Source organism: Streptococcus hongkongensis (genome assembly GCF_053206145.1).
In genome coordinates this window covers 1-50,555 of sequence record NZ_JBRUGD010000016.1, presented here as the reverse complement: position 1 = coordinate 50,555, position 50,555 = coordinate 1, and the positions used below count along the sequence as shown (strand labels likewise).

The window sequence follows — 50,555 nt, the reverse complement described above, 5'->3', positions numbered from 1 at the left end:
GAATGCGACCCTAAAACAGGTCGCATTCATTGAAAATTGGATAAATAACTATCCTAAAAAAATACTAGATTATAAATCTCCTAAAGAGTTTTTACTAAATGGCTAACTTGAACTTGTAATTTGCCATATTTTTATAAAATCATCTTTAAAACCTTATAATGCGTTCATAACGAATTTTAAGCCGCTTTAAGAGCTTTAAATTATCATTATATAAAAATCATTGTCAACTAGTTATAAGGTCGAAAATAGAGGCAAATAGATGACAAAACGCCTGCTTACGAAGTGCATCTACAAATAGAAACATTTCGTAAACAAGCGTTACCACTAACAATATGATGAGTGTTCCCGCTAGGAATAAATCCTAGCGGTAGACCAGAGCTAGACTAAGAAAGGAATTGAGACCTTTCCATCATCATAACACTCAACAAAATTGATAAAAATTAAACTAATTCAATAATCGCCATTGGAGCAGCATCTCCACGGCGCGGTTCTGTTTTAAGAATACGTGTGTATCCACCATTACGTTCAGCGTAACGAGGTGCAATTTCAGAGAATAATTTTTGAAGTGCTGAAGTTGATGTATATTTATCAGTAGCTTCATCATAGTTTTCTGATGCAATTTCATTACGTACATAAGCTGCTGCTTGACGACGTGCATGAAGATCACCACGTTTACCTAAAGTAATCATTTTTTCAACTGTTTTACGGATTTCTTTTGCACGTGCTTCAGTTGTAACGATTGATTCGTTGATTAATAAATCTGTTGTTAAATCACGAAGCATCGCTTTACGTTGTGAGCTAGTGCGTCCTAGTTTACGGTAAGCCATTTTGTCCTCCTATATTATTTATCGTTTTTTAGTCCTAAACCTAAATCAGCAAGTTTCACCTTAACTTCTTCAAGGCTCTTACGACCTAAGTTACGGACTTTCATCATTTCAGGCTCAGATTTTTCTGTCAAATCAAATACAGTATTGATACCTGCACGTTTCAAACAGTTATATGAGCGTACGGATAAATCAAGTTCCTCGATTGTGCGATCAAGTATCTTTTCATCGTTCACTTTTTCTGTTTCTTTCATCACATCAGTCGTTTTAGCAACTTCTGTAAGGTCTGTAAACAGGTTAAGGTGTTCGATTAAAACTCGAGCAGATAAACCTAATGCATCTTCAGGAATGATTGTTCCATTTGTCATGATTTCAATTGTTAATTTATCGAAGCCGTCATTGCTACCGACACGGGCAGGCTCAACTTGATAATTAACTTTTTTTACTGGCGTGTAGATTGAATCAACAGCCAATGTTCCAACAGGTGCATCATCTTGTTTATTACCTTCAGCAGGAACATAACCACGTTTTTTTGCAACAGTCATTGTTGCTTTCAAAGAATGACCTTCTGCGATAGTAAATAGATAATGATCTGGGTTAACAAGTTCGATGTCGCTATCTGTTAGAATATCTCCAGCAGTTACTTCAGCCGGTCCCTCAACGTCTAGTTCGATCATCTTTTCGTCTTCTACGTAAGATTTTACAGCAAGTCCTTTAACATTAAGGATAATTTGCATAACATCTTCACGTACACCTGGGATTGTATCAAATTCGTGTAGTACCCCATCAATTTTAATTGATGTTACTGCAGCACCTGGAAGTGATGACAGAAGTACACGACGAAGCGAATTACCTAGAGTTGTACCGTAACCACGTTCTAATGGTTCGATGACAAATCTTCCGTAATCTTTATTTTCATCAATTTTTGTTATTATTGGTTTTTCAAACTCAATCATTTTTTCACCCCTCGAAACGAAACTTGTGTACTATTAGTTATTATGATTATACACGACGACGTTTTGGAGGACGAGCACCATTATGTGGTACAGGAGTCACATCACGAATTGCAGTTACTTCTAGACCTGCAGCTGCAAGTGCACGAATAGCTGATTCACGACCTGAACCAGGGCCTTTTACAGTAACTTCAACAGTTTTTAGTCCGTGTTCTTGTGCAGATTTCGCAGCAGCTTCAGCAGCCATTTGGGCAGCGAAAGGTGTTGATTTACGAGAACCTTTGAAACCAAGAGCACCAGCTGATGACCATGCAAGAGCATTACCGTGAACATCTGTAATCATAACAATAGTGTTATTAAATGTAGCGTGAATATGTGCAACACCAGATTCGATGTTCTTTTTCACACGACGTTTACGTGTTGGTTTAGCCAATTTCTTTACCTCCTATATTATTTTTTCTTACCTGCAATCGCAGTAGGTTTCCCTTTACGAGTACGAGCGTTATTTTTTGTGTTTTGTCCACGGACAGGTAGTCCACGACGGTGACGAATTCCACGGTATGAACCGATTTCCATCAAACGTTTGATGTTTAAGTTAACTTCACGACGAAGGTCACCTTCAACTTTGATTGAATCGATTTCACGACGGATTGCATCTTCTTGATCTGATGTTAAGTCTTTAACACGGATATCTTCAGAGATACCAGCAGCTGCTAAAATCTTTTGAGATGTTGCAAGACCAATACCGTATACATAAGTAAGTGAAATTACTACACGTTTATCGTTTGGAATATCAACTCCAGCTATACGAGCCATTTTTTCTCCTTTCTATATTATCCTTGACGTTGTTTGTGTTTTGGATTTGTTGGACAAATCACCATAACACGACCGTTACGACGAATTACTTTACAGTATTCGCAAATTGGTTTAACCGATGGTCTTACCTTCATGTTTTAATCCCTCCAATTATTTCGATTATTTAAAGCGGTATGTGATACGTCCACGTGTTAAGTCATATGGACTCATTTCCACTGTAACACGATCACCTACTAAAATACGAATGTAATTTTTACGGATTTTTCCTGATACAGTTGCTAGAATTTGATGCCCATTTTCTAATTCAACAGTAAACATTGCGTTTGGCATTGTTTCTACAACTTTGCCTTCAATTTCAATCACGTCTTCTTTTGCCACGCAAAAGTACCCCCTAAATTTCGATTTGATGTCCTCTGAGCACAGAGGTAACAATTATAAGTCAGACTAGCCTATTATATCACTTGACTTTAAGTTTCGCAAGTTATTTATGATATTTTATTTTAGGTTTTTAACGACTTTTTCAATGTCAACAAAAACTTCTGAAATATCTTTATTTCCATCAATATCGTTAACAATTCCTGCTTTACGATAATGATCTAAAATTGGTTGCCCTTGAGCAATATTAACATCTAAACGGCGCTTAACAGTTTCTGGTTTATCGTCTTCGCGTTGATAAAAATCTTCTTCCTTGTAATCACCTACTGGTGGGTTAAAGACTTTGTGGAAGGTTTCGCCTGTTTTTTTGTTAATAATACGACCACTTAAACGCTCAATTAATGATTCTGGATTAACATCAATATTGATAACGCCATCCAAGTTTAAGTTTAATTCTTTTAAAGTTGCATCTAATGCATGTGCTTGGTCAATTGTACGTGGATAGCCATCCAATAGAAATCCTTTTTCTGCAATATCAGCTTGACCAAGGCGTTCTTTAACAATACCATTTGTGACATCATCCGGTACTAAATCACCTTTATCAATATAAGACTTTGCAAGGACACCCATTTCAGTTTTGTTAGACATAGCTGCGCGGAACATATCGCCTGTTGAAATATGAATTAACCCAAACTCTTCAACAATCTTTGCTGCTTGTGTCCCTTTACCAGCACCTGGTAAACCCATAATTAAAAGATTCATGTCAGTCTCCTCTTGACTAAATTTTTAGAAAAATGATAATTCATTTTTGCTTTTGTTTTCAACTGATAACAAGAAATAACGCTAAGTCTTGTTATCACCCAAAAACAAAATAGTAGGTTGACAAGGTCAACCTATATTCTATTCTGCTGTATTCATAAATCCGACATATTTTCTTTTCAGAAGATAGCCTTCAAGTTGTTTCATTCCTTCTATGCCCGTTGAGATCAAAATTAGTAAACTTGTTCCCCCTAGTGCAATACTAGATGAAAGATTAAGTCCTTGTTGCGCAGCGATTGGCACAAGAGAGATAAATGCTAGGAAAACTGAACCAATTGTAGCAAGTTTTTTGAGCAATGATGACATATAAAGTTCTGTTTCTCGTCCAGGTCTCACACTTGGAATATAAGACGAGTTCTTCTGTAGATTTTCAGCTGTTTTCTCAGGATTTACTTGTACAAAGGTATAGAAGAATGAGAACAAAATAATCAAAAACGCATAGACTATCATTCCAGTTGGAGTTTGATAGTTTAAAACTTCTTGTAGTTTCGTTAACCAAGGAATATCTTTACCATTTTGGAAGAACGGTATAATCGTACTTGGAATAGTCGTAATCGAGCTAGCAAAGATAACGGGAATAACGCCAGCTGGATTGACTTTTAAAGGAAGATATGAACTTGTCGGAGCCCCCTGAACAAGTTTTGTATATTGGATTGGAATTTTATATTCCGCTTGTTGAACATATGTTGTGAAAAAGACAATGGCAAGTACCGACAAAATAATCAAGCCTACAATAACGTAAGACATGTTTAACTCACCGGAACGAACATTAACAAAGTAATCTTCGTGGATGGTTGCAATTGCATTTGGAATAGATGAGATGATACCTGCAAAGATAATCATCGAAATACCATTACCAAATCCTTTATCTGTAATCTGTTCTCCAAGCCAAGTAACAATAACACTACCAGTTGTAAGCAAAGCACCAATTAACAAATAGGTTTTGACATTTGGTGTTTTAACTAGAGCAACACTAGACAAGGTATTGAACCCAGCAGTGATACCAATTGATTGTACAAATGCAAGGAAGAGTGAAATATAGCGAGTCGCTTGATTTAACTTACGACGACCAACTTCACCTTGTTTCCCCCATTCAACAAATTTTGGTAGGATATCCATTTGTAATAATTGAACAACGATAGACGCAGTAATGTATGGACTGACACCCATTGAGAAGACCGAAAAGTTTCTCATGGCATTACCACTGACAAGGTTCAACATATTTAAAAAAGGAAGTTCACTCAAGTGCTCTAAACTTTTTGCATTGACTCCTGGAACTGTTATATGCGTTCCGATTCGGAAGACAAGGATAATAAAGATTGTAAAGAAAATTTTATTTCTAACAGTCCTTACTTTCAGTGCGTCTTTTAGTATTTTTAAGAACATAATGAGTTACCCCTCATTAGATGACTTCGATTGAACCACCCTTAGCAGTGATTGCTGCTTCAGCAGATTTTGAGAATTTAGCTGCTTTAACAGTCAATTTTTTAGTCAATTCGCCGTTACCAAGAACTTTAACGCCTGATTTTTCAGCACGAACGATTCCAGCTTCTTTAAGCATAACTGGAGTTACTTCAGTACCATCTTCAAAAACGTTTAATTGATCAAGGTTAACAAGTGCATACTCTTTAGCATTGATGTTTGAGAAGCCACGTTTTGGCATGCGACGGAACAATGGTGTTTGTCCACCCTCAAAACCTAAACGAACGCCACCACCACTACGAGAGTTTTGACCTTTTTGTCCGCGACCAGATGTTTTACCGTTACCAGATGATGATCCACGTCCAACACGGTTACGTACTTTACGTGATCCTTCAGCAGGTTTTAATTCATGAAGTTTCATTTTTTCTCCTTATTTGTAAATTGCTAGCGCCTCTATGAGGGGAAAGGACTCCCCATAGAAACTCGCCTATACATAAAATTAACTTTAAGTCACAAGCTAAAAGCTTGCGACTTAAATCCTATTTGCAGGGGCTGGTAGAATCCAACCGGTCTGCTTATTTATTATTTAACTTCTTCTACAGTTACTAAGTGGCTGATAGCGTTAACCATTCCAAGAATAGCTGCGTTATCTTCTTTAACAACTGAAGAATTTAATTTGCCAAGTCCAAGAGCAACAACAGTTTTACGTTGTTCTGGCTTACGTCCGATTGGAGACTTAGTCAAAGTAATTTTAATTTGAGCCATTGTTATCCCCTTTCTTATGCTAAGTCAGATACAGAAACACCACGTAATGCGGCAACGTCTTCTGCACGTTTAAGTTGTTTTAACCCTTCAACAGTTGCACGAACAATGTTGATTGGGGTATTTGAACCAAGAGATTTTGAAGTAATATCAGCAATACCTGCTAATTCGATGACGGCACGAACTGCACCACCAGCGGCAACTCCAGAACCTTCTACAGCTGGTTTCAACAATACTTTTGCTCCACCGAAGTTAGTAAATACTTCGTGAGGAATTGTTGTGCCAACCATTGGTACTTCAATCATATTTTTCTTAGCTGCTTCAACAGCTTTACGAATAGCTTCTGGTACTTCTTGAGCTTTACCTGTACCGAATCCTACACGTCCATTTCCATCACCAACTACTACAAGAGCAGCAAAACGAAGACGACGTCCACCTTTTACAACTTTTGTAACACGGTTGATAGCAACAACGCGTTCTTCAAGTTCAACTGCATTATCTTTAAATGCCATTATTTTGTGTCCTCCCCTTTAGAATTTCAATCCGTTTTCACGAGCTGCATCAGCCAAAGCTTTTACACGTCCGTGATATAGATATCCACCGCGGTCAAACACCACTTCAGAAATACCTTTAGCCACTGCACGTTCAGCAACAAGTTTGCCGACTACAACGGCTTGTTCAGTTTTTGTTCCTTTTGAAACGTCTTTATCAAGAGTTGATGCGCTTGCGAGCGTTACACCCGCTACGTCATCAATAACTTGAGCGTAGATGCCTGTATTAGAACGGAAAATGTTCAAACGTGGGCGTTCTGCAGTTCCAGAGAGTTTACCGCGTACGCGACGATGGCGTTTTTGGCGGGTTTTGTTTTTATCTGGTTTTGAAATCACAATATTCACCTCTTAAAATTTAAGTTTTATCTGTTACATTTGGAAAACAAGTCAATTGATACCTTAATTGCTTAAGGTATGCAATCAAACTATTATTTACCAGTTTTACCTTCTTTAAGGCGTACGTATTCACCAACATAACGAATACCTTTACCTTTATAAGGTTCTGGTGAACGTAAGCTACGGATGTAAGCTGCTGTTTGACCAACAAGTTCTTTGCTGATCCCTGCAACTGAGATAGACGTTGGGTTAGCAAGAGTGAATGTAATTCCTTCTGGTGCTTCCACTTCGTCTTGGTGAGATTTACCTACTGAAAGGACAAGTTTAGTACCTTGAAGTTGAGCACGGTAACCGACACCCTTCATTTCAAGATCTTTTTTGAAACCTTCAGAAACACCAACAACCATGTTATTCAAGTTTGCACGAGTAGTACCATGAATTGTTTTCATTTCTTTAGAGTCGTTAGGACGTGAAAGTGTAATTTCAGTTCCTTCAACTTTGATTTCAATGTTTTTGTTGAACTCACGAGTGAGTTCGCCTTTAGGGCCTTTAACCGTAACAACATTGTTGTCATTGCTAATTTCAACACCTGCAGGCAAAGTAATTACTTTATTACCAATACGTGACATGTTTATTTTCTCCTGTTAGATTATCAAGCCGCTATGCGACTAGTTTTCACGGGGTAAACTAAGATACTAAGGACGTAAAAGTCAAAGTGAAAATAGGAAACTTTGCTGTGAAACTTAAGTTTCAAGAAAAGTTTATCTTTTTCACACAGACTTTAGTCCGTGTTCAATTAGTTCTTTTACGTTTGCTAGATGTTTGTGCCAATATTTGAACACATATCACTCTAATAGTGCAATCAATCCGAAGCGAGACTAGGCGACGAAGTCGAAGATATAACTTAAGTTAATCGAGACAAGTCAACGCTGTATCGCATAGGAATGGTTGTGCTATTAATTACCAAACGTAGGCGATCACTTCCCCACCAACGTTTTTTTGGCGAGCTTCTTTATCCGTCAAAAGACCTTCTGAAGTTGAAATGATTGCGATTCCTAGTCCGTTAAGAACTTTAGGAACATCTTCACGTTTTGTGTAAACACGAAGACCTGGTTTTGAGATACGTTTTAAGTTAGTAATAACGCGTTCACCGTTTTGACCATATTTAAGGAAAACACGGATGATCCCTTGTTTGTCATCTTCAATAACTTCAACGTTTTTTACAAAACCTTCGCGTACAAGGATATCAGCAATCCCTTTTTTGATGTTTGAAGCAGGTACTTCTAACACTTCGTGTTTTACTTGGTTAGCATTACGAATACGTGTTAAAAAGTCTGCAATTGGGTCAGTCATAACCATTTTTGATTTCTCCTTTTACTAGTAGTTTGAATAATCACTTGCTAGTTAATGCGCCTGATGGCGGTTTGATAAGAGAAAATTCTCTTATCAGAAATTATGTTCAACTTCTCTACTATTAACAAATTAATAGTAGAGTAAAGTTTTACATCATATTTTTTACCAAGAAGCTTTAACAACACCTGGAATTTGACCTTTGTAAGCCAACTCACGGAAGCAAACACGGCAAAGTTTAAACTTGCGGTAAACTGAATGTGGACGACCACATTTTTCACAGCGTGTATAAGCTTGCGTAGAATGTTTCGCAGGACGTTTGTTCTTAGCAATCATAGATTTTTTAGCCAATTTATTTACCCCCTATTATTTTGCAAAAGGCATTCCAAGGCCTTTAAGCAATTCACGTGATTCTTCGTCAGTATTTGCAGTAGTGACGATTACGATATCAAGACCACGTACTTTATCAACATCATCAAAGTTGATTTCTGGGAAGATAAGTTGTTCTTTCACACCAAGTGTGTAGTTACCACGTCCATCAAAAGATTTTGTTGGAACACCGTGGAAGTCACGTACACGAGGAAGTGAAACGCTAACTAATTTGTCTAAGAATTCGTACATACGTTCGCCACGAAGTGTAACTTTCGCGCCGATCGCAACACCTTCACGAAGACGGAAGCCAGCGATTGATTTCTTAGCTTTAGTAATAAGTGGTTTTTGACCTGAGATAAGTTCTAACTCAGCAGCAGCTTTTTCTAGGTTTTTTGCGTTTGAAACAGCATCACCAACACCCATGTTAAGAACGATTTTCTCAACGCGTGGCACAGCCATAACTGTAGTGTAGTTGAATTTCTCTGACAACGCAGGAATTACTTCGTTAGTATATTTTTCTTTTAAACGATTTGCCATTATGCTTCTCCTTTCCTTCGTGATTAATCTAATACTTCGCCAGATTTTTTGCTGTAACGAACTTTTTTGCCGTCAACAACTTTATAACCTACGCGACCTGCAACACCATTTTTATCAAGTACTTGTACATTTGATACATGGATTGGAGCTTCTTTTTCAACGATAGCACCTTGAGGGTTCTCTGTATTAGGTTTTTGGTGTTTTTTAATCATACCAACACCTTCAACAACAACTTTGTTAACTTTTGGCAAAGCTTTAAGAACTACTGCTTCAGTTCCTTTATCTTTACCTGCAATAACGCGAACTTTGTCGCCTTTTTTTACAAACATTCTAGTTTTTCTCCTATTTTTCTTACGCCCAACATGGGCACCCTAGGTAAACCTAGGGGACTTAGTTTGTTTTAACTTTATATTAAAGTACTTCTGGTGCAAGTGATACGATCTTCATGTAGCCACCTTCACGTAATTCACGTGCAACTGGGCCGAAGATGCGAGTTCCGCGAGGAGTTTTATCGTCACGGATGATTACTGCAGCATTGTCGTCAAATTTGATGTATGAACCGTCTGGACGGCGTGCACCAGTTTTAGTACGAACAATAACAGCTTTCACTACATCACCTTTTTTAACTGCTCCACCAGGAGTAGCTTGTTTAACAGAAGCAACGATTACGTCACCGATGTTAGCGAATTTACGTCCTGAACCACCAAGTACTTTGATAGTCAAGATCTCACGGGCACCGCTATTATCAGCAACTTTCAAGCGAGTTTCTTGTTGAATCATTTCAATTTTCTCCTTTTAGTTTGATTAGATAATAACAGCTTTTTCCACAACTTCTACAAGACGGAAACGTTTTGTAGCTGAAAGTGGACGTGTTTCCATGATACGAACCATATCGCCTTCTTTAGCAATGTTGTTTTCATCATGAGCTTTGTATTTTTTAGAATAGTTGATACGTTTACCATAGACTGGGTGGTTACGTTTTGTTTCAACTATAACTGTAATTGTTTTATCCATCTTGTCAGATACTACACGTCCAACAAGGGTTTTACGTTGATTACGTTCCATAATTTGAATTTCTCCTTTCCCAATCTATTATTTCATTTCAGATTGCACAGTTTTAACACGTGCAATTTGTTTTTTAACTTCGTTCAAACGAGCAGTTTGATCAAGTTGACCGGCTGCAGCTTGAAAACGAAGGTCGAAAAGTTCTTTTTTGAGTTCGTTTTCTTTTTTAGCAAGCTCTTCTTGAGACAAGCCACGAAGCTCAGCAACGAACTTTTTGATTTCTTCAAGTTTCATGTCTTCTCCTTATTCTGCTTCGCGTTTAACGAATTTAACTTTAACTGGTAATTTGTGTCCAGCAAGACGGAATGCTTCACGTGCAACTTCTTCAGAAACACCAGCAATTTCGAACATTACTTTACCACGTTTAACTGGTGATACCCAACCTTCAGGTGCACCTTTACCAGAACCCATACGAACCCCGATAGCTTTAGCAGTATAAGATTTATGTGGGAAGATTTTAATCCAAACTTTACCACCACGTTTCATGTAACGCGTCATAGCGATACGGGCAGCTTCGATTTGGCGGTTAGTGATCCATGAGCTAGTTGTAGCTTGAAGACCGTATTCACCGAATGATACTTCTTTTCCACCTTTTGCTTCACCGCGCATTTTACCACGGAATTCACGACGGTGTTTAACACGTTTAGGTACTAACATATGTTATTTGCCTCCTTTAGTGTTTTTACGAGCCGGAAGAACTTCACCACGATAAATCCAAACTTTAACACCAAGTTTACCATATGTAGTGTCTGCTTCTTCCCAAGCGTAATCAATATCAGCGCGAAGTGTATGAAGAGGAACAGTTCCTTCAGAATAACCTTCTGCACGAGCGATATCAGCACCGTTCAAACGACCTGAAACTTGAGTTTTAATCCCTTTAGCTCCAGCACGCATTGTACGTTGAATTGCTTGTTTTTGTGCACGACGGAAAGCAACACGTTGCTCTAATTGACGAGCAATGTTTTCACCAACAAGGTGAGCATCAAGATCTGGTGATTTGATTTCAATAATGTTGATGTGTACTTGTTTCCCAGTTAATTTGTTAAGTTGAGCACGTAATGTGTCAACATTTGCTCCACCTTTACCGATAACCATACCTGGTTTAGCAGTATGTAATGAAACAATAACTTTGTTGATAGCACGTTCAATTTCAATTGTTGAAACTGAAGCTTCTGCTAATTCTTTTTGAATGAATTTACGGATTGCAAGATCTTCATGAAGGTAATCCGCGTATTCTTTTTCAGCATACCATTTCGCATCCCAGTCACGGATGATTCCGACACGCATACCAATTGGATGTACTTTTTGACCCACGATTTTACCTCCTTATTTTTCTGCAACAACTACTGTTACGTGAGTTGTTCTTTTGTTGATTGGTGAAGCCGAACCTTTCGCACGTGGACGGAAACGTTTCATTGTTGGTCCTTCGTTAGCGAATGTTTCAGATACTACCAAGTTAGCTTTTTCCAAACCAAAGTTGTTTTCTGCATTTGCAATAGCTGAGTTAAGAGTTTTCTCAATAACACGAGCTGCTTTGTTTGGAGTGAATTTTAAGATTGCGATTGCGTCAGCAACGTTCTTACCACGGATAAGATCAAGTACTAAACGTGTTTTACGAGGTGAAACACGTACTGTACGAGCCATTGCTTTAGCTGAAGTAATTTCTGCCATTGTGTCCTCCTCCTATTAACGACGTGTTTTCTTGTCGTCTGCTGCGTGACCTTTGTAAGTACGAGTTGGTGCAAATTCACCAAGTTTGTGACCTACCATGTCTTCTTGGATATAAACAGGTACATGTTTACGTCCATCATAAACTGCAATTGTATAACCGATGAAACTTGGGAAAATCGTTGAACGACGTGACCAAGTTTTGATTACTTTTTTCTTTTCGTCATTTGCTTGAGCTTCAACTTTTTTCATTAAATGCTCATCGACGAAAGGTCCTTTTTTAAGACTACGTCCCATTATGTAGTTTTCTCCTTTAAATGATGTACCACAACGGCTTGTTGCTAAGCAACTACCGAGTTGGCGGATGATAAGTCAACTTATCTGTTTATTATTTAGCGTTACGACGACGAATAATAAGTTTGTCAGATTTAGCTTTCTTATTACGAGTTTTAAGTCCAAGAGCTGGTTTACCCCATGGAGTTGAAGGTGCTTTACGACCAACTGGAGCTTTACCTTCACCACCACCGTGTGGGTGATCGTTAGGGTTCATTACAGAACCACGAACTGTTGGGCGGATACCTTTCCAACGGTTACGTCCAGCTTTACCGATGTTAACAAGTGATTGTTGTTCATTACCAACTGAACCAATTGTTGCACGACAAGTTCCAAGAATCATACGAACTTCGCCTGATTGTAGACGAACAAGTACGTATTTACCTTCTGAACCTAATACTTGAGCAGATGCACCAGCAGCACGAACAAGCTCTCCACCTTTACCAGGTTTCAATTCAATGTTGTGAACAACTGTACCAACAGGAATGTTGGCAAGTGGAAGTGCATTACCAATTTTGATATCTGCATCAACACCAGAAACGATGCGTTGACCTACTTCAAGACCTTTAGGTGCAATGATATAAGCTTTAACACCATCAGTATAGTGTACTAATGCAATGTTAGCAGTACGGTTTGGATCGTACTCGATAGTTTTAACAACTGCTTCAACCGCATCTTTGTTACGTTTGAAGTCGATTACACGGTAATGACGTTTATGTCCGCCACCTTGGTGACGTACAGTGATACGACCATTGTTGTTACGACCAGCTTTGTTTTTAAGAGAAACAAGCAATGATTTCTCAGGTGTGCTTGTTGTGATTTCAGCAAAATCCAAAGAAGTCATATTACGACGGCCATTTGTCGTTGGTTTATAAACTTTAATACCCACGTTATTTCCTCCTTAGATTATTCAGCTTCTGCTGCAAACAACTCGATTGCTTTAGAATCAGCTGTAAGAGTGATGATAGCTTTTTTAGTTTTTGAAGTGAAACCTGTGTAACGACCAACGCGTTTAGCTTTTGGTTTAACGTTAACAGTGTTTACGTTTGCAACTTTAACACCTTCAAACGCAGCTTCTACAGCTTGTTTGATTAAAAGTTTGTGCGCACGTGTGTCAACTTCAAATGTGTATTTTCCTTCTTCAAGGGCAATCATTGATTTTTCAGTAATGACTGGTTTTTTAATTACGTCGTACAAATTCATTATGCAAGAACCTCCTCAATTGTAGAGATTGCTTCTTTAGTAACAAGAAGTTTATCGCTATTTACAATATCAAGAACACTTGCAGTTGTTGCAGTTGCAACTTTAACGTTTGGAAGGTTACGAGCAGATAATGCTGCAAATTCATTTCCTTCTTCAACGATAACAAGTACTTTTGAATCGATGCTTAGCGCTGAAAGAACTTTTGCAAATTCAGCAGTTTTTGGTGCTGCAAATGAAAGGCTTTCTACAGCTACAAATTTTTCGTCAGCAACTTTAGCTGAGTATACTGATTTCAAAGCTAGGCGACGAACTTTTTGTGGAAGTTTGTATCCGTATGAACGTGGAGTTGGTCCGAAGACAACACCACCACCACGCCATTGTGGTGAGCGGATAGAACCTTGACGAGCACGTCCAGTCCCTTTTTGACGCCATGGTTTGCGTCCACCACCTGATACTGCTGAACGATTTTTAACCGCATGAGTACCTTGGCGAAGGCTAGCGCGTTGGCTGATTACAACATCAAAAACAACTGATTCGCTTGGTTCGATACCGAAGATAGCGTCATTTAATTCAACTGAACTAACTTCTTTACCAGTTTGGTCAAATAGTTTTACGTTTGCCATTTAAACTGTTTTCTCCTTTCTTATTATTTAGCAGCTTTTACTGCTGATTTGATAGTGATAAGAGATTTCTTAGCACCTGGTACGTTACCTTTGATAAGGATAGCGTTTTTCTCTGGGATAACTTGTACAATTTCAAGATTTTGAATTGTTACACGGTTTCCACCCATACGTCCTGCCAAGTGTTTGTTTTTGAAAACACGGTTAGGCGCAACAGGTCCCATTGAACCTGGACGACGGTGGTAACGAGAACCATGGGCCATAGGGCCGCGTGATTGACCGTGGCGTTTGATAACACCTTGGAAACCTTTACCTTTTGAAGTACCCGTTACATCAACGATATCTCCAGCTGCGAATGTATCAACAGTAATTTCTGAACCAACTTCTAAGCCTTCAATGTTTTTGAATTCACGGATGAAGCGCTTAGGAGCTGTGTTAGCTTTAGCTACATGGCCTTTGGCAGGTTTGTTACTCAAAATTTCGCGTTTGTCGTCAAAACCAACTTGAACTGCTTCATAACCGTCTGTTTCAACAGTTTTAACTTGAAGCACAACGTTTGCAGCTGCTTCGATGACAGTAACAGGGATAAATTCACCAGTTTCAGTGAAGATTTGAGTCATTCCCACTTTTTTCCCTAAGATTCCTTTTGTCATGAGAAAATATTTCCTTTTCTTATATTATTCAAAAAGTTTTTTATGAGCGTTTTTTGTGCTCAAAAAAGTTTTTTACGAGCGTTTTTTGTGCTCAGAGATCAAATTAAAGCTTGATTTCTACGTTTACACCACTTGGTAAGTCCAATTTCATAAGAGCGTCAACAGTCTTTTGAGTTGGGTTCACGATGTCGATAAGACGTTTGTGAGTACGCATTTCAAATTGTTCGCGAGAATCTTTATATTTGTGAGTCGCACGAATAATAGTGTAAAGACTACGTTCTGTTGGAAGTGGAACTGGCCCCGCTACAGTAGCACCTGTACGTGTTGCAGTTTCAACGATTTTTTCTGCCGCTGTGTCAAGTGTACGGTGTTCGTACGCTTTCAAACGGATACGGATTTTTTTATTTGCCATCTTTTCTCCTCTCGTCTATTTACGATAATAGGCTAGCTCCTCGAGAAAACCAACACGTGTTGCGTGGCAATGCAACCGAGCGTGTCGCAACCTCTCGTATCATAGCTATAGCTGTAATTTTACAGCACCATAATATAATAACAGAAAGCTACTGCTCTTGCAAGTCTTTTCGTAACTTTTTTAAAAAAAGTTACGAAAACAACCTCATAACTTTTGCTTGTGCATATATAATATTTTTAATAATAAAAATCGCATTAAATTGTCTAAGAGTGTTGCTATCCAAACTCCTGATAAACCTAAACCTAAAACTACTCCTAATAAATAACCACCTATAATCCTAATCAACCACATGCCGATACTGGTCGCATAAAACGGCATCCGAGCATTACCCAGTCCTTGCCACACCGCTGTATATATTAAGGTACCCGATGTTACAGGAGATCCAATCAGCGAAAAGAACAGAACTAGCATACTGGCCGTTGTTGCACTTTTATCATTTGTGAATTGACTCGTCAACCACCACCCACAACTATAAACTAATAGACTAATAATTAGCACTATAATAGTAGAAAGTTTGTAAGCCTCTTTAATATATCGATCAATTAACACCTTATCCTGATCAGTCAAAAGACCTGCTACACCAATAACAGTTGCTGTAGCTACAGCCATTCCAGGCATGTAATTAAATTGTGAAATAGTCTCACCAATTGCATTACCCGCATACACTGATGTCCCAAAGCTAATAACAATTGCCATGACCAACAAATCGCCTACCCTCATCATCAAGCGCTCTCCTGCACTTGGCAGAGCTAAAGCCAAAATTTTACGATTCATGCGAAGAGACATCCTGGAGACGATCATTCTAACAGGGAAAAAACGTAGTAAGATAAGTACACCAACCAGACGCGATAGCACCGTCGCCCAAGCAACACCAATCACACCCCAATTAAAAATAAAGACCGCACTCGCTGAAAGGACACCATTGAGGAGATTGGCAAAAAGACTCACCCACATTGGTAATTTAGCATTTCCTTTCGCTCTTAAAATTGCTCCTAGGCTCGTCATCATAGCCAAGCTACTCACCAATCCTCCAACAACTGAGAGATAAGCCCCTCCAACAGCAACCACCTCAGCCGATGCTCCAAACAAGGTCAGGAGCCAAGACTTGCCAAGGACTGTTAGAATTCCCAAAATAAGAGACACTCCAAGTGTCAGAGTGATAGCATCCGCCATTAGTTTTTGTGACTCTAGTTGATCTTTCTTAGCCAAACTGCGCGCCAGTAAACTTGACACCGCTCCTCCCAAGGCGATAAAAAGTGCTTGATATACTGTGATGATATTAGTTGCTAAAGAGACACCAGAAACCGCCGCTAGAGAAATCTGAGCAACTAAGTAGTTGTCAACAAATCCCATCAGCATTTGCAAGAGGTTTTCAACCATCGCTGGTAAAGCAAGACTTAAAATATGTCTACGATTTTCATTTTGCATAAACTCATCAATAAAGGAGGCTAATAGCCCCCCTTTATACTCCTAAATACTTTTCTACAGCTTCTTGCATGTCTTGATGGCTAACCATCATTTCATGACGAACAGAAGCATGATACAAATCTTGAACAGTTGTTGGAATTGCAACTCCAGAAATCTTTTCTAACAACTCAACTGACTGGAAATCATCCTCACATCCTTGTCCCTGAATTGCCTCAACAACAACTTGTGGGAACTTGTAAGGACTAGCTGTTGATGCAATAATTGTCTGATGTTGATCACCAGATTCCTGACGATAACGACGGTAAACAGCAGATGCCACTGCCGTATGTGGATCAATCACATAGTGGTCTGACTCAAAAATAGCCTTAATTTCTGCTTTTGTTTCTTCTTCTGTTGCATAGCCAGAGGTGAACAGATCAAAAACTCGAGCATCAAATGCCTCCAAGTGATAAGACCCCTCCTCAGTCAGAGACGTCATTAATTGACGAGTAGCCTCCGAGTCATCACCCAGCAGATGGAAAATTAAGCGCTCCAAATTAGAGGAAACCAAAATATCCATCGATGGACTGCTTGTTACCTTAAAGTCACGATTCTTGTCGTATGTACGACTTGTAAAGAAATCAGTAAGAACATTATTTTCGTTCGAAGCGCAGATTAATTTATGAACGGGAAGACCAATTTGCTTAGCATAATAAGCAGCCAAAATATTACCAAAATTACCAGTCGGAACAGTGATGTTAACCTGTTCTCCCGCTCTAATGGCACCATCTTTAACCAACTGCGCATAAGCATAAACATAATAAACAACCTGCGGAATCAAACGCCCAATATTCATCGAATTCGCTGAAGATAATTGCATCCCTTGATCAGCCAACTTTTGCGCCAAATCCGCATCATTAAACATCCGCTTAACATCAGTCTGCGCATCATCAAAATTACCATCAATAGCAATAACATGCGTATTATCCCCGACTTGCGTCGTCATTTGCAACTCTTGAATCTTGCTGACCCCATATTTAGGATAGAAAACAATGATTTCTGTTCCCGGAACATCGGCAAAGCCAGCCATAGCAGCCTTCCCAGTATCACCAGAAGTCGCCGTTAAAATAACAATCTTATTATCAACGCCCTGCTTCTTAGCAGCTGTCGTTAATAAATAAGGCAAGATTGACAAGGCCATGTCTTTAAAAGCTATCGTTGACCCATGAAAAAGCTCTAAGTTATGATAATCAGTCAAAGAAACCAAGGGAGCAATCTTAGCCGTGTCAAACTTTTGATCATAGGCAGATTGAATACAATGATCCAATTCCGCCTCTGTAAAATCATCAAAGAAAGCTGACAAAATTAGCTTCGCTACTTCTTGATAAGATGCCGATTGCAATTGCTCAAAATCCAAATGAACTGCTGGCATGCTAACAGGTGTAAAAAGACCCCCATCTTTAGCTAAGCCTGATAAAATAGCTTGACTTGCACTTACTTGATTTGCCGCATCACGGGTTGATTGATAAACGAGTCCCATTTCTTTTCCTACCTTTAAAAGTCTTTTTGATATTGTACCATATTTTGACTATCTTTGACGCCATGATAACGAAAAAAGCACTAGTTTTCAACTAGTGCTTCCAAAACTGATTTAAAATAACAGGCATTTCTTTAAACACCCCTTTAAATCAGTTACAACATGATTACAAATTTTAGAGGAGCAAATACTATAGAGTAGTAAAATCTAAAACTTTACGTCCTTGAATTTTTCCTGCTTCCATTTCATCAAAAACTTGAGGTGCTGTGTCTACTGCAACTTTTTCAACGACTGGGACAACCAAACCTTCTGCACCAAAAGCAAAAGCTTCTTCCAAATCTTTACGTGTGCCAACTAGAGAACCAACAACTTTGATACCATCTAAAACAGTTTTAACAATAGATAATTCCATATATTCTGACGGTAAGCCAACAGCAACTACTGTACCACCTGCACGCACACTATCAATCGCTTGGTTGAAAGCAACCTTAGAAACAGCAGTAACAACCGCTCCATGGCAACCACCAGTTTTTTCTTGAATAAAGGCTGCAACATCTTCGACTTCTTTACCATTGACAACAATATCAGCTCCAAGTTTTTTAGCCAATTCCAATTTGTCATTGTTAATGTCTACAGCAACAACATGAGCATTGAATACTTTTTTAGCATACTGAACAGCTAGATTTCCTAGGCCTCCTGCACCAAAACAAACAATCCATTGTCCAGGGGCTGCCCCTGCTTCCTTGATAGCTTTATAAGTTGTTACACCAGCACATGTGATAGAAGAAGCTTGAGCTGGATCAAGACCATCTGGAACTTTAACAGCATAATCAGCAGTTACAACAGCATATTCACTCATTCCACCGTCTACAGAATAACCAGCATTTTTGACGCTACGACAAAGTGTTTCACGTCCAGTTGTACAATATTCACAGTGTCCACAGCCTTCAAAGAACCAAGCAATTGAAACACGATCTCCGACCTTAAGTGAGTCTACGCCTTCACCGATTTCTTCAACAACGCCAACACCTTCATGACCTAATATACGGCCAGGTACTTTACCAAAATCACCGTGTGCCACATGTAAATCCGTATGACAAACACCACAATATTCAACTTTTACAAGTGCTTCTCCATGCCCTACTTTTGGTAGATCATGCTCAACAACTTCAACACCTGTACTTTCTTGATTAACGACAACAGCTTTCATAAAAAGCCTCCTTAACTATATTTTTTATCTTTTTTGCAAACGCTTTCTTATAATATTGTATAGCATTTCACATAGTCTGTCAATAAAAAATGGTAATAAGATTACAATTTTCTGAAAATATACTTTACCGGTTAACTAATTTATTAAAAAAAGCACTAGCTATTAACTAGTGCCCTTTGCTTATCTGACCCAACGAGAATCGATGCCAGCTATACCAATCCAGACATGTGCAAGCAGGTCATAAAAGCGTTCTACCATGATGTGAATCCTCCAAGAAATTATCTTTTTATTCAGCTACATTATACGCCTCTGCTAAAGGCTTGTAAACTCAATATTAAAATTTTTTATACTTTATGTAACTACTATAGAAATACTCTCATGGAGGAGAACCAAGAGAGTATTCTATGCATTACATTAACGTGTTCGGTTTATTTAAGTCGACCAGGACGATCTCCATATCCATAGTAGGCATCTGCCAGGATTTCTTCCATGTCAGCGACTAATGGTAAACGTGGATTTGCTGGTGAACATTGATCTTCATAAGCAAGAAGAGCAATTTCATGTAAACTGTCTTTCCAGTCTTTTTCATCGATACCTTGATCTTTGAAGTTCATCTTGATACCAACAGCTACACCAAGTTCGTATACAGCTTGTGCATAAGATGCAACAGCTTCTTCAGGTGTTGAAGCTGGAAGACCTAATAAGCGTGCGATATCTTGGAATTTCTCATCAGCTTTCCAATAGTTGTATTTAGGCCAAGTAGCTGTTTTAGAAGGACGTGTCCCATTGTAACGGATAACATATGGTAAAAGAATCGCATTTGTACGTCCGTGAACTGTGTGGTGCACTCCACCAATTTTGTGAGCCATTGAGTGACTCATACCTAGGAAGGCATTTGCAAATGCCATACCAGCCATTGTTGAAGCATTATGCATTTTTTCACGAGCTTCAAAATCACCATTATTTACAGAACTTACTAAATAATCAAAGACAATCTTGATAGCTTGTAAAGCAAGACCATCAGTAAAGTCATTTGCCATTTGTGATACATAAGCTTCTGTAGCATGTGTTAGAACATCCATACCTGTATCAGCTGCAATAAATCCTGGAACTGACATTACTAATGATGGGTCAACAATAGCAATTGTTGGTGTCAATGAATAGTCAGCAATTGGGTATTTGCGGTTATTTTTCTTGTCCGAGATAACGGCAAATGGGGTTACTTCTGAACCAGTACCTGAAGTTGTTGGAATAGCAATGAATTTTGTTTTCTTACCAAGCTCAGGGAATTTGAAGGCACGTTTACGGATATCCATGAATTTTTGAACAAGGTCGCGGAAGTCAACTTCTGGTTGCTCATAGAATAACCACATTACTTTGGCAGCATCCATTGGTGAACCACCACCCAATGCAATGATCGTATCTGGTTTGAAGGTACGCATTAATTCCGTACCTTTCATAACTGTTGAAACGTCTGGATCAGGTTCAACATCTGAGAAGATTTGATAAACAACTTTGTTACGACGTTGATCAAGTTGTTCAATAATTTTGTTCAAGAAACCTAATTCAACCATAGCATGGTCAGTAACAATCATGACACGTTCAACATCACGTGCTTTTTGTAAGTATTGAATAGAATCGCGCTCGAAGTATGTTTTTGAAGGAACCTTAAACCATTGCATATTATTTCTACGTCTTCCTACTTTTTTGATATTCAAGAGGTTGATAGCACTAACATTATCACCTACAGAGTTACGTCCATATGAACCACATCCAAGTGTTAATGATGGAATGAAGGCGTTGTAAACATCACCGATTCCACCAAATGTTGAAGGTGAATTCCAAATGATACGCATTGCTTTCATTTCAGTACCGAAACGTTTTGCTAACTCTTCATCTTTTGTATGGATAGCTGCTGAGTGTCCTAGACCATTGAATTCTACCATTTGACGAGCTTTTTTAAGTCCGTCTTCAGTAGAGTCAGATTTAAGAACAGCAATAACTGGTGATAGTTTTTCACGTGTTAATGGTTCTTTAACCCCAACTTCAGCACATTCAGCTGCAAGAATGTTAGTTCCTTCTGGAACTTTGAAGCCTGCTTGTTCAGCAATCCAAATCGCTGATTTACCAACGATATCTGCATTTAATTTTGCACCAGCACAGTTTTTGCTATTTGCTTTTGCACCAAAACAGAATTCTTCAAGGAGTGCTTTTTCTTTCTTATTAACAAAATAAGTATGGTAAGACTTGAATTCATCAACAAATTGATCATAAACTTCTTTATCAATAATTACAGCTTGTTCAGAAGCGCAGACCATTCCATTGTCAAATGATTTAGACATAACAATGTCATGAGCAGCTTGACGAATGTTTGCAGATTTTTCAACATAAGCTGGAACATTACCTGCACCTACACCAAGCGCTGGTTTTCCACATGAGTAAGCAGCACGAACCATTGCATTACCACCAGTTGCAAGAATTGTTGCAATACCATCGTGGTTCATCAAAGCACCAGTTGCTTCCATAGAAGGTTTTGAAATCCATTGGATACAGTTTTCAGGTGCACCTGCTGCAATAGCAGCATCACGAACAATTTGAGCCGCATGTGCAGAAGATTCTTGAGCTGAAGGGTGGAATCCAAAGACAATTGGATTACGCGTTTTCAAAGCAATCAATGATTTGAAAATAGCTGTTGACGTTGGGTTTGTTGTTGGTGTAACCCCACAGATAACCCCAACAGGTTCAGCAATAAGTGTTAATCCTGTTGTATCATCTTCTTCGATTATTCCAACTGTTTTAGTATGACGCATGTTATTAACTACATGCTCACAAGCAAATAAGTTCTTAGTCGCTTTATCTTCGAATACACCACGTCCAGTTTCTTCAAAGGCATGCATTGCTAAGATACCATGTGCATCCAAAGCAGCAACTGAAGCTTTAGCTACGATGTAGTCTACTTGTTCCTGATTTAATTTACGGAATTCTTCTAAGGCACCTAGACCTTTTTGGACAAGCTCATCAACGTGTGATTGCGCATCTGCCATTTTTTGTTCCGGCGTCATTTTTTGTTCAACCATTCTATTCTCCTCTAGAACTTTTATTTGTTAAAAGTTTCACAAATTTGTTTACAAAATTATTATAGCACATTTTTTGAGTTTGTAAATAGTTTCACAATAAATTTGTGAAGTTTTTTTCAAAGTTTTTTGACTATAGAAAAAAGACCTTTTCAGGCCTTATTTTGCATCTTTTTTAGCAACATATTCAATAGCATCTTTAATAGTATTTACATACAGATCTGCCCCTTTAGGCGTAGAATCACTATAGTGTACACCATCTGTGCCATCCCAAATATCAGGTGTGGCAACAGCTACCTTATACCAATCCGCTATACTTACAAACGAATATTTCTTAGCTAAACTTAACTCATAATCTCTAACTTCAGCAACTTGCGCTAAATTTTGCGAATTATAAGGTGAGACAATCACTAAACGGTGCCCCTTTGGTAAATCTTGAATGAAATTTTGCAAATCCGCTTTGTAATTACCTAGAGAATTGACACCAACGGCTAAAACAATCGTTTTAGATAAAGTCTCAGACGATTTGCGATTATCATAAATGTCAAAAGCTTGGCTAAAGTTTCTACTTACTGCTGCATCAAGCTGTGCTGTCGGCATAATTTTAGAAAAGGCGGCACTTGATCTTAAGGCAACAGAATCTCCGATAATGCTGACATCGCCCAATGCATTAGCATCCCCAGCTGCAAGAGTATGCGTTCTGTTTAAGCTATTTTGACTTTGCTGTAAAGCTCCAACAGTGAGCTCAGTTTCAAACTTGCCAACATTTGGCGCAGCAATACTCCGACCTACCATTAATAATAATAAAGCTAGGCCAGTTAAAGCTAGCCATTTTGTATAGCCTTCCATCGGAATATCTAAGCCAAAAAGATTTGGTTTTTTGCCAACAATTAATGGTTCGATAATGTAGTAAGACAAGGTAGAAAAAAGAACTGAGAAAATGAGGGTCAGGATAACAGCAAACCAGTTTGGTGCCAATTGGCTGAAAATGATATAAAAAGGCCAATGGAAGAGGTACAAGCCGTAACTAATTTCAGCAATATAGGTAATAACAAAGGGTTCGTCGATTGTCGGCGTAAGATCATTTAAAACGCGCGTAGCATAAATCATAACTGCTGTAAATAAACTAGCTAAAACAAAGCCAAACAAGTAAGTTATGATATTGTTAAAGTCAAGCGATACTGTTAACAAGAATAACAAGGTAAATGCACCAGCTACAAAACTGATAACAAATTTACGCGGCCATAAGTTAACATTTTTTTGAAATCTAACAGTTGTCTCTTTAATCCCTGAAATGGTCGCAAACATTGCTCCAATAAAGAAAGGAAAAATATGGGCAATACTTGAAAAATAAATCAATGAGAAATTAACCACAAAAAATGCTCTAATAAACATTATTAGGAAGCTGAGAGCAAAAATACTACTCGAGGCTACAAAAAGAATTCCTCTAAATTGCTTATCATTATACTTTTGTCTTCCCATAAACCAGACAAACAGGCCCCAAATAATATAAAAATGAACTTCAATTGCCAGACTCCAAGTATGCACAAATAAATGGGGTATAAATTGACTTTCATAACTACTACCAGTTAAAATTTCATAGAAATTTGTGGTAAAGCCTAGAGCAGCCGCTATTTGACTTCCAATGTTTGCCACAAAGTCTGTTTTGACTAAGAAAGTAAACGGAATTGTCACTAGGACCATTAATACTAATGGTGGAACAATCCGATAAAAACGTCTTCTGAAAAAACCAATAATATCAATTTGATTAGACTTAGAGTATTCGTCTATTAATAGAGCTGTAATTAGATAGCCTGAAAATGTAAAGAAAATATCAACCCCTATAAAACCTCCTGGAAAGGCATGTTTAAAGAAGTGATAAAGTAAAACTAGTAGTAAACCAGTTACACGTATCAAAGAAAACCATTTAATTCTCATTTTTGAAATATCCCCTGCTTGAAGGTCCCTTTATAAACCTTATTATTTTTTGCCATGAGTGTCCCTTTACCATCAGCTTGTCCTTTTTTAAAGTCCCCTTTATAAGACCAACCTGTTTTTGATGTAAAAGTTCCCTTGCCTTCAAATACACCTTGTTTAAAATCACCAACATACTTATCACCATTAGCATAAACTAAGGTCCCTTGTCCATTCATCCGGTGATTAATAACATAACCAGTGTACTTAATCTGACCCCGATTATAGGTTAAGGCAGTTTTACTTTTATGATTAATTGTAATAACTGAAAGCCCTAAAACCAAGAGGATAATAACTGAAAAAATCTCGACTTGAGCTCGAGTAATTTTCAATTGGTTAATAAATTGCTTAATTTGTTCCATCTCTATCTTCTCACTACTATTTTATTTATTACTTAAATTCTTTTAGCCAGCTTTGACAACCTTTTGTGACCAAATCATAGGTTTCTTCAAAATCTCCTGTATACCAAGGATCAGGTACGCCACCTGTAATAAATAGGTGAATTTTCTCATCCCACTTGCCACCAGAGAGCGCCCGTAAATCATCTACATTCTGAAAATCCATCCCAATGATGTAATCAAATTCAGATAAGTCACGTTCTGTAATTTGTTGAGAACTTTTGTTTTTATCATAATCAATTTGATATTTTGTTAAAATCTTTTGCGTTCCTCTATGAATAGGATTCCCATGTTCCCAATTTGATGTCCCTCTGCTTTCAACATAAATAGATGATTCATCAACAAGAGATTTCATAACAAACTCAGCCATAGTTGAACGACAAATATTACCTAAACAAACAAAACATACTTTTTTCATGGTAAACTCCCCTCATTTTATTATATCAAAATATTAGAATTTCTTTACAAAATCATACCGATTTTTTACTGTTAATACAACTATAATACTAAATAATATCAGTTGCATTTTTCAAAAAATTTAAGACAATTTAGCTATTCTTTCTCCATCCCGACTTTGACCACGCTTCAATCGGTATAACTCTCTCAAAAAGTCTCAGCAATCTAGCCGAGACTTTTATTTTTCTAAATAGGGATAATTTAAATGATGATAAGCTTTCTGTGTCGCAACACGTCCAGTCCTTGTCCGCATAATAAAGCCTTTTTGAATGAGATAAGGTTCATACATATCTTCTACTGTGTCTCTCTCCTCAGCAATATTTACTGACAGAGTCCCAAGGCCAACTGGACCACCATTGTACATTTCAATCATTGTACGCAAAATCTTCTGATCGACGTAGTCCAATCCTTCATGATCAACATCTAACATTTCAAGGGCTTTATCAGTAATTGTAGCTGTAATCACACCATTTCCCATAATTTGAGCATAGTCTCGCACACGCTTTAATAAACGATTAGCGATACGAGGTGTCCCTCTACTTCGACGTGCCAACTCTGAAGCTGCTTCATGAACAATTTCCATTTCAAAGATATCCGCGGTACGCTCGACAATCTCTGTTAAATCATCTACTTGATAATACTCCATATGGCCAGTTATGCCAAAACGAGCTCTTAGCGGATTAGATAACATGCCAGCGCGAGTTGTTGCTCCAATTAGTGTAAAAGGTGGCAAATCCAGATGAACACTACGACTAGTATCACTAGAACCAATCATAATATCAATATAAAAATCTTCCATCGCACTATAAAGAACTTCTTCGACAACCATAGGCATTCTATGAATTTCATCAATAAAGAGGACATCTCCCGGCTCCAAATCATTTAAGACTGCAACCAAGTCCCCTGCCTTTTCAATAGCCGGACCAGAGGTTTGCTTAAGATTAACTCCTAGCTCATTAGCTATAACAAATGCCATAGTCGTTTTCCCAAGTCCTGGAGGGCCAAACAAAAGGACGTGATCTAAAGACTCATCACGCATTTTTGCTGCTTCAATAAAAATCATCAGTTGGTCTTTAACTTTATCTTGACCAATATACTCTCGTAAATATTGAGGACGTAGAGTGCGCTCAACCAGAGCCTCATCTCCCATCAACTCTTCATCTAAAATTCTAGTCATGTGACTATTATAGCACGAAGTAATCTGTTTTAGGCAAATTCTATCCGGAATAAACAGTTAGATAATTTAATGTAGATTTTATGCTATAATAATATTTCCTTGGTGGACAATTATCTGATTCAGTTGATAAATACTATATTACTTGAATAATTAGAAAGAATTTTGATTTATGAAAATGAGAAAAAATAGATGGAGATTACTTGCTGCTTTTTTATCCTTTTTTATAGTAGTGAGTCTACCCAAACCTGTTAAAGCAATAACAACAGGTTCACGACTGCTGAATGATCACCCCGTAGAACCAAGTGGTGATTTCATTAGTATCAATGTTGACGGGATTATTGAGAATCAAAGTAACCATCAGATTAGTATACCTTTTATAGACTTTAGTTTAAATCAAGCAAAAACGATTAGTCAAAAAGCACTATTGGAGACAATCTCCAATAGGTTGCATGAATCCGAGTTAAATCATAACCTTGAGGTCATTTGATTTACTCCAGATTCGCTACTGAGCGATGGAAACAAAAACACTTATTCTTTACAAAATACTACGATTCATTTACTGCCAAGTACTGACATGCAACAAAGAAAATATAGCTTAACAGGTCATGTCTTGCTAAAGGAAAAGACCTCTACAATAACTGAAGTAGCTCATCAGATTAAACTAGCCTATACTGCCGAATTTATGATTGAAGATCCTGAAACCGGTCGACTCAGACATTTTTCAACATATGACAATTCACACCTCGATACTGTTCCAGTAGGAAAAAAAATTTCTTCAGCTGACTTATTAAGCTTTGCCAAAGAACTAATGACCACAAATGCTAATTTACAGGACTATGAAATTATTAAACGACAAAAAAGTCATGTCACCTATGACCACAATAATCACAATCAACTGGATTTTGCTAACTTATATGATCCTCAATTTCCTCAGTCCTTCTTCTATGAAGCAAAAAATAGACAAGCACATTACACAAGCGACAAAGCTGGAAATAACAAAGTATTAGACAATACCGACTATATCTATGAGCAATTTGTCATTGCTCCACGTAAGCAGTCTAAACCATATATAGATGAATCTCAAAAACCTATTATGACTGACTTTATTGTTCGTTATCAAGATAAAGGACAAATCATCCAAACCAACTCCGTCGCCATAGACACTGAACAAGGCAATTGGCTTAATCAACTACCTTACCACATCATGGGTAAAAATGGAAAACGCTATACCCCTATTCACATTTATCGGGATCATCAAAAAAGGGTCCTAAATGTTGATGTAAACGAAAACTAATCCATCATCTAGCCAATCAGATAACTAGCCATTCTCAAGGAAAAACTTAGTAAATAAAAAGGTTGAAGGCCTTAACAGTATCGTGTTAATAGCTTTCAACCTTTTACTATTTATAAAGGGCAATAATTACCCGATATGCCACCAATCGTGTTCAACCTTTGCTAGGAGAGGTATAATAGCTAAAAGTATTAAGATAAAATGGTATTTGTACTTTTTGAACATGAGGTATTCCTTTCTTTTTTGTTTATTATAGGTCAAAATACCACGGTTGAACATGACATTGATGTCATGATTTTTTACTTTCTGCTAAATTTTCAAACCACTCTTTTCTTAATTTTTCTTCTAAAAAACTATCACCCACCATTTTGGCAAATAGCTGCGCCTGATGAAAGTAATCTTCGCCTCTTTTTTCAGATTTTCTATAGAAAAGGGCATTTTTCCAGGCATGCATGCAATAAATTGGCAAACGCTGAAAATCTTGGACTTTATACATGATACGATAACTTGCCTTTAAAGCCGGCTGAATAACTTCATAATCAGTCAATCTGATACCAATATCAACACACGTCAAAAGGACATTATTCAGTAAAAATAAATCCGATAACGCTAATGTTTTCTCCATTAACAATAATTTAGACAAGAAACGACAATAGAGATTCTTATCAAAAAACTCTGCTTTAAGACCACTCACTATGGCACAAGTTAGATAAAGGTCAATCAAAAATATATCATTAATCTGATACCGATTCTTTTTACTAATTTGTCTAATGTAATCTTGCAATAGAGCACGCCCATAGCTGGCATCACCACTTTGGTAAACATCAAATTTGGACTGTAAAAAGTCAACAATTAATTTTTCTTCATCTGGCAAGTCATCATAGTATTTTTCAAAAATCGCATCAAACTGCCCTTCCCGAATGGCCATAATCTGACCGTTCATATAAAGAGGCGTTCGGATGATTTGATATTTTAAAGCAAGGTAATCTCTTGGAATTGTAACACATTTAGGATTGACTAATTGATCTAGTCTGACATCTAATGCTTTTGAAATGAAAACTAATTTTGCCAAACTAGGTAGAGACTGATTTTGTTCAATACGGACCAACTGACGTACAGACAAGTCTGTCTCATCACCGCAAATTGCCTCTCTGGTTAAATGCTTCTCCTGACGAAAAGCTTTGATTTTATCTCCAATCTTTGGCATTCAAGGCCCCTTAATTTTTATTTCAATCATTATAACATATTTGCAATCTTAAATTAATATTATTATAAAAGTTGTTTTATTAAAATAAATCCCTTGATGGGCTTGACAAACAGTAGAAAAAAAGACCCAAAGGTCTTTTCAACTGGCTTATAAGCCTAAACGGTTAAAGATAGCATCGACTCGTTGTGTGTAGTAAACAGGATCGAAGAGGTCATCAATTTCCTCTTGACTGAGGCGTGATGTTACTTCTTCATCAGCTTCAAGTAATGGTTTAAAATCAACTTGATTATCCCATGAGTAAGCTGTCTTTGGTTGCACCAAGTCATATGCTTGTTCACGCGTCATGCCTTTTTCAATCAAGGTTAACATCACACGTTGGCTATAAATAAGACCAAAGGTCGAATTCATATTGCGCAGCATATTATCAGGGAAAACAGTTAAGTTTTTAACGATATTGCCAAAGCGGTTAAGCATGTAATTGATAAGAATTGTTGTATCAGGTGTGATAATCCGTTCTGCAGATGAATGTGAGATATCACGTTCATGCCATAATGGCACATTTTCATAGGCTGTAATCATATGACCACGAACCACACGCGCAAGACCTGTCATGTTTTCTGAACCAATTGGGTTACGTTTGTGAGGCATAGCAGAGCTCCCTTTTTGCCCTTTGGCAAAGAACTCTTCCACTTCACGTTGTTCTGATTTTTGTAGACCACGGATTTCAGTTGCCATGCGTTCAATAGAAGTTGCGATGCTGGCTAGCACAGCAAAATATTCTGCATGTAGGTCACGAGGTAGGACCTGAGTTGAAATTTCTTGGGGGTGGATGCCAAGTTTGTCACAAACATACTCTTCCACAAATGGAGGGATATTGGCAAAATTGCCGACCGCGCCAGAGATTTTCCCAGCCTCAACGCCAGCCGCTGCATGTTCAAAACGTTCTTGATTACGTTTCATTTCGCTGTACCAAGTTGCCAGCTTAAGCCCAAAAGTTGTCGGTTCAGCATGAACACCGTGCGTACGGCCCATCATGATGGTCATTTTGTGCTCTTTAGCTTTTTCAGCCACGATGTTAGTGAAGTTTTCAAGGTCACGACGAATAATGTCGTTGGCTTGTTTGTAAAGGTAACCATAGGCCGTATCAACAACGTCTGTTGACGTCAAGCCATAGTGAACCCACTTACGCTCTTCACCAAGTGTTTCAGAAACAGCACGGGTGAAAGCCACCACATCATGACGCGTTTCTTTTTCAATTTCAAGAATGCGGTCCACATCAAAATCGGCATTAGCACGAATCTTAGCCACATCCTCCTTAGGAATCTCACCCAACTCAGCCCAAGCTTCATCGGCCAAAATCTCAACCTCTAACCAAGCACGGTACTTATTTTCTTCACTCCAAATTTCCGCCATCTCAGGGCGTGAATAACGATCTAGCATAATTTATGATACAGAGGGCGTTCAAAAGCAAAAGAAAAATAGGAAACTAACGCAGTGTGCTTGCACACAAGGCAGTCTATCTTTTTTCCGAAGCTTTTAGCCCGAGTTCAATTACTCGGAAACACCCTCTCTCCTTTCTTTTTCTTAAATCTCAAATTTCAACATTACTTCTAAGTTAGATCACTTAAATTAAATCTGCCAGTCTACACAACAGATTTAAACTTTATTAGTCATTGAGAACAGATATAACTGTTGTAATCCCTAGTAAATACTTAAAATTTAATTGATCTTCCTCAGTAATTTTATTTTGAAAAATCTTTACAAAAAAATCCAAAATATGTAGACAAAACCAGTCCTATAGCACTCCAGACATACTCACTTGTTGTAAATGGCTTTTTCATATATAAATTAATAACTATATTAAGTATGATAACTACAATTGGAATAACTGTAGCTAGCTTAGCTATTACTACGTTAAAATCTATTTTTTTCATATTTGTTGACCTCGTTATCTATCATATACCTTTAAATACTTGAACATCAAATTTCCGCATCTTAGAGTGTGAATATTCTTTATGCTTGTTTGTGTTCTCCTATTTATTCTTCAAACTCTTCTCTTCCGATGCTCACTGATGGATAATGTGGTAGTTTGGTTAAGTCAGTATCTTGTGGTAAATCATAAACTGCCAAATAATCATTAGGATAGATCTCCTGTAAATCTTGCAGTTTCTTCGAAATTGCTTTTTCATACTCTGAAGCAAAAACAACTTCAACAATAGCATTAGCCTTTGTTTCTTCAATATAAGCATGGACAATAATTTTAATCATCTTAAGCTCCTCGGAATTATTTCTTTTTCATTCAAAACTTGGAAGTCGCTGACGGCAAGACAAGTCAGAATCAAAATGAAAGAAGTCTCTTAAAACTCCTCTACCTCATCTGGCACATACCCAAACACCGTCACATGTCCCATTTTGCGGTTCTGCTTTGCTTCTAGTTTACCATAAAGGTGCAGGTGGGCGCTAGGGTTTTCTTGGACATAGGCTTGCGCAGCATTCATATGTTGCCCTAAGACATTGAGCATAACTGCTGGAGCGTGTAAGTGGATAGCTGGTAGCGACTGACCAAGCACACCCAGAATATGTGTGTCGAACTGTGAGAAATCACAGGCCTCAATCGAGTAGTGCCCAGAATTATGTGGTCTTGGCGCAATTTCATTGACCAAGATATCATCTGGAGTGGCAAACATTTCCACGCAGAGCGTACCAGCCAAATTCAAATGCTTAGCAATCTCCAAGGCCATTGCCTTAGCTTTCTCAGCAAGCTCCTCAGAGATGCGAGCTGGCACAATTGTCTTAGACAAAATATTATTTCTGTGGATATTTTCTTGGACTGGGAAGACAGTGAATTCTTTCTGGTTTCCTGAAACGATGACTGACACTTCCAGGTCAAAAGCCACAAATTCTTCCAAAACACAGTCACAAGCGTCAGCCAATTCCCTTGCGATAGCAAGGTCAGCCTCAGACTTAATAACAATTTGCCCATGACCATCATAACCACCAGTTGCTGTCTTAAGAACATAATTTTTCGTCAAATCAATGTTGTCCAAATCAGCAGCCGACTTAACTACTTTGTAAGGAGCAAGCTTAACCCCAGCCTTGTTAGCCAAAAAGTCTTTCTCAGTGATACGGTTTTGCGAAATGCGAAGGAGGTCCGTTCCCTGTGGCAGTTGCCCCTCCTTGATAACAGCATCCAAGCCATCCGCATCAACATTTTCAAATTCATAAGTGAGGACGTCACAGTGGTCAGCCAACTCTTTCAGCGCAGCCACATCATCGTAAGCAGCAACAATCATGTCACTAACCCGCGATGCCGGACAGTCCGTCGACGGATCCAGCGTCACCACCTTGTGCCCCATATAGATCGCCGAAATAGCCATCATCTGACCCAGTTGGCCACCACCAATAATCCCAATAGTTTTAGATGAGTTCATCAGTCGACTCCTCTGCCATTTTTCCTTGTTTTTCTATGTAATCAGCTAGCGCATCCGCAAGCTTGCTATCTTCAATGGACAAGATCCGAAGCGCCAAGAGCGCAGCATTAGTAGCTCCCGCCTCCCCAATAGCCATAGTTGCCACCGGCACGCCGCCTGGCATTTGCACGATAGAATAGAGAGAATCAACTCCAGAAAGAGCACGTGATTTAACAGGCACTCCAATGACTGGTAAGTTTGTTTTAGCAGCGACCATTCCTGGCAAGTGAGCCGCCCCACCAGCACCAGCGATGATAATTTTGATACCACGACCACGCGCTTCTTCGGCATGTTTGAACATAAGGTCTGGTGTGCGGTGAGCAGAAACAACTTTCTTCTCATAAGCTACACTAAATTGGTCCAAAATATCTGCCGTTTTTTTCATAGTTACCCAATCTGATTTAGAGCCCATAATGATTGAAATCTGAGGTGTCATATTTCTCTCCTTTTTACTTGTATTTTTATTTTATTGCTTTATTGCCAATGTCATTTCGGTAAAAGAGACCGTCAGTATTTTGTTCTTTTAGTTCCTTGTAGATGATACCCTGCGCAGCTTGGACGCTGTTCTCTGTGGTTACTAACATGTAAACACGACCGCCATTTGAGAGCAGTGCTTGGCCATCTTCCAAAAATTTAGTTCCTGCATAATAGGTGATAATATCGCCATCTGTTTTTGCTGGAAGCGTCACCCCTTTGTCGTAAGCCAGTGGATAGCCATTTGAGGCAACAACAATGCCTAAAGTGACACCGCCGTCTACCCAAGTAATCTCAGGTTCTTTGCCATCAAGAATATCGGAAATGTTTTGCGCAAAATCAGACGTCAAACGTGGCAGGATAATTTGCGTCTCCGGATCACCAAAGCGAGCGTTGAATTCAATCACTTTCGGACCATCTTCGGTCAAAATCAAACCGGCATAAAGGATACCTAGATAGGGACGCCCCTCTTTAATCATCCCTTCGAGAACAGGCTTAATGATGGTTTCAACGGACTGGTCAATGACAGCTTGTGATAGATGCGGAACTGGTGCATAAGCGCCCATCCCACCTGTGTTGGGCCCCTTGTCTCCATCGTAGGCACGTTTATGATCCTGCGCTGTTGGCATGGTGTAGAATTTATCCCCGTTAGCAAATGCAAAGAGCGAGAATTCTTCTCCAGCAAGGAATTCCTCAATGACCACGCGTGCCCCTGAATCACCAAATTTGTTGTCCAAAAGCATCTCGTGCGCTGCCGCAACAGCTTCTTCCACCGTCTCCGCGACCACAACGCCCTTGCCCAAAGCCAATCCGTCAGCCTTAACAACGATCGGTGCTCCTTGTTTTTCAATGTAAGCTTTAGCTTCTTGGAAGTCGGAGAATGTGCCATAGGCAGCCGTCGGAACATTGTACTTAACCATAATTTCCTTGGCAAAGTCTTTTGACCACTCAAGCTCTGCGGCCAAACGCGTCGGACCAAAAGCTTTGAGACCAGCCATATAAAAATCATCAACAATCCCCGCAGCTAGCGCATCATCTGGACCAATAAAAGTCCAAGCAATGTCATTCTTTTGAGCAAAGTCAATTAATGTCGAATGTTCGGAAATAGCAATATCTACGCAAGTCAGACCATCAAGGGTCATGCCAGCATTCCCTGGCGCAACAAAAACCGCCTCAACATCCTTAGATTCTAACAATTTCTTAGCAACAGCATGCTCACGACCACCCGAACCGACAACCAATAATTTCATTTTACACCTCATAAAAACGAATTTTATATAGTAATTATAACACATATGTTCGTTAATTTAAAAAGATATACGAAAATTAGCATATCTTTTTAATAACAATGATAGAGAAAGCTTACTTTGATTCTTTATGAGATTTTCGAATCCACAAGATATGATGACTAGAAAAAAATGAGACAAAATGCAAAGAGATTAATATGTACAGACTGATTTAACTTTAGTTCAAAAATGAACTGCTTAGCCATTTCCTATTACTATAAAACTGAATTTATAGTGCTCATAATAAAATCCAATAGTTAAGAAAAATACTGAATTTGCTACAATAGTGAATCTAGCAAATTTTTTGAGTTTCTATTGATTCTTTTATTTTAGTTGCAAATTTTCCTTTTACTACTTCTTCCATAGAATTGGCATTGTTATCCATAAAGGATTTTACATTCAAAATAACAATATTCTCTTGACTTTCAATATTGAGTTTATTAACCATACTTGTTAAAAGTTACGTACCAAAAAATTTATTTTTCTTGGTATGTAAGTCGCCTTAAAAATTTTAAGGGTGCTAATCAAACTACTCGCTGTTCTTCGACAAAAATACTAAAGATAGCATTCTTCTCACTTAATAGGTAGGTTGGAAACACAGGTTAAAAAAAGACATAGAATTGTGTTGTGTACCGGATCACCTCATTTTCTTTTTGAAATAATAAATTTATCAATGAATAATAATTGGAAAAAGAAAAGAGGAACTCCCCAAATACAACCATCTAATGAGATGGTGCTATGGGTTAAGTGATATAAGCCTTGATTACTACAAATAAAGGAAGTAATAAAAATAAATAAAATCCAGATAATATCTAATTTATTATATTTTTTCATTGTATTTTCTCCTCGTAAAATAAGTTTATGGGGATTTTTCAATCCCAAGTGTTAACAATGTTATAACTTGACTATTGCAAGGTTTTCCAGAATATTAGAGTCATGGAATGAACTCATAAATCAAAGCATCACAAAGTATTAGCCCGTAATTTTATTGAAATAATACAAAGTCGCTTTAAGAATTTTTTCGTAATATCTCCTTTCTCTACTTCTAACATAAGGCGACTTCTCCTACTGATCAAATCATATTTTGAAATTAAGTTTAAAAAAAGAACAAAATAAGTCCTCGCACACTTCACTAGTCAATTATGAACATTGATTGACTTTATCTAAACAGAATGTATTAAAAGATAACCCGTAAGCCATCTCAGATTATTTTTTTTTCGAATATCTTAGTAAGGAGGTGAAAAATTTATTTTATTCAAGTCAACTAACTAGAAAGGAAACGATTACCGGAATAACAAATGTGTTAGATTGTCTTGTGATATCAATAAACATCATAGAAAGGAAAAATATTATGAATAAATTAATCAAAAAAACCTCAGCACTGCTATTAGCAACAAGCTTATTAAACCTTGCATCGCCAGTGGCAACTGTCCTTGCAGAAGAAAATATCCCACAAACTATCGAACAGGTTAAAACTAATAAATCTGTCGTCATTTCTGACTCAGAAGGAAACATCATTCGACCAACTATCAATGAAGACCTAGTAAAGGCCGGACAGAAATTAGAGGCTTACTTTTATGTCCAAGAAGATGGATCAATCGGACTAAAAGGCAGTCCTAAAGAACTATCACAACTTCTTAATATCTCTGAAACTGATGCACAATTATATTTTGAAGCTGTTAAGGAACTACCTAATGTTTACCAGAAAGGTGCCGTTGGTATTCGCTTTAATTTAGGGCCACATGTTCGAGGTTTAAATGGTTGGGCCGCGGGTGCATTTGCCGCAGGGTATGCCGGGTGGCACCTGAAACAATTTGCTGTTAATCCAGCAACGGCAGGAGTTGTAGCTGTTATTTCTGGAGCTATTGCTGCTGTAGTTAAAGCAGCTGTGGAAAGTCATAAAACAACTACTCTAGCTGTGGTCTATATCCCAGGAGTGGAACTGGTTTATACCGTCAATGTGCCTTAAATAAGAACCTGACATTTTTGCTATTTACGGGGTTGAATCATTTTGTTATCCTAGAATAAATGATTCTTAGAATGGAGAGGTTATATATATGAAAATTACTTTAAAAAAGAAGATTTTTATTTTGGCTACACTTTTTACCATATTGCTGACTAGTACAAGTTGGTTTGGAGCAGAAAGATTCAGCTGGCCACTCTTTATTTCATATATTATTATCCTCTTTCTCCTACTCTTACCTTCTGAAGATTAGTCTCTATCATAAAATACTGTAAAAACCTGTCACTCGTGGCAGGTTTTTTTCGAATAACTTAGGTAAGGAGGTAAACTTATGAAAAAATTTCAAATACTTTTTGTTTTGGCTGTTTTTGTCAGTCAATTAGTTAACCCCTTCACACTAAGTACAAAAGCTGCTGTTTTCGGTGACAATTACCCAAGTCAGTGGCAGACGGGTTGGGGTCCCGACACTTGGGGCATGTACAAAAGGCAGTGTACATCCTTCGTCGCTTTTCGGCTAAGTTCGGCCAATGGTTTCACGTTGCCAGCAGGCTATCGTAATGCGGATTCATGGGGCCACATTGCCCGTAGTCAAGGCTACTCCGTTAACATGCAAGCGGCAGTTGGCGCTGTTGCCTGGTTTGACAAGGGTGTCAACTACTCTCATCAGGACTACGGACATGTGGCCTGGGTGGCAGAGGTCAATGATAATCAGGTGACCCTAGAAGAATACAATTACAATGCTGGCCAAGGGCCAGAGAAATACCACCGCAGAACGATTGCTATGGGAGCCGTCAGTGGCTATATTCATTTTAAGGACCTTGGGCAAAGTCACACTAGCCCAAGTCCTACCGTCACACTAGCCCAAGTCCTACCGCCACACCAGCCAACTTCCCACCAAGTGGTAGCTATCGCTTTACAGAACGCACCGCCGTTCGCCCTGAAGCTAAACTAAGTAGTCAAGCCTTAACTCATTATGAAAAAGGACAATCAGTCATCTATGACAGGGTACTGACTGCAGAGGGCTACCAATGGCTCTCCTATATTGGAGGAAGTGGCAACCGTCGTTATGTGGCTATTAAGAAATTAGCCAGTCCGGCAAAAGCAAAAGACCCTGAAACAAAATCAAGCCAGTTCAAGGTGGGTGATCAGGTTACTCTCCCTGGCGTTTTTAAAGTGAATCAGCATCATGGTTCTCTTATTTCCAGTGTCGACCTAGCCGGTGGCAGTCCAACAAGTCTCAACTGGATTGACCCAAATCCTGTAGATGAATCTAATCAACAAGGACAAAAGGCAGGTGACCAATTCCTTAATCCAGGGGAATACTTCATTATCCCCGGAAAATTCAAAATCTTACAAATTGATCAGAAAACAAATGGTATAAAAGTCCAAATTGGCTCACGCACTACCTGGGTAACCATGGCTAGAGCAAAGAAAGCATAAGAAAAAGACCAAGCCTCGGCTTGGTCTTTAGTCACCTATTTTCTATTAATGTCTAAAATGTCTCACGGCAGTGAAGACCATGGCGATGCCATGTTTGTTGGCAGCATCGATGGAGTCTTGGTCGCGGACTGAACCACCTGGTTGCACGATGACTTTGATACCTGCTGCGGCAATTTCTTCAATGTTGTCAGCGAATGGGAAGAAGGCATCACTAGCCAAGGCTGCCCCGTCAAGACGGTCTTTAGCTTGTTCAATGGCAATGCGTACTGAGGCTACACGGTTTGTTTGACCAGGACCAACGCCAAGGGTCATGTGGTCATTGGCAATCAAGATACCATTTGATTTGACATATTTAATAGCTTTCCAAGCAAAAATCAAAGCTTCTTTTTCTTGATCATTTGGTTGACGCTCAGTCACCACTTCCCAAGTCTCTGGATCTTCTTCCACAACATCTTGGTTTTGAACTAACATACCACCCACAACACCAGTGAATTCAGGTTCCACCTGGCTTGCCTCTTGAGCATCAAATGGCAATTCCAAGAGGCGTAGATTTTTCTTTTTATTAGTCAGAATAGCTAGCGCCTCATCAGAGAAACTTGGTGCAATGATAATTTCTAAGAAGACAGGATGCATCTTCTCAGCTGTCGCGGCATCAACTTCTCTGTTCAGAACAATGATACCACCAAAGATAGAAACAGAATCAGCCTCATAAGCATTATCCCAAGCTTCTTCAATGGTATCAGCTTGACCAATGCCACATGGATTCATGTGTTTTAGGGCAACAACTGTTGGACGGTCTTTGAAGTCACGGATAATACGGATTGCTGCATCAGCATCACGGATATTATTAAAGGACAATTCTTTGCCGTTCAATTGTTTAGCTGAAGCAATTGAGTAGTCAGTCGGAAGGGCACTTTGGTAGAAGTCTGCCTCTTGTTGCGGATTTTCACCATAACGCATAGACTGGTTTAAGTCATAAGTCAAAGTTAGTTTTTCAGGTTTTTCTTCACCAACTTGTGCTGTGAAGTACTCAGCAATCAAGGCATCATAAGCTGCTGTATGGCGGAAGACTTTAGCTGCTAACCGTTGACGGGTTGCATAGTCAGTTTCACCAACCTCTGTTAATTCTTTCAGTACTGGTTCGTAATCTGCTGGATCAACAATAACCGTTACACTAGCGTGGTTTTTGGCTGCTGAACGGAGCATTGATGGACCACCGATGTCAATGTTTTCGACTGCTTTGCTATAGGTCACATCGGGATAGATAATTGTCTCTTTAAATGGATAAAGATTTACGACCACTAAATCAATCAGTTCAATATTGTTTTCTTTGGCAGCTGTCAGGTGAGTGTCCAAGTCACGGCGAGCAAGGAGACCACCGTGGATGTTAGGATGAAGGGTTTTAACACGGCCATCCATCATTTCAGGGAAGCCAGTCACGTCATCAATGGCAATTGTTTCAAGACCTGCTTGGTCAAGAGCAGCCTTTGTGCCTCCTGTCGATATAATATCCCAACCTAAGTCTTTTAATGCTTGAGCAAATTCGACAATGCCCGCTTTATCTGAAACACTAATTAGTGCACGTTTCATTCTGTTCTCCTATATCTATTTTCTGTCAACACCTAAACTATCCAATACTTGGGGGTAGAGTTGGTATTCTGTTTCATGGATTCTGGCTTCAAATGTCTCAATGGTATCCTCTGCTAAACGAGGGACACGGACTTGTTTAATGACTTGTCCGCTATCCACGCCACTGTCAACCCAGTGAATGGTGACGCCTGATTGATCGACACCAGCTTCCCAAGCATCATCAATGCCGTTGGCACCAGGAAATTCTGGTAAATAGGCTGGGTGAATATTGATAATCCGACCTTCATATGCTTCTAGTAGGGTTGGACCAACAATTTTCATGTAGCCAGCTAAACAAACCAAGTCAATTTCATGCTCATTCAGCAAGGCCACGATAGCTTCTTCATAGGCAACTTTGCTTGCAAATTCCTTGAGTTCAAAGCTATAATGCGCCACGCCTAAGTTGTCCGCTCGTTCTAAAGCATAAGCCTGTCTCTTATCCGTAAATAGAAAGCTTACGGGAAACTGCTCTGCAATGACCTGAAAATTTGACCCATTCCCAGAAGCAAAAACTGCTAAACGTTTTGTCATTTGATGATAACACCTTTATCTTCTCTAGCAACGATACGTCCAATCTCATAAACGGGTTCATCCAAAAGTTCTTTGATACGGTCAACATTTTCAGGTTTGACAGCTATCATCAGACCAATCCCCATGTTAAAAATTTCGAACATTTCGTCATGCTTGATTTCTCCATATTTTTCAAGAGCTTTGAAAATAGGTAAAACTGGCACTTTGTCTTCTTCAATTTCAGCAGCCAAGTTATCAGCAAACATGCGTGGAACGTTTTCAATAAAGCTTCCACCAGTGATATGAGCTATCCCATTAACCAAGTTTTCCTTAACTAAGGGTAGTACTGCTTTAACGTAAATGCGAGTTGGTTCTAAGAGAACGTCTTTCAAGACCTTGCCTTCTAGTTCTGGTAAGACTTCTTCACCAGTGTAATCTTGGAAGACAGAACGCACAAGTGAATAGCCATTAGAATGGATCCCACTTGAAGCTAAGCCTAAGAGAACATCCCCTTCTGCCACTTTTGAGCCATCGATAATTTGTGATTTTTCAGCAACACCGACAGCAAAGCCAGCAAGGTCATAATCATCTTCATCATACATGCCTGGCATTTCAGCCGTTTCCCCACCAATAAGACCAGCGCCAGCTTGAACACAACCTTCAGCGACACCAGCAACAACTTGTTCAAGTTTAGCTGGTTCATTTTTACCAGTCACAATATAGTCAAGAAAGTAAAGTGGTTCTGCACCAGCAGCAATGATATCATTAACACACATAGCTACACAGTCTTGACCAATTGTATCATGCTTATCATATTTGATGGCAAGCATAAGTTTTGTTCCAACACCATCAGTTCCGGAGATAAGGACTGGTTCTTTAACCCCAGTTTGGCTAAGATCAAACATGCCACCAAAGCCACCAAGAGTACCCATCACACCTGCACGTTCTGTACGGGCAACATGTTTTTTGATCCGTTCAACAACTTCATAACCTGCTTCAACGTCAACACCTGATTTTGCATAAGCATTTTTAGTCATAATAATAGATTTTGAAGGTCTAATAATTAGCAGTACTGCCTCAAATTAGACTTTCTTTTCCTTTCATTTCTTGGAAATAGCTAAGCTATTTGGCAACATTATCAATATGGAAACTAACTTTTTCTTCTAAACTCTTGAGATAAGCTTCTTCATAATCATAAAGTGGCGTTGGGTAGTTACCATCAAAGTAAGCAACACAGAGTCCACCATTTGGAGCATCTGTCTCCAAGCCAATAGCATCAATCATCCCATCAAGTGAGAGATAAGTCAGTGAGTCCGCACCAATTATTTGACGGACTTCTTCTACATCATGATTGGCTGAAATCAATTCTCGACGCGTCTGGATATCAATCCCATAGAAACATGGGTATTTGAGTTCTGGACTACCAATTGCCACGTGAACTTCAGTCGCTCCTGCTTCACGAAGCAGATTAACAATTCTTCGTGATGTTGTTCCTCGAACAATAGAGTCATCAATCATGACCACGCGCTTACCTTTAACAACGCCTGAAACAGCTGATAATTTCATTCGGACACCCTGTTCACGCAATTCTTGTGTTGGTTGAATGAAGGTTCTTTGAGTATATTGATTTTTAACCAAGCCCATTTCATTTGGTAAACCTGATTCTTCGGCGAAGCCCATAGCTGCGGAAAGTGATGAGTTAGGAACACCAATAACAATATCAGCTTCATGTTTAAATTCTTGAGCTAGACGACGACCCATATTTTTACGAGCTGTATGGACATTAACACCGTAGATTGTTGAGTCAGGTCTTGCAAAATAGACATATTCCATTGAACAAATAGCTAATTGTGTATCTTTTGTGTAATAATCAACTGTAATACCAGAGTCATCAATGATAATTAATTCACCAGGCATAACATCGCGTACCCACTTAGCCCCAATAACTTCAAAGGCGCAGGTCTCGCTTGATACCACCCAGGATCCATTTGGTAATTGCCCAATGGACAGTGGGCGAAAGCCATTTGGATCCAAAGCAGCAATTAATTTGTCGTCAGTCATTAAAAGATAGGCGAAGCCACCTTTAACAGTGTTTAGAGCCTCTTTAACCTTGCCCATAAAATCTGAGTGATGACTGCGTCTGATTAAATGCATGAGAATTTCTGTATCAGAGGACGCATTAAAGATAGCTCCTTCTCGTTCCAACTCTTTTTTAAGAGAGAGTGCATTGGTTAAATTCCCATTATGACAAAGACTGAATTGCTCATCTGTAAAATTGTATAAAAAAGGTTGAATATTATTAATAGATGCTGTTCCTGCAGTGGCATAACGGACATGCCCAATAGCTGCATGACCTGTTAATTTGTCTAGGTCAGCTTGATTACTAAAAACTTCTGATAATAGCCCTGTATCACGATGTTGAATTAAATGACCACTGTCATTGGAAACAATACCAGCTCCTTCTTGACCACGATGTTGTAAGCTATGAAGACCAAAATAGGTTACTTGAGCTGCATGAGGATGCCCCCAAATCCCAAATACACCACACTCTTCATTAAGAGATTTTTCTTCGTATGTCATGATTACCTCGTTATAAGACCTAAAGAGTGCCTGTCTCAAATGAATTATTCTTTGGGACAGCACTCTGGTCATCTTGTCTTGGACCTGAAGCCCATTTTATTATTTACCTGTAAAATATTGAACGGCTGATGCAAATAAGAATTGATCTTTTTGACCAGGAATATTTTGGAAGAGACCATCTTCATAACGTTCTGAATGTCCCATTTTACCAATTATTTGTCCATTCTTACTTGTAATACCTTCAATGGCATTTACTGAGCCATTTGGATTATAGTTGGAATCCATGCTTGGTTGGCCTTGGAAGTCAACATATTGACTGAAGATTTGACCATTGTCACGAAGTTCTTTAAATTCTTCCTCAGTCACAACAAATTTACCTTCACCATGTGAGACTGGAATGGCATGAATGTCACCAACCTTAACCCCACTTAACCAAGGTGAGTTTGTATTAGCAATACGTGTTTCTACCATTTTAGCAACGTGTTGGTTAGCATCGTTATAGAAAAGAGTAGGGCTTGATTCATTAGCACTGTCAAAATTACCATATGGTAGTAAACCTGATTTAACCAATGCCTGGAAACCATTACAGATACCAATCATCAGGCCACCTTTAGCAATAAAGGCATCAATAGCTTTACGAACTTTGGCATTCAAGAGAATGTTAACAATAAATTTAGCAGAGCCATCTGGTTCATCAGCTGCTGAGAAGCCTCCAGCAAAGAAGACAATATTAGCTTCTTCAATATTTGCGACCATTATTTCAACTGACTCAGCAATTGCTTCTTCGTTTAAGGTCACAAATGGTACTAAATTAACTCTAGCCCCTTCTTTTTCAAAGGCTTTAGCTGAGTCATACTCTGAGTTGGTACCTGGGAATACTGGGATGTAAACTAATGGTTGATCAATTCTTTCTGTTCTGGTGATAATTGCAGAGCTGTTGACAGCTGGTACTTCCGCAAGGCTTGAAGCTTGTTCAAATTCTGTCGGATAAATGCTTGCAAGTGTGCCTTCAAATGCACTTTGGAGCTTAGCACCTGTTAGTTCTTGTCCATTAATGGCTAAGCTAAAGTTAGTAGTAGTTTGACCAATTTTTTCTGCGCCAGCAATGTCGTCGCTAGACGTGAAGATAAAGCCACCAAGCTGCGCATTAAGTCCTGAGGTAAGATCTGACAAAGTAACGTCTGCACCAATCTGGTTACCGAATGTCATGAGAGCTAGGCTTTCAATTGGGCCACCGTACTTAACAGCTGAAGCTGCAGTTATTGTATGTTGCTCTTGGATGGCTTTGAATTTAGTAAAGTTAGCTTTGATCAGGTCAAAGTCAATTTCTTGTGAGATAGCTTGACCTGGTATGTAGTAAATGTTTTGGCCAGCAGCTTTAAACTCAGGTGACAAAACATTTGCGACTGTGGCTGTGGTTGCACCAAAGGCTACGAGAGTTGGTGGAACAGTCAATTCTTCAAAAGTCCCAGACATAGAGTCTTTACCACCAATTGATGGCAAACCAAGTTGGATTTGGGCTTCAATAGATCCAAGTAAGGCTGCGACTGGTTGACCGAAGTTCTCCGCAATCTTGTCCATTCTTTGGAAATACTCTTGATATGAGAAACGCGCCTTATCCCACTCGGCACCTGATGCTACTAAACGGGCTGTTGCTTCAATCACAGCATAGGCTGCACCATGATAAGGAGACCATTCGGCAATAGCAGGGTTATAGCCTTGGGCAATAGCTGACGCTGTTTGCGTCACTCCATTTTGAACAGGGAGTTTTTGTACTGAACTTTCAGTCGGTGTCATCTGGTAGCGACCGCCTAGAGGATGATTAACTGTTGAACGACCCACCGAACTGTCAAAAATAGTTTGAAGTCCTTTTTGTGAACTATGATTAAGTTCAGCCAGTAAAGCAAGTGTGTCTGCTTCTAAGTTGGCTTCTGAGGTTTGACGCTGCTCAGGAATAACAGTTTCTTTATCAACAACCTTGGCATCAACGACCACGCGCACTCCATTGGTATCTAAGAAAGAGCGTTCAATATCAACAATTGTTTCCCCATTCCAAGTCATTACCAAGTTTGGTTTTTCAGTGACAATAGCCACAATTAAGGCATCAATATTTTCTTTACGACACTCATCAATAAAGAGATCTGCATCTTCAGGACCAACAACAACTGACATCCGTTCTTGAGATTCTGAAATAGCAATCTCTGTTCCATTTAACCCTTGATATTTCAATGGAACTTTATCTAAATCAATTTCTAGACCATCTGCTAATTCACCGATGGCAACACAGACACCTCCAGCACCAAAGTCATTTGATTTTTTGATTAAACGCGTCACTTGGCTATTGCGGAAGAGACGTTGAATCTTACGTTCTTCAATTGCATTCCCTTTTTGCACTTCGGCACCAGCTGTCTCAACTGATTCAACAGTTTGCACTTTTGATGAACCTGTAGCACCACCAACACCATCACGGCCCGTTTTGCCACCTAAGAGGATAACCACATCGCCAGCTTCTGGTTTTTCACGAACAACATTTTCCTTAGGAGCAGCCCCTACAACAGCCCCAAGTTCCATCCGTTTGGCAACAAAGCCTGGGTGGAAGTATTCTTTAACATAAGTTGTTGCTAGTCCAATTTGATTACCATATGAAGAATAGCCGTGCGCCGCAGTTTTAGAAATAACTTGTTGTGGTAATTTACCCTTACGAGTTTCCGCAATCGGCATAGTAATGTCGCCTGCACCTGAAATACGCATAGCTTGATAAACATAGGAGCGACCAGATAATGGGTCACGAATAGCCCCTCCGATACAAGTCGCTGCACCACCGAAAGGTTCAATTTCTGTTGGGTGATTATGTGTTTCATTTTTGAACATCAAGAGCCATGGCTCTTTAACACCATTGACATCGACTTCAATCTCAACAGAACAGGCATTGATTTCATCTGAAACTTCCATATCATCAAGGCGACCATTAGCACGTTCATAACGTCCAAAGATAGTTGCCATATCCATTAAGGTTTCAGGTTTTTCTGATCGTCCCAATTCTTGACGCATTTGGATATACTTATCGTAAGTTGCTTGTAATTGGTTTTGGAATTTAGATTCTGAAAAATCAATAGCCTTTAATTCCGTTTCAAAAGTCGTGTGACGACAATGGTCAGACCAGTAAGTGTCTAAAACTTTCAGTTCAGTCTCACTTGGCACACGCCCAATTGTTTTATAGTAATCTTGGATGAACAGTAAATCATCAACTTCCATAGCAAGGCCAGCTTCTGATTTGTAAGCTTTAAAATCTTCAGCAGTATAAGTTGTAAAAAAATCAAGATTTGGAATAGTTTTATCAGATTCAGAAAAATCATGCTTAGCAATTGCTTGATTAATATCTTTAAATCTTGAATCAACGGGATTAAGTAGATAATTTTTAAGAGCTGCTAATTCTGACTCATTCATATCTTTATTAACAAGATAGAGTTGAGCCGTATTAACTATTACTTTACTTGAACTTCCTAATAACAGAATTGCTTCTTGAGAACTCGCTGCTCGTTGGTCAAATTGACCAGGCAAAGATTCAATAGCAAAATAGGCATAGTTATCTAAGTCAGTTAAGAGAACCGCTTCATCTAAAAGGTTATCTGTTACTTGTTCTGAAAAAATATGTTTTTCAGCCTTTTCAATTAAATTCTCATCAATTGCAAATACATCATAAACTTGGATGATGCGAAGAGTTTTTAAAGTTTGTAATTGCAGATTATGATTTAATTCTTTCACAAGTGACTCTGCCTTTACCTGAAAATCTTCTTTTTTCTCTACAAAAATACGTTTGTCCATTTTATCTCCAATCCAAGTAGTCCTACACCCTGTAGTAACTAGTTAGCATAATCTATCAGCTGATCTTCTTAGTTTAGTGCTTTTAGTTTGTCATAAACGACTTGATAAACATCAGTTAGACTACCAAGGTTTCTTCTAAACACATCTTTGTCCATATGATTCCCTTGAGAATCCCATAAGCGGCAATTATCCGGTGAAAACTCATCGGCCAAAATAATTTTGCCGTCCTTGTCAAAACCAAACTCAAGCTTAAAGTCAATCAATTTTAAATCAATAGCATTAAACCATTTTGTTAATAGTTCATTAATGTGACGTGTTTCTTCTTTTATATAAGAAATTTGCTCAGCAGTTACAATATCTAAGAGCTTAACATGGTCATCATTCATAAAAGGATCATCTAGCTCATCATTTTTATAGTAGAATTCGATAATTGGATTTGCTAGCGAGGAACCTTCCTTAATACCGAAACGTTTTGAAAAAGAACCAGCAGCCGTATTACGTAAAACAACCTCTAAAGGAATAATGGTTACCTTCTTATTTAATTGCTCCGTTTCTGAAATTTGCTTGATAAAATGCGTTGCAATTCCTGCCTCGTTTAAACGAGTAAAAATAAGAGAAGATATCTTATTATTTAAAACACCTTTTCCTTGGATAGTTTCTTTACGAGCTCCATTTAACATGGTTGCTTGATCCTTATACACAGACTTTATAATATTTTTATCCTCAGTCGAGTAGATATCTTTTGCTTTACCTGTATAAATTAGTTCTTTCATTCTTTATCATTCGCCTTTCTGTGTCTTTTTAATAAAGAATAACATATATCAATGATATATTCAATAAAATATTAACTATACTTTAAATTGTTTTTATAATGTTCGTATTTTAAACAACGCAAAAAGAGGAGCTTTTGCTCCTCTTTTTGTGTCTAGTTTAATTGATTTGAAAGATAAGTAATCATATCACCAACAGTTTTCATATCTTCAGCATCTTCATCTGGGATACTGATGTTGAAATCTTCTTCAACATTAATAATAAATTCTGTTAATTTGATTGAATCAGCATCTAAATCTTTTTCAAAATTAGTTGTTTCATTTATTTCAGGTAATTCGTTAGTTTCAATTTCTTGAATGATTCTTGTTAATCTCTCTAAAATATCATTTCTCGTCATCAGTTTGTATCTCCTTAGCAAATTCCTTAACTAATTGCCCAACAACATCTGTCTCCAGCATAGTGCGGATTTGTTTAATCGTATAAAAAATTGATTTAGCATCACTAGAGCCATGTGATTTTACCACTGGTGCTTTTAAACCAAAAAGTACGGCACCACCAGCACCAGAATAATCTAAGGAATTCTTCATATCTTTTAGACTATCTTTTAGCAGTAAAGCACCTAGCTTAGCTTTAAAACCGCCTGATTTAATTGATGCTTTCAGTTGGGACATAATGCCAATTGCTGTCCCTTCAATTGATTTCAAAACAGCGTTTCCCGTGAAACCATCAGCAACCAAAACATCACAAACACCTGACATTAAATCACGTGCTTCAACGTTGCCAATAAAATTAATATCTTTTTCATCTGTTAATAGAGCAAAAGTTTCTTTACGTAGCGTATCACCTTTCGTCTCTTCTGTTCCATTATTAAGAAGGCCGACACGAGGGTTCTTAAGGCCACGCACATTTTTTGCATAAAAAGACCCTAAGATGGCAAATTGGTGGAGGTGGGCAGCTATATTTTCAGCATTAGCACCAAGGTCCAACATATCAAATCCAACTTGATTGGTGGTTGGTAAAGTTGATAGCAGTCCTGGACGATCGACACCCTTAATTCTTCCTACCACAAACAAACCAGCTGCTAACAGTGCGCCTGTATTACCAGCCGAAAGAACAGCATCAGCCTCCCCATCTTTAACAGCACGAGCTGCTAATACCATAGAGGCATTTTTCTTACGTCTAATGGCCTTAGCTGGCTCATCATCAGAATTAATTTTTTCATCCGTATGGAAAATAGACACTCGGTCAGACTCTTTTAAATACTCTTTAATCTTTGTTTGATCACCATAAAGTTGAACTTCAATATCAGAAAAAGCTTCAATAGCTTGATTGACACCTTCTATAATTGCCTTAGGCGCATTATCGCCACCCATAGCATCAACTGCAATTCTTTTCATCCTTGCTCCTTTTACCATATCATATTAAGATAAAACAATGTAATTATTATAGCACAATCTATAGGACTTTAACACCATCTAGACTAAGAGGGAATTGCTGCGCAGCTCCACCAAAAGAGAGCCTAGCATATGCTAAACTCCCAAAATTAATTATCCTCTGAGCTGGGCTTCATAATTTGTCCCCATGTGGACAAGTCGTCAATAAATTTTTTACTCTTCAGATGAATACCAACGTAATCGTCATACAATTCATCAATAAAGGAACGCAGTTTTGCCTTCATTTCCGGTTTTAAAGAAATAACTTTCAAGTCATCAAAGTGAATAGCTTGAAATTGATCCATGAGATAGATTACATTGGGATCCAAATGATTTCTGTGCACATCTTCCTGATAGTGCTGTGGACAAAGTACTCCAGAATATTTATGCGAAAAATCAAAGGGAAGTCCCGTCCGGTGACAAAAGACACAATCATGAAAATTTAATCTGACGCCAAAACGATCCAAGATTTGAACTTCAAAGATATTAGTCATGACTTCATAATCTAAACCCTCTTCCATTAAATCTAAAGTCTTTTTTAGAAAAGCAAAAAGTTGCGCATCAATTTCACTATCTTTTATGGCCGCATCAGCTAAAGCCGTTATATAACTGGCATAGGATAAGGTGAAAATATCCTGATTAATTTTTTTATAAGTTTCAACGTGATTATAATCTTCTATATAAGATAGACCGCTCTCGTTTAACTTTAAGATGAAATCTGCAGCTGTTAGGGGTTGAATGACTGAACTTAACTTGGATTTACCGGCATGCTTAACAAAAAACATCCGTTTCCCAGCTTGCTCCGTGAAAATTTTGACTAACTTATCATCTTCGCGAAAGTTCTTATTATAAAGAACAATACCTTGTGATTGACTAGTTTCCATAATGTGTCATAAAGTTTTTCAAACGAATCATGGCTGATTCAATGGTTATCATACTTGCTGCGTATGATAAACGGACATACCCTTCTCCAAATGGACCAAAAGCAATCCCTGGAATAATAGCAAGTGCTTCTTTTCTTGCTAAATCCTGGCAGAATTTAAAGGAATCATTTTCCCCGAACTCTTCTGGAATCTTGGCAAAGATATAAAATGTCCCATCAGGTTTAATCATTGAAAAGCCCATTTCAGTCATTTTCTCAATTATATAATCACGCCGATTGATGTATTGTTCTTTCATTGGTTGCGTGTCATTTTTACCAACAGTCAATGCTTCAATACCAGCATATTGTGCCATAGTTGTAGCTGCAGTTACCATATACTGGTGACTCTTAATAAGCTGTCCAGCAATAGTCTCATGTGTAAAGATGAAACCAATCCGCCAGCCTGTCATAGCATGAGACTTAGATAAGCCATTGACTAAGATAGTTTGCTCAGGGATAAACTCAGCAATAGAAACATGATTTTGATCAGTATAATTTAATTCAGAATAAACCTCATCACTAACCACAAAAACATTATATTTTGCCAAAACGTCAGCAAATGACTTAATCTCTTCCCTTGAATAAGTGACCCCAGTGGGATTAGTTGGATAATTAAGCAAGACTGCTTTTACTTTCTCTCCTTGGGCAATAAGGGCCTCCTCTAAAACCTCAGGAGTAAGTACAAAGTTATTTGGAGTGGTATCAATTTCGACAATCTTAGCTCCCGCCAGAGTCACAATAGGATCGTACCCGGGGTAGGCTGGCGCAGGAAGTAAAACAATGTCATCCTCTTCTAAAATAGCCATCAGAGAAGCTGATAAGGCCTCTGTTGCCCCAATAGTTACCATAACCTCTGTCTCAGGGTTATAATTCAAATTATATTTAATCTTAACAAAATCAGCAGCTGCTTGTCGTAGGGCAAGCAGTCCACTCATTCCTGTATAGTGCGATTGATTGTCATCTATAGCTTTCTTAGCTGCTTCTTTGACATGGTCAGGCGTACTAAAATCTGGCTCGCCCAAAGTTAATTTTAAAATACCTGGTACATCAGAAATGGATTGATCAAATTGACGAATCAATGAAATTTCAATCTTATCTAAATTCTTATTAAAACGATTACGTAAATCCATATGGGACCTCCCACAAAATAATACTACCATTATACACAAAATTCTGATAATTTTATAGTTCTTCACATTAATTTCGCAAAAAAAGAGTAGTCACTATGACTACTGAAAGTTCTAAAATGAAGTTGGCCACTTAAAGGGTATCAAAAAACATCTCAGAGAGATATAATTGTAATCTACCACAACAACAATTGGAAGGTCTCTGAGATGCAAAACTATTATACACCAAAAGGTAAACAGTTAACACTAACTGATCGTAGAAA

The 50,555-nt window shown here is 38.5% G+C and carries 62 protein-coding genes and 2 pseudogenes; 7 read left to right on the top strand and 57 right to left on the bottom strand.

Going from position 1 to position 50,555, the window contains the following annotated elements; translation table 11 throughout:
- Nucleotides 1-106: pseudogene (locus ACVRZD_RS09590) on the top strand (IS30 family transposase); the annotation flags it as partial.
- Between the two features lie 334 nt (nucleotides 107-440).
- On the opposite strand, the gene rplQ reads toward ACVRZD_RS09590, so the two are convergent.
- The 37 genes from rplQ to ruvB form a co-directional block, all read right to left on the bottom strand.
- The gene (gene rplQ / locus ACVRZD_RS09585) at nucleotides 441-827 is read right to left on the bottom strand and encodes a 50S ribosomal protein L17 (protein WP_003104597.1); all 387 of its coding nucleotides are present in this window, start codon (nucleotides 825-827) and stop codon (nucleotides 441-443) included.
- 14 nt (nucleotides 828-841) lie between these two features.
- A complete protein-coding gene (locus ACVRZD_RS09580; RefSeq protein WP_037626724.1) occupies nucleotides 842-1,780 on the bottom strand; it encodes a DNA-directed RNA polymerase subunit alpha in 939 nt (312 codons plus the stop codon).
- Between the two features lie 46 nt (nucleotides 1,781-1,826).
- The gene (rpsK, locus tag ACVRZD_RS09575) at nucleotides 1,827-2,210 is read right to left on the bottom strand and encodes a 30S ribosomal protein S11 (protein WP_001118387.1); all 384 of its coding nucleotides are present in this window, start codon (nucleotides 2,208-2,210) and stop codon (nucleotides 1,827-1,829) included.
- A gap of 17 nt (nucleotides 2,211-2,227) precedes the next feature.
- Complete coding sequence (gene rpsM / locus ACVRZD_RS09570; RefSeq protein WP_003083837.1) at nucleotides 2,228-2,593, bottom strand: 30S ribosomal protein S13; 366 nt, start codon at nucleotides 2,591-2,593, stop codon at nucleotides 2,228-2,230.
- A 17-nt stretch (nucleotides 2,594-2,610) separates the two neighbouring features.
- Nucleotides 2,611-2,727 (bottom strand): 50S ribosomal protein L36, encoded by a 117-nt coding sequence (gene rpmJ / locus ACVRZD_RS09565; RefSeq protein ID WP_000868345.1) that lies wholly within the window; start codon nucleotides 2,725-2,727, stop codon nucleotides 2,611-2,613.
- A gap of 25 nt (nucleotides 2,728-2,752) precedes the next feature.
- Nucleotides 2,753-2,971 (bottom strand): translation initiation factor IF-1, encoded by a 219-nt coding sequence (gene infA / locus ACVRZD_RS09560; protein ID WP_001040189.1) that lies wholly within the window; start codon nucleotides 2,969-2,971, stop codon nucleotides 2,753-2,755.
- 117 nt (nucleotides 2,972-3,088) lie between these two features.
- Nucleotides 3,089-3,730 (bottom strand): adenylate kinase, encoded by a 642-nt coding sequence (locus ACVRZD_RS09555; protein WP_037626722.1) that lies wholly within the window; start codon nucleotides 3,728-3,730, stop codon nucleotides 3,089-3,091.
- Between the two features lie 138 nt (nucleotides 3,731-3,868).
- Nucleotides 3,869-5,173 carry a preprotein translocase subunit SecY gene (secY, locus tag ACVRZD_RS09550; RefSeq protein ID WP_037626720.1) on the bottom strand — a complete coding sequence of 435 codons (1,305 nt, stop codon included), beginning with the start codon at nucleotides 5,171-5,173 and terminating at the stop codon, nucleotides 3,869-3,871.
- A 16-nt stretch (nucleotides 5,174-5,189) separates the two neighbouring features.
- Entirely contained in the window at nucleotides 5,190-5,630 is a 441-nt protein-coding gene (gene rplO, locus ACVRZD_RS09545; RefSeq protein ID WP_037626718.1) for a 50S ribosomal protein L15, read from the bottom strand.
- A 161-nt stretch (nucleotides 5,631-5,791) separates the two neighbouring features.
- On the bottom strand, nucleotides 5,792-5,974 hold the full coding sequence (rpmD, locus tag ACVRZD_RS09540; protein WP_024383066.1) for a 50S ribosomal protein L30: 183 nt from the start codon (nucleotides 5,972-5,974) through the stop codon (nucleotides 5,792-5,794).
- A 14-nt stretch (nucleotides 5,975-5,988) separates the two neighbouring features.
- Nucleotides 5,989-6,483 (bottom strand): 30S ribosomal protein S5, encoded by a 495-nt coding sequence (rpsE, locus tag ACVRZD_RS09535; protein WP_037626716.1) that lies wholly within the window; start codon nucleotides 6,481-6,483, stop codon nucleotides 5,989-5,991.
- An 18-nt stretch (nucleotides 6,484-6,501) separates the two neighbouring features.
- Complete coding sequence (rplR, locus tag ACVRZD_RS09530) at nucleotides 6,502-6,858, bottom strand: 50S ribosomal protein L18 (protein WP_155274957.1); 357 nt, start codon at nucleotides 6,856-6,858, stop codon at nucleotides 6,502-6,504.
- A 92-nt stretch (nucleotides 6,859-6,950) separates the two neighbouring features.
- Nucleotides 6,951-7,487, bottom strand: coding sequence for a 50S ribosomal protein L6 (gene rplF, locus ACVRZD_RS09525; RefSeq protein WP_447450454.1), 537 nt, complete (start codon nucleotides 7,485-7,487; stop codon nucleotides 6,951-6,953).
- A 331-nt stretch (nucleotides 7,488-7,818) separates the two neighbouring features.
- Entirely contained in the window at nucleotides 7,819-8,217 is a 399-nt protein-coding gene (gene rpsH, locus ACVRZD_RS09520; RefSeq protein ID WP_037626708.1) for a 30S ribosomal protein S8, read from the bottom strand.
- Between the two features lie 156 nt (nucleotides 8,218-8,373).
- Nucleotides 8,374-8,559 carry a type Z 30S ribosomal protein S14 gene (locus ACVRZD_RS09515; RefSeq protein ID WP_002987746.1) on the bottom strand — a complete coding sequence of 62 codons (186 nt, stop codon included), beginning with the start codon at nucleotides 8,557-8,559 and terminating at the stop codon, nucleotides 8,374-8,376.
- Between the two features lie 15 nt (nucleotides 8,560-8,574).
- Nucleotides 8,575-9,117 (bottom strand): 50S ribosomal protein L5, encoded by a 543-nt coding sequence (gene rplE / locus ACVRZD_RS09510; protein WP_037626706.1) that lies wholly within the window; start codon nucleotides 9,115-9,117, stop codon nucleotides 8,575-8,577.
- A 23-nt stretch (nucleotides 9,118-9,140) separates the two neighbouring features.
- The gene (rplX, locus tag ACVRZD_RS09505; protein ID WP_007891837.1) at nucleotides 9,141-9,446 is read right to left on the bottom strand and encodes a 50S ribosomal protein L24; all 306 of its coding nucleotides are present in this window, start codon (nucleotides 9,444-9,446) and stop codon (nucleotides 9,141-9,143) included.
- 82 nt (nucleotides 9,447-9,528) lie between these two features.
- On the bottom strand, nucleotides 9,529-9,897 hold the full coding sequence (rplN, locus tag ACVRZD_RS09500; RefSeq protein WP_000615920.1) for a 50S ribosomal protein L14: 369 nt from the start codon (nucleotides 9,895-9,897) through the stop codon (nucleotides 9,529-9,531).
- A 24-nt stretch (nucleotides 9,898-9,921) separates the two neighbouring features.
- The gene (gene rpsQ / locus ACVRZD_RS09495; RefSeq protein ID WP_037626703.1) at nucleotides 9,922-10,182 is read right to left on the bottom strand and encodes a 30S ribosomal protein S17; all 261 of its coding nucleotides are present in this window, start codon (nucleotides 10,180-10,182) and stop codon (nucleotides 9,922-9,924) included.
- 27 nt (nucleotides 10,183-10,209) lie between these two features.
- A complete protein-coding gene (gene rpmC / locus ACVRZD_RS09490) occupies nucleotides 10,210-10,416 on the bottom strand; it encodes a 50S ribosomal protein L29 (protein WP_003046054.1) in 207 nt (68 codons plus the stop codon).
- Nucleotides 10,417-10,425: 9 nt separating this feature from the next.
- Nucleotides 10,426-10,839, bottom strand: coding sequence for a 50S ribosomal protein L16 (gene rplP / locus ACVRZD_RS09485; RefSeq protein WP_003086024.1), 414 nt, complete (start codon nucleotides 10,837-10,839; stop codon nucleotides 10,426-10,428).
- Nucleotides 10,840-10,842: 3 nt separating this feature from the next.
- Nucleotides 10,843-11,496, bottom strand: a complete 654-nt coding sequence (gene rpsC, locus ACVRZD_RS09480; protein WP_037626700.1) for a 30S ribosomal protein S3 — start codon at nucleotides 11,494-11,496, stop codon at nucleotides 10,843-10,845.
- Between the two features lie 12 nt (nucleotides 11,497-11,508).
- Nucleotides 11,509-11,853, bottom strand: a complete 345-nt coding sequence (rplV, locus tag ACVRZD_RS09475; protein WP_003102985.1) for a 50S ribosomal protein L22 — start codon at nucleotides 11,851-11,853, stop codon at nucleotides 11,509-11,511.
- 15 nt (nucleotides 11,854-11,868) lie between these two features.
- Entirely contained in the window at nucleotides 11,869-12,147 is a 279-nt protein-coding gene (gene rpsS, locus ACVRZD_RS09470; protein WP_000533765.1) for a 30S ribosomal protein S19, read from the bottom strand.
- Nucleotides 12,148-12,238: 91 nt separating this feature from the next.
- On the bottom strand, nucleotides 12,239-13,072 hold the full coding sequence (gene rplB, locus ACVRZD_RS09465; RefSeq protein WP_037626698.1) for a 50S ribosomal protein L2: 834 nt from the start codon (nucleotides 13,070-13,072) through the stop codon (nucleotides 12,239-12,241).
- A 17-nt stretch (nucleotides 13,073-13,089) separates the two neighbouring features.
- On the bottom strand, nucleotides 13,090-13,386 hold the full coding sequence (locus tag ACVRZD_RS09460) for a 50S ribosomal protein L23 (RefSeq protein WP_037626696.1): 297 nt from the start codon (nucleotides 13,384-13,386) through the stop codon (nucleotides 13,090-13,092).
- Nucleotides 13,386-14,009, bottom strand: coding sequence for a 50S ribosomal protein L4 (rplD, locus tag ACVRZD_RS09455; RefSeq protein ID WP_037626694.1), 624 nt, complete (start codon nucleotides 14,007-14,009; stop codon nucleotides 13,386-13,388). Before rplD ends, ACVRZD_RS09460 begins: the two co-directional genes overlap by 1 nt.
- A gap of 23 nt (nucleotides 14,010-14,032) precedes the next feature.
- The gene (gene rplC / locus ACVRZD_RS09450) at nucleotides 14,033-14,659 is read right to left on the bottom strand and encodes a 50S ribosomal protein L3 (protein WP_037626693.1); all 627 of its coding nucleotides are present in this window, start codon (nucleotides 14,657-14,659) and stop codon (nucleotides 14,033-14,035) included.
- Nucleotides 14,660-14,762: 103 nt separating this feature from the next.
- The gene (gene rpsJ / locus ACVRZD_RS09445; RefSeq protein WP_003046044.1) at nucleotides 14,763-15,071 is read right to left on the bottom strand and encodes a 30S ribosomal protein S10; all 309 of its coding nucleotides are present in this window, start codon (nucleotides 15,069-15,071) and stop codon (nucleotides 14,763-14,765) included.
- A gap of 204 nt (nucleotides 15,072-15,275) precedes the next feature.
- The gene (locus ACVRZD_RS09440; RefSeq protein ID WP_037626692.1) at nucleotides 15,276-16,559 is read right to left on the bottom strand and encodes an MATE family efflux transporter; all 1,284 of its coding nucleotides are present in this window, start codon (nucleotides 16,557-16,559) and stop codon (nucleotides 15,276-15,278) included.
- 34 nt (nucleotides 16,560-16,593) lie between these two features.
- Nucleotides 16,594-18,078, bottom strand: a complete 1,485-nt coding sequence (gene thrC, locus ACVRZD_RS09435) for a threonine synthase (protein WP_037626691.1) — start codon at nucleotides 18,076-18,078, stop codon at nucleotides 16,594-16,596.
- Between the two features lie 187 nt (nucleotides 18,079-18,265).
- Entirely contained in the window at nucleotides 18,266-19,285 is a 1,020-nt protein-coding gene (adhP, locus tag ACVRZD_RS09430; RefSeq protein ID WP_037626689.1) for an alcohol dehydrogenase AdhP, read from the bottom strand.
- A 428-nt stretch (nucleotides 19,286-19,713) separates the two neighbouring features.
- The gene (adhE, locus tag ACVRZD_RS09425; RefSeq protein WP_447450453.1) at nucleotides 19,714-22,362 is read right to left on the bottom strand and encodes a bifunctional acetaldehyde-CoA/alcohol dehydrogenase; all 2,649 of its coding nucleotides are present in this window, start codon (nucleotides 22,360-22,362) and stop codon (nucleotides 19,714-19,716) included.
- A 156-nt stretch (nucleotides 22,363-22,518) separates the two neighbouring features.
- Nucleotides 22,519-24,297: an acyltransferase family protein gene (locus ACVRZD_RS09420; protein WP_037626688.1), complete on the bottom strand. Its 1,779-nt coding sequence runs from the start codon at nucleotides 24,295-24,297 to the stop codon at nucleotides 22,519-22,521.
- Entirely contained in the window at nucleotides 24,294-24,695 is a 402-nt protein-coding gene (locus tag ACVRZD_RS09415; RefSeq protein WP_037626687.1) for an MORN repeat-containing protein, read from the bottom strand. The genes ACVRZD_RS09420 and ACVRZD_RS09415 overlap by 4 nt, the downstream gene beginning before the upstream one ends.
- Nucleotides 24,696-24,723: 28 nt before the next feature.
- Nucleotides 24,724-25,149, bottom strand: a complete 426-nt coding sequence (locus ACVRZD_RS09410; protein WP_037626685.1) for a low molecular weight protein-tyrosine-phosphatase — start codon at nucleotides 25,147-25,149, stop codon at nucleotides 24,724-24,726.
- Between the two features lie 216 nt (nucleotides 25,150-25,365).
- The gene (gene ruvB, locus ACVRZD_RS09405) at nucleotides 25,366-26,364 is read right to left on the bottom strand and encodes a Holliday junction branch migration DNA helicase RuvB (RefSeq protein WP_037626684.1); all 999 of its coding nucleotides are present in this window, start codon (nucleotides 26,362-26,364) and stop codon (nucleotides 25,366-25,368) included.
- 169 nt (nucleotides 26,365-26,533) lie between these two features.
- Here ruvB and ACVRZD_RS09400 point away from each other — a divergent pair, with 169 nt between their 5' ends.
- Entirely contained in the window at nucleotides 26,534-26,851 is a 318-nt protein-coding gene (locus ACVRZD_RS09400; protein ID WP_037626683.1) for a hypothetical protein, read from the top strand.
- An 87-nt stretch (nucleotides 26,852-26,938) separates the two neighbouring features.
- Nucleotides 26,939-27,658, top strand: a complete 720-nt coding sequence (locus tag ACVRZD_RS09395; protein ID WP_037626680.1) for a hypothetical protein — start codon at nucleotides 26,939-26,941, stop codon at nucleotides 27,656-27,658.
- A 126-nt stretch (nucleotides 27,659-27,784) separates the two neighbouring features.
- On the opposite strand, the gene ACVRZD_RS09390 is transcribed toward ACVRZD_RS09395, so the two are convergent.
- From ACVRZD_RS09390 to ACVRZD_RS09345, 10 genes are all read right to left on the bottom strand, one after another.
- Complete coding sequence (locus ACVRZD_RS09390) at nucleotides 27,785-27,880, bottom strand: quorum-sensing system DWW-type pheromone (protein ID WP_447450456.1); 96 nt, start codon at nucleotides 27,878-27,880, stop codon at nucleotides 27,785-27,787.
- 64 nt (nucleotides 27,881-27,944) lie between these two features.
- On the bottom strand, nucleotides 27,945-28,862 hold the full coding sequence (locus ACVRZD_RS09385; protein ID WP_037626677.1) for a helix-turn-helix domain-containing protein: 918 nt from the start codon (nucleotides 28,860-28,862) through the stop codon (nucleotides 27,945-27,947).
- A gap of 147 nt (nucleotides 28,863-29,009) precedes the next feature.
- On the bottom strand, nucleotides 29,010-30,302 hold the full coding sequence (gene purB / locus ACVRZD_RS09380; protein ID WP_037626675.1) for an adenylosuccinate lyase: 1,293 nt from the start codon (nucleotides 30,300-30,302) through the stop codon (nucleotides 29,010-29,012).
- Nucleotides 30,303-30,604: 302 nt separating this feature from the next.
- Complete coding sequence (locus ACVRZD_RS09375) at nucleotides 30,605-30,796, bottom strand: hypothetical protein (protein ID WP_037626674.1); 192 nt, start codon at nucleotides 30,794-30,796, stop codon at nucleotides 30,605-30,607.
- Nucleotides 30,797-30,899: 103 nt separating this feature from the next.
- A complete protein-coding gene (locus ACVRZD_RS09370) occupies nucleotides 30,900-31,130 on the bottom strand; it encodes a hypothetical protein (RefSeq protein WP_037626672.1) in 231 nt (76 codons plus the stop codon).
- 89 nt (nucleotides 31,131-31,219) lie between these two features.
- Nucleotides 31,220-32,293 carry a 5-(carboxyamino)imidazole ribonucleotide synthase gene (gene purK / locus ACVRZD_RS09365; protein WP_037626671.1) on the bottom strand — a complete coding sequence of 358 codons (1,074 nt, stop codon included), beginning with the start codon at nucleotides 32,291-32,293 and terminating at the stop codon, nucleotides 31,220-31,222.
- Nucleotides 32,280-32,768 (bottom strand): 5-(carboxyamino)imidazole ribonucleotide mutase, encoded by a 489-nt coding sequence (gene purE / locus ACVRZD_RS09360; RefSeq protein WP_447450452.1) that lies wholly within the window; start codon nucleotides 32,766-32,768, stop codon nucleotides 32,280-32,282. The genes purK and purE overlap by 14 nt, the downstream gene beginning before the upstream one ends.
- A gap of 25 nt (nucleotides 32,769-32,793) precedes the next feature.
- Nucleotides 32,794-34,056 (bottom strand): phosphoribosylamine--glycine ligase, encoded by a 1,263-nt coding sequence (purD, locus tag ACVRZD_RS09355; protein ID WP_447450455.1) that lies wholly within the window; start codon nucleotides 34,054-34,056, stop codon nucleotides 32,794-32,796.
- 328 nt (nucleotides 34,057-34,384) lie between these two features.
- The gene (locus tag ACVRZD_RS09350; RefSeq protein ID WP_198777482.1) at nucleotides 34,385-34,540 is read right to left on the bottom strand and encodes a hypothetical protein; all 156 of its coding nucleotides are present in this window, start codon (nucleotides 34,538-34,540) and stop codon (nucleotides 34,385-34,387) included.
- Nucleotides 34,541-34,734: 194 nt separating this feature from the next.
- A complete protein-coding gene (locus ACVRZD_RS09345; protein ID WP_037626668.1) occupies nucleotides 34,735-34,926 on the bottom strand; it encodes a hypothetical protein in 192 nt (63 codons plus the stop codon).
- A 517-nt stretch (nucleotides 34,927-35,443) separates the two neighbouring features.
- Here ACVRZD_RS09345 and ACVRZD_RS09340 point away from each other — a divergent pair.
- The 4 genes and pseudogenes from ACVRZD_RS09340 to ACVRZD_RS09325 all read left to right on the top strand — a co-directional run bounded on the left by ACVRZD_RS09340 (nucleotide 35,444) and on the right by ACVRZD_RS09325 (nucleotide 37,495).
- On the top strand, nucleotides 35,444-36,061 hold the full coding sequence (locus ACVRZD_RS09340) for a hypothetical protein (RefSeq protein ID WP_037626667.1): 618 nt from the start codon (nucleotides 35,444-35,446) through the stop codon (nucleotides 36,059-36,061).
- Between the two features lie 325 nt (nucleotides 36,062-36,386).
- Nucleotides 36,387-37,007, top strand: a complete 621-nt coding sequence (locus tag ACVRZD_RS09335; protein WP_230588960.1) for a CHAP domain-containing protein — start codon at nucleotides 36,387-36,389, stop codon at nucleotides 37,005-37,007.
- Nucleotides 37,007-37,072: pseudogene (locus ACVRZD_RS09330) on the top strand (hypothetical protein); the annotation flags it as partial. The gene ACVRZD_RS09335 and the pseudogene ACVRZD_RS09330, both read left to right, overlap by 1 nt.
- 51 nt (nucleotides 37,073-37,123) lie before the next feature.
- Nucleotides 37,124-37,495: a hypothetical protein gene (locus tag ACVRZD_RS09325; protein WP_230588959.1), complete on the top strand. Its 372-nt coding sequence runs from the start codon at nucleotides 37,124-37,126 to the stop codon at nucleotides 37,493-37,495.
- Between the two features lie 45 nt (nucleotides 37,496-37,540).
- On the opposite strand, the gene purH is transcribed toward ACVRZD_RS09325, so the two are convergent.
- The 10 genes from purH to ACVRZD_RS09275 form a co-directional block, all read right to left on the bottom strand.
- A complete protein-coding gene (gene purH / locus ACVRZD_RS09320; protein WP_447450451.1) occupies nucleotides 37,541-39,085 on the bottom strand; it encodes a bifunctional phosphoribosylaminoimidazolecarboxamide formyltransferase/IMP cyclohydrolase in 1,545 nt (514 codons plus the stop codon).
- A gap of 15 nt (nucleotides 39,086-39,100) precedes the next feature.
- Nucleotides 39,101-39,655 carry a phosphoribosylglycinamide formyltransferase gene (gene purN, locus ACVRZD_RS09315; protein ID WP_037626665.1) on the bottom strand — a complete coding sequence of 185 codons (555 nt, stop codon included), beginning with the start codon at nucleotides 39,653-39,655 and terminating at the stop codon, nucleotides 39,101-39,103.
- Nucleotides 39,652-40,674, bottom strand: coding sequence for a phosphoribosylformylglycinamidine cyclo-ligase (purM, locus tag ACVRZD_RS09310; RefSeq protein ID WP_198777483.1), 1,023 nt, complete (start codon nucleotides 40,672-40,674; stop codon nucleotides 39,652-39,654). The genes purN and purM overlap by 4 nt, the downstream gene beginning before the upstream one ends.
- A gap of 82 nt (nucleotides 40,675-40,756) precedes the next feature.
- Nucleotides 40,757-42,214 (bottom strand): amidophosphoribosyltransferase, encoded by a 1,458-nt coding sequence (gene purF / locus ACVRZD_RS09305; RefSeq protein ID WP_037626662.1) that lies wholly within the window; start codon nucleotides 42,212-42,214, stop codon nucleotides 40,757-40,759.
- Nucleotides 42,215-42,313: 99 nt separating this feature from the next.
- The gene (locus tag ACVRZD_RS09300) at nucleotides 42,314-46,039 is read right to left on the bottom strand and encodes a phosphoribosylformylglycinamidine synthase (RefSeq protein ID WP_447450450.1); all 3,726 of its coding nucleotides are present in this window, start codon (nucleotides 46,037-46,039) and stop codon (nucleotides 42,314-42,316) included.
- A 68-nt stretch (nucleotides 46,040-46,107) separates the two neighbouring features.
- Nucleotides 46,108-46,812, bottom strand: a complete 705-nt coding sequence (gene purC, locus ACVRZD_RS09295) for a phosphoribosylaminoimidazolesuccinocarboxamide synthase (RefSeq protein WP_037626661.1) — start codon at nucleotides 46,810-46,812, stop codon at nucleotides 46,108-46,110.
- A 152-nt stretch (nucleotides 46,813-46,964) separates the two neighbouring features.
- Nucleotides 46,965-47,207: an acyl carrier protein gene (locus ACVRZD_RS09290; protein WP_037626659.1), complete on the bottom strand. Its 243-nt coding sequence runs from the start codon at nucleotides 47,205-47,207 to the stop codon at nucleotides 46,965-46,967.
- Nucleotides 47,194-48,207, bottom strand: a complete 1,014-nt coding sequence (gene plsX, locus ACVRZD_RS09285; protein ID WP_037626656.1) for a phosphate acyltransferase PlsX — start codon at nucleotides 48,205-48,207, stop codon at nucleotides 47,194-47,196. The genes ACVRZD_RS09290 and plsX overlap by 14 nt, the downstream gene beginning before the upstream one ends.
- Before the next feature lie 146 nt (nucleotides 48,208-48,353).
- Nucleotides 48,354-49,127 carry a DNA repair protein RecO gene (recO, locus tag ACVRZD_RS09280; protein ID WP_447450449.1) on the bottom strand — a complete coding sequence of 258 codons (774 nt, stop codon included), beginning with the start codon at nucleotides 49,125-49,127 and terminating at the stop codon, nucleotides 48,354-48,356.
- Nucleotides 49,117-50,295, bottom strand: a complete 1,179-nt coding sequence (locus ACVRZD_RS09275) for a pyridoxal phosphate-dependent aminotransferase (protein WP_037626655.1) — start codon at nucleotides 50,293-50,295, stop codon at nucleotides 49,117-49,119. Before ACVRZD_RS09275 ends, recO begins: the two co-directional genes overlap by 11 nt.
- Nucleotides 50,296-50,555: the final 260 nt, after the last annotated feature.

Excerpts from the sequence above, each read along its gene's own strand:
- rplQ (WP_003104597.1), bottom strand. The coding sequence starts at position 827 with ATGGCTTACCGTAAACTAGGACGCACTAGCTCACAACGTAAAGCGATG.
- ACVRZD_RS09580 (WP_037626724.1), bottom strand. The coding sequence starts at position 1,780 with ATGATTGAGTTTGAAAAACCAATAATAACAAAAATTGATGAAAATAAA.
- rpsM (WP_003083837.1), bottom strand. The coding sequence starts at position 2,593 with ATGGCTCGTATAGCTGGAGTTGATATTCCAAACGATAAACGTGTAGTA.
- rpmJ (WP_000868345.1), bottom strand. The coding sequence starts at position 2,727 with ATGAAGGTAAGACCATCGGTTAAACCAATTTGCGAATACTGTAAAGTA.
- ACVRZD_RS09555 (WP_037626722.1), bottom strand. The coding sequence starts at position 3,730 with ATGAATCTTTTAATTATGGGTTTACCAGGTGCTGGTAAAGGGACACAA.
- secY (WP_037626720.1), bottom strand. The coding sequence starts at position 5,173 with ATGTTCTTAAAAATACTAAAAGACGCACTGAAAGTAAGGACTGTTAGA.
- rplO (WP_037626718.1), bottom strand. The coding sequence starts at position 5,630 with ATGAAACTTCATGAATTAAAACCTGCTGAAGGATCACGTAAAGTACGT.
- rpmD (WP_024383066.1), bottom strand. The coding sequence starts at position 5,974 with ATGGCTCAAATTAAAATTACTTTGACTAAGTCTCCAATCGGACGTAAG.
- rpsE (WP_037626716.1), bottom strand. The coding sequence starts at position 6,483 with ATGGCATTTAAAGATAATGCAGTTGAACTTGAAGAACGCGTTGTTGCT.
- rplF (WP_447450454.1), bottom strand. The coding sequence starts at position 7,487 with ATGTCACGTATTGGTAATAAAGTAATTACTTTGCCTGCAGGTGTTGAA.
- rpsH (WP_037626708.1), bottom strand. The coding sequence starts at position 8,217 with ATGGTTATGACTGACCCAATTGCAGACTTTTTAACACGTATTCGTAAT.
- rplE (WP_037626706.1), bottom strand. The coding sequence starts at position 9,117 with ATGGCAAATCGTTTAAAAGAAAAATATACTAACGAAGTAATTCCTGCG.
- rplX (WP_007891837.1), bottom strand. The coding sequence starts at position 9,446 with ATGTTTGTAAAAAAAGGCGACAAAGTTCGCGTTATTGCAGGTAAAGAT.
- rplN (WP_000615920.1), bottom strand. The coding sequence starts at position 9,897 with ATGATTCAACAAGAAACTCGCTTGAAAGTTGCTGATAATAGCGGTGCC.
- rpsQ (WP_037626703.1), bottom strand. The coding sequence starts at position 10,182 with ATGGAACGTAATCAACGTAAAACCCTTGTTGGACGTGTAGTATCTGAC.
- rpmC (WP_003046054.1), bottom strand. The coding sequence starts at position 10,416 with ATGAAACTTGAAGAAATCAAAAAGTTCGTTGCTGAGCTTCGTGGCTTG.
- rplP (WP_003086024.1), bottom strand. The coding sequence starts at position 10,839 with ATGTTAGTACCTAAACGTGTTAAACACCGTCGTGAATTCCGTGGTAAA.
- rplV (WP_003102985.1), bottom strand. The coding sequence starts at position 11,853 with ATGGCAGAAATTACTTCAGCTAAAGCAATGGCTCGTACAGTACGTGTT.
- rpsS (WP_000533765.1), bottom strand. The coding sequence starts at position 12,147 with ATGGGACGTAGTCTTAAAAAAGGACCTTTCGTCGATGAGCATTTAATG.
- ACVRZD_RS09460 (WP_037626696.1), bottom strand. The coding sequence starts at position 13,386 with ATGAATTTGTACGACGTAATTAAAAAACCAGTCATTACTGAAAAATCA.
- rplD (WP_037626694.1), bottom strand. The coding sequence starts at position 14,009 with ATGGCAAACGTAAAACTATTTGACCAAACTGGTAAAGAAGTTAGTTCA.
- rplC (WP_037626693.1), bottom strand. The coding sequence starts at position 14,659 with ATGACAAAAGGAATCTTAGGGAAAAAAGTGGGAATGACTCAAATCTTC.
- rpsJ (WP_003046044.1), bottom strand. The coding sequence starts at position 15,071 with ATGGCAAATAAAAAAATCCGTATCCGTTTGAAAGCGTACGAACACCGT.
- ACVRZD_RS09440 (WP_037626692.1), bottom strand. The coding sequence starts at position 16,559 with ATGCAAAATGAAAATCGTAGACATATTTTAAGTCTTGCTTTACCAGCG.
- thrC (WP_037626691.1), bottom strand. The coding sequence starts at position 18,078 with ATGGGACTCGTTTATCAATCAACCCGTGATGCGGCAAATCAAGTAAGT.
- adhP (WP_037626689.1), bottom strand. The coding sequence starts at position 19,285 with ATGAAAGCTGTTGTCGTTAATCAAGAAAGTACAGGTGTTGAAGTTGTT.
- adhE (WP_447450453.1), bottom strand. The coding sequence starts at position 22,362 with ATGGTTGAACAAAAAATGACGCCGGAACAAAAAATGGCAGATGCGCAA.
- ACVRZD_RS09420 (WP_037626688.1), bottom strand. The coding sequence starts at position 24,297 with ATGAGAATTAAATGGTTTTCTTTGATACGTGTAACTGGTTTACTACTA.
- ACVRZD_RS09415 (WP_037626687.1), bottom strand. The coding sequence starts at position 24,695 with ATGGAACAAATTAAGCAATTTATTAACCAATTGAAAATTACTCGAGCT.
- ACVRZD_RS09410 (WP_037626685.1), bottom strand. The coding sequence starts at position 25,149 with ATGAAAAAAGTATGTTTTGTTTGTTTAGGTAATATTTGTCGTTCAACT.
- ruvB (WP_037626684.1), bottom strand. The coding sequence starts at position 26,364 with ATGACTAGAATTTTAGATGAAGAGTTGATGGGAGATGAGGCTCTGGTT.
- ACVRZD_RS09400 (WP_037626683.1), top strand. The coding sequence starts at position 26,534 with ATGAAAATGAGAAAAAATAGATGGAGATTACTTGCTGCTTTTTTATCC.
- ACVRZD_RS09395 (WP_037626680.1), top strand. The coding sequence starts at position 26,939 with ATGCAACAAAGAAAATATAGCTTAACAGGTCATGTCTTGCTAAAGGAA.
- ACVRZD_RS09390 (WP_447450456.1), bottom strand. The coding sequence starts at position 27,880 with ATGTTCAAAAAGTACAAATACCATTTTATCTTAATACTTTTAGCTATT.
- ACVRZD_RS09385 (WP_037626677.1), bottom strand. The coding sequence starts at position 28,862 with ATGCCAAAGATTGGAGATAAAATCAAAGCTTTTCGTCAGGAGAAGCAT.
- purB (WP_037626675.1), bottom strand. The coding sequence starts at position 30,302 with ATGCTAGATCGTTATTCACGCCCTGAGATGGCGGAAATTTGGAGTGAA.
- ACVRZD_RS09375 (WP_037626674.1), bottom strand. The coding sequence starts at position 30,796 with ATGAAAAAAATAGATTTTAACGTAGTAATAGCTAAGCTAGCTACAGTT.
- ACVRZD_RS09370 (WP_037626672.1), bottom strand. The coding sequence starts at position 31,130 with ATGATTAAAATTATTGTCCATGCTTATATTGAAGAAACAAAGGCTAAT.
- purK (WP_037626671.1), bottom strand. The coding sequence starts at position 32,293 with ATGAACTCATCTAAAACTATTGGGATTATTGGTGGTGGCCAACTGGGT.
- purE (WP_447450452.1), bottom strand. The coding sequence starts at position 32,768 with ATGACACCTCAGATTTCAATCATTATGGGCTCTAAATCAGATTGGGTA.
- purD (WP_447450455.1), bottom strand. The coding sequence starts at position 34,056 with ATGAAATTATTGGTTGTCGGTTCGGGTGGTCGTGAGCATGCTGTTGCT.
- ACVRZD_RS09350 (WP_198777482.1), bottom strand. The coding sequence starts at position 34,540 with ATGGTTAATAAACTCAATATTGAAAGTCAAGAGAATATTGTTATTTTG.
- ACVRZD_RS09345 (WP_037626668.1), bottom strand. The coding sequence starts at position 34,926 with ATGAAAAAATATAATAAATTAGATATTATCTGGATTTTATTTATTTTT.
- ACVRZD_RS09340 (WP_037626667.1), top strand. The coding sequence starts at position 35,444 with ATGAATAAATTAATCAAAAAAACCTCAGCACTGCTATTAGCAACAAGC.
- ACVRZD_RS09335 (WP_230588960.1), top strand. The coding sequence starts at position 36,387 with ATGAAAAAATTTCAAATACTTTTTGTTTTGGCTGTTTTTGTCAGTCAA.
- purH (WP_447450451.1), bottom strand. The coding sequence starts at position 39,085 with ATGAAACGTGCACTAATTAGTGTTTCAGATAAAGCGGGCATTGTCGAA.
- purN (WP_037626665.1), bottom strand. The coding sequence starts at position 39,655 with ATGACAAAACGTTTAGCAGTTTTTGCTTCTGGGAATGGGTCAAATTTT.
- purF (WP_037626662.1), bottom strand. The coding sequence starts at position 42,214 with ATGACATACGAAGAAAAATCTCTTAATGAAGAGTGTGGTGTATTTGGG.
- ACVRZD_RS09300 (WP_447450450.1), bottom strand. The coding sequence starts at position 46,039 with ATGGACAAACGTATTTTTGTAGAGAAAAAAGAAGATTTTCAGGTAAAG.
- purC (WP_037626661.1), bottom strand. The coding sequence starts at position 46,812 with ATGAAAGAACTAATTTATACAGGTAAAGCAAAAGATATCTACTCGACT.
- ACVRZD_RS09290 (WP_037626659.1), bottom strand. The coding sequence starts at position 47,207 with ATGACGAGAAATGATATTTTAGAGAGATTAACAAGAATCATTCAAGAA.
- plsX (WP_037626656.1), bottom strand. The coding sequence starts at position 48,207 with ATGAAAAGAATTGCAGTTGATGCTATGGGTGGCGATAATGCGCCTAAG.
- recO (WP_447450449.1), bottom strand. The coding sequence starts at position 49,127 with ATGGAAACTAGTCAATCACAAGGTATTGTTCTTTATAATAAGAACTTT.
- ACVRZD_RS09275 (WP_037626655.1), bottom strand. The coding sequence starts at position 50,295 with ATGGATTTACGTAATCGTTTTAATAAGAATTTAGATAAGATTGAAATT.